This is a genomic window from Colwellia sp. MB3u-41 (assembly GCF_014076845.1).
Taxonomy (GTDB): domain Bacteria; phylum Pseudomonadota; class Gammaproteobacteria; order Enterobacterales; family Alteromonadaceae; genus Colwellia_A.
In genome coordinates, this window is record NZ_JACGUT010000079.1 from 1 (window position 1) to 57,671 (window position 57,671).

Annotated in this window: 51 protein-coding genes (1 of these 51 running past the window's edge); 9 read left to right on the top strand and 42 right to left on the bottom strand. The window is 37.3% G+C overall.

Annotated elements, in window-relative coordinates; all coding sequences use genetic code 11:
* Positions 1-605 precede the first annotated feature (605 nt).
* Positions 606-1,049, top strand: coding sequence for an RNA-binding protein (locus H4J73_RS11300; RefSeq protein ID WP_182180771.1), 444 nt, complete (start codon positions 606-608; stop codon positions 1,047-1,049).
* Between the two features lie 78 nt (positions 1,050-1,127).
* Here H4J73_RS11300 and H4J73_RS11305 read toward each other — a convergent pair whose 3' ends face one another.
* Positions 1,128-2,399, bottom strand: a complete 1,272-nt coding sequence (locus tag H4J73_RS11305) for a DUF5610 domain-containing protein (protein WP_182180773.1) — start codon at positions 2,397-2,399, stop codon at positions 1,128-1,130.
* A gap of 246 nt (positions 2,400-2,645) precedes the next feature.
* Here H4J73_RS11305 and trmA point away from each other — a divergent pair, with 246 nt between their 5' ends.
* A complete protein-coding gene (trmA, locus tag H4J73_RS11310; RefSeq protein ID WP_182180775.1) occupies positions 2,646-3,752 on the top strand; it encodes a tRNA (uridine(54)-C5)-methyltransferase TrmA in 1,107 nt (368 codons plus the stop codon).
* Here the strand turns inward: trmA and fabR are convergent.
* Complete coding sequence (gene fabR, locus H4J73_RS11315; RefSeq protein WP_182180777.1) at positions 3,749-4,372, bottom strand: HTH-type transcriptional repressor FabR; 624 nt, start codon at positions 4,370-4,372, stop codon at positions 3,749-3,751. The two genes, trmA and fabR, sit on opposite strands and share 4 nt — an antisense overlap.
* A 229-nt stretch (positions 4,373-4,601) precedes the next feature.
* Here fabR and H4J73_RS11320 point away from each other — a divergent pair, with 229 nt between their 5' ends.
* The 3 genes from H4J73_RS11320 (at position 4,602) to H4J73_RS11330 (ending at position 7,833) form a co-directional block, all read left to right on the top strand.
* Complete coding sequence (locus H4J73_RS11320; protein ID WP_182180779.1) at positions 4,602-5,720, top strand: fatty acid desaturase; 1,119 nt, start codon at positions 4,602-4,604, stop codon at positions 5,718-5,720.
* 106 nt (positions 5,721-5,826) lie between these two features.
* The gene (gene sthA, locus H4J73_RS11325; protein WP_220460071.1) at positions 5,827-7,263 is read left to right on the top strand and encodes a Si-specific NAD(P)(+) transhydrogenase; all 1,437 of its coding nucleotides are present in this window, start codon (positions 5,827-5,829) and stop codon (positions 7,261-7,263) included.
* Positions 7,264-7,305: 42 nt separating this feature from the next.
* Positions 7,306-7,833 carry a histidine phosphatase family protein gene (locus H4J73_RS11330; RefSeq protein WP_182180780.1) on the top strand — a complete coding sequence of 176 codons (528 nt, stop codon included), beginning with the start codon at positions 7,306-7,308 and terminating at the stop codon, positions 7,831-7,833.
* A 2-nt stretch (positions 7,834-7,835) separates the two neighbouring features.
* Here the strand turns inward: H4J73_RS11330 and H4J73_RS11335 are convergent, their stop codons facing one another.
* The 5 genes from H4J73_RS11335 to nagX form a co-directional block, all read right to left on the bottom strand.
* Positions 7,836-8,255, bottom strand: a complete 420-nt coding sequence (locus H4J73_RS11335) for a hypothetical protein (protein ID WP_182180781.1) — start codon at positions 8,253-8,255, stop codon at positions 7,836-7,838.
* Positions 8,256-8,350: 95 nt separating this feature from the next.
* Positions 8,351-8,653, bottom strand: a complete 303-nt coding sequence (locus tag H4J73_RS11340; RefSeq protein WP_182180782.1) for a hypothetical protein — start codon at positions 8,651-8,653, stop codon at positions 8,351-8,353.
* Between the two features lie 168 nt (positions 8,654-8,821).
* Positions 8,822-11,962, bottom strand: coding sequence for an efflux RND transporter permease subunit (locus H4J73_RS11345; RefSeq protein ID WP_182180827.1), 3,141 nt, complete (start codon positions 11,960-11,962; stop codon positions 8,822-8,824).
* Between the two features lie 3 nt (positions 11,963-11,965).
* Complete coding sequence (locus tag H4J73_RS11350) at positions 11,966-13,165, bottom strand: efflux RND transporter periplasmic adaptor subunit (RefSeq protein WP_182180783.1); 1,200 nt, start codon at positions 13,163-13,165, stop codon at positions 11,966-11,968.
* 266 nt (positions 13,166-13,431) lie between these two features.
* Complete coding sequence (gene nagX, locus H4J73_RS11355; RefSeq protein ID WP_182180784.1) at positions 13,432-14,583, bottom strand: transmembrane glucosamine N-acetyltransferase NagX; 1,152 nt, start codon at positions 14,581-14,583, stop codon at positions 13,432-13,434.
* Between the two features lie 192 nt (positions 14,584-14,775).
* Here nagX and H4J73_RS11360 point away from each other — a divergent pair, with 192 nt between their 5' ends.
* Positions 14,776-15,228, top strand: coding sequence for a TerB family tellurite resistance protein (locus H4J73_RS11360; protein WP_182180785.1), 453 nt, complete (start codon positions 14,776-14,778; stop codon positions 15,226-15,228).
* 69 nt (positions 15,229-15,297) lie between these two features.
* Positions 15,298-16,128, top strand: a complete 831-nt coding sequence (locus H4J73_RS11365) for a S1 RNA-binding domain-containing protein (RefSeq protein ID WP_182180787.1) — start codon at positions 15,298-15,300, stop codon at positions 16,126-16,128.
* A gap of 69 nt (positions 16,129-16,197) precedes the next feature.
* On the opposite strand, the gene H4J73_RS11370 is transcribed toward H4J73_RS11365, so the two are convergent.
* The 17 genes from H4J73_RS11370 to H4J73_RS20800 form a co-directional block, all read right to left on the bottom strand.
* Positions 16,198-18,654: a TonB-dependent receptor gene (locus H4J73_RS11370; protein ID WP_182180789.1), complete on the bottom strand. Its 2,457-nt coding sequence runs from the start codon at positions 18,652-18,654 to the stop codon at positions 16,198-16,200.
* Between the two features lie 86 nt (positions 18,655-18,740).
* Entirely contained in the window at positions 18,741-18,980 is a 240-nt protein-coding gene (locus tag H4J73_RS11375) for a hypothetical protein (protein ID WP_182223161.1), read from the bottom strand.
* A 267-nt stretch (positions 18,981-19,247) separates the two neighbouring features.
* Complete coding sequence (tldD, locus tag H4J73_RS11380; protein WP_182180792.1) at positions 19,248-20,687, bottom strand: metalloprotease TldD; 1,440 nt, start codon at positions 20,685-20,687, stop codon at positions 19,248-19,250.
* 9 nt (positions 20,688-20,696) lie between these two features.
* Positions 20,697-21,551 (bottom strand): carbon-nitrogen hydrolase family protein, encoded by an 855-nt coding sequence (locus tag H4J73_RS11385; RefSeq protein ID WP_182180794.1) that lies wholly within the window; start codon positions 21,549-21,551, stop codon positions 20,697-20,699.
* Entirely contained in the window at positions 21,544-25,491 is a 3,948-nt protein-coding gene (locus H4J73_RS11390) for a YhdP family protein (RefSeq protein ID WP_182180796.1), read from the bottom strand. The genes H4J73_RS11385 and H4J73_RS11390 overlap by 8 nt, the downstream gene beginning before the upstream one ends.
* 141 nt (positions 25,492-25,632) lie before the next feature.
* A complete protein-coding gene (gene rng, locus H4J73_RS11395) occupies positions 25,633-27,099 on the bottom strand; it encodes a ribonuclease G (RefSeq protein WP_182180799.1) in 1,467 nt (488 codons plus the stop codon).
* Positions 27,096-27,704, bottom strand: a complete 609-nt coding sequence (locus H4J73_RS11400) for a nucleoside triphosphate pyrophosphatase (RefSeq protein WP_182180828.1) — start codon at positions 27,702-27,704, stop codon at positions 27,096-27,098. Before H4J73_RS11400 ends, rng begins: the two co-directional genes overlap by 4 nt.
* A gap of 44 nt (positions 27,705-27,748) precedes the next feature.
* Positions 27,749-28,228 carry a rod shape-determining protein MreD gene (gene mreD, locus H4J73_RS11405; RefSeq protein WP_182180801.1) on the bottom strand — a complete coding sequence of 160 codons (480 nt, stop codon included), beginning with the start codon at positions 28,226-28,228 and terminating at the stop codon, positions 27,749-27,751.
* Entirely contained in the window at positions 28,215-29,135 is a 921-nt protein-coding gene (mreC, locus tag H4J73_RS11410; protein ID WP_182180803.1) for a rod shape-determining protein MreC, read from the bottom strand. The genes mreD and mreC overlap by 14 nt, the downstream gene beginning before the upstream one ends.
* A 152-nt stretch (positions 29,136-29,287) precedes the next feature.
* The gene (locus tag H4J73_RS11415; RefSeq protein ID WP_182180805.1) at positions 29,288-30,331 is read right to left on the bottom strand and encodes a rod shape-determining protein; all 1,044 of its coding nucleotides are present in this window, start codon (positions 30,329-30,331) and stop codon (positions 29,288-29,290) included.
* Positions 30,332-30,588: 257 nt separating this feature from the next.
* Positions 30,589-34,980, bottom strand: a complete 4,392-nt coding sequence (locus tag H4J73_RS11420) for a DUF6701 domain-containing protein (protein WP_182180807.1) — start codon at positions 34,978-34,980, stop codon at positions 30,589-30,591.
* 197 nt (positions 34,981-35,177) lie between these two features.
* Positions 35,178-35,723: a PEP-CTERM sorting domain-containing protein gene (locus tag H4J73_RS11425; protein WP_182180809.1), complete on the bottom strand. Its 546-nt coding sequence runs from the start codon at positions 35,721-35,723 to the stop codon at positions 35,178-35,180.
* Between the two features lie 207 nt (positions 35,724-35,930).
* Positions 35,931-36,401 carry a pilus assembly PilX N-terminal domain-containing protein gene (locus H4J73_RS11430; protein WP_182180811.1) on the bottom strand — a complete coding sequence of 157 codons (471 nt, stop codon included), beginning with the start codon at positions 36,399-36,401 and terminating at the stop codon, positions 35,931-35,933.
* Positions 36,391-37,236 carry a PilW family protein gene (locus tag H4J73_RS11435; protein WP_182180813.1) on the bottom strand — a complete coding sequence of 282 codons (846 nt, stop codon included), beginning with the start codon at positions 37,234-37,236 and terminating at the stop codon, positions 36,391-36,393. The genes H4J73_RS11430 and H4J73_RS11435 overlap by 11 nt, the downstream gene beginning before the upstream one ends.
* Positions 37,236-37,838, bottom strand: coding sequence for a prepilin-type N-terminal cleavage/methylation domain-containing protein (locus H4J73_RS11440; protein ID WP_182180815.1), 603 nt, complete (start codon positions 37,836-37,838; stop codon positions 37,236-37,238). The genes H4J73_RS11435 and H4J73_RS11440 overlap by 1 nt, the downstream gene beginning before the upstream one ends.
* Positions 37,828-38,304 carry a prepilin-type N-terminal cleavage/methylation domain-containing protein gene (locus H4J73_RS20795; RefSeq protein ID WP_182180817.1) on the bottom strand — a complete coding sequence of 159 codons (477 nt, stop codon included), beginning with the start codon at positions 38,302-38,304 and terminating at the stop codon, positions 37,828-37,830. The genes H4J73_RS11440 and H4J73_RS20795 overlap by 11 nt, the downstream gene beginning before the upstream one ends.
* Before the next feature lie 30 nt (positions 38,305-38,334).
* Positions 38,335-38,868 (bottom strand): prepilin-type N-terminal cleavage/methylation domain-containing protein, encoded by a 534-nt coding sequence (locus tag H4J73_RS20800; RefSeq protein WP_182180819.1) that lies wholly within the window; start codon positions 38,866-38,868, stop codon positions 38,335-38,337.
* A gap of 211 nt (positions 38,869-39,079) precedes the next feature.
* On the opposite strand from H4J73_RS20800, the gene H4J73_RS11455 reads away from it, so the two are divergent.
* Positions 39,080-40,711 (top strand): PglL family O-oligosaccharyltransferase, encoded by a 1,632-nt coding sequence (locus tag H4J73_RS11455; RefSeq protein WP_182180821.1) that lies wholly within the window; start codon positions 39,080-39,082, stop codon positions 40,709-40,711.
* A gap of 63 nt (positions 40,712-40,774) precedes the next feature.
* Here the strand turns inward: H4J73_RS11455 and H4J73_RS20805 are convergent, their stop codons facing one another.
* The 12 genes from H4J73_RS20805 to H4J73_RS11515 form a co-directional block, all read right to left on the bottom strand.
* Positions 40,775-41,236: a prepilin-type N-terminal cleavage/methylation domain-containing protein gene (locus tag H4J73_RS20805; RefSeq protein WP_182188793.1), complete on the bottom strand. Its 462-nt coding sequence runs from the start codon at positions 41,234-41,236 to the stop codon at positions 40,775-40,777.
* Between the two features lie 103 nt (positions 41,237-41,339).
* The gene (locus tag H4J73_RS20810) at positions 41,340-41,948 is read right to left on the bottom strand and encodes a type II secretion system protein (protein ID WP_182182138.1); all 609 of its coding nucleotides are present in this window, start codon (positions 41,946-41,948) and stop codon (positions 41,340-41,342) included.
* Positions 41,949-42,086: 138 nt separating this feature from the next.
* Entirely contained in the window at positions 42,087-42,623 is a 537-nt protein-coding gene (locus H4J73_RS11470; protein ID WP_182182139.1) for a hypothetical protein, read from the bottom strand.
* 117 nt (positions 42,624-42,740) lie between these two features.
* Complete coding sequence (locus tag H4J73_RS11475) at positions 42,741-43,982, bottom strand: type II secretion system F family protein (protein WP_182182140.1); 1,242 nt, start codon at positions 43,980-43,982, stop codon at positions 42,741-42,743.
* A 14-nt stretch (positions 43,983-43,996) separates the two neighbouring features.
* A complete protein-coding gene (locus tag H4J73_RS11480) occupies positions 43,997-45,712 on the bottom strand; it encodes a GspE/PulE family protein (RefSeq protein WP_182182141.1) in 1,716 nt (571 codons plus the stop codon).
* A 2-nt stretch (positions 45,713-45,714) separates the two neighbouring features.
* Positions 45,715-46,827, bottom strand: a complete 1,113-nt coding sequence (locus H4J73_RS11485) for a lipopolysaccharide assembly protein LapB (protein WP_182182142.1) — start codon at positions 46,825-46,827, stop codon at positions 45,715-45,717.
* The gene (locus H4J73_RS11490; protein ID WP_182182143.1) at positions 46,824-47,732 is read right to left on the bottom strand and encodes an ExeA family protein; all 909 of its coding nucleotides are present in this window, start codon (positions 47,730-47,732) and stop codon (positions 46,824-46,826) included. Before H4J73_RS11490 ends, H4J73_RS11485 begins: the two co-directional genes overlap by 4 nt.
* A 12-nt stretch (positions 47,733-47,744) precedes the next feature.
* Positions 47,745-49,460 (bottom strand): pilus (MSHA type) biogenesis protein MshL, encoded by a 1,716-nt coding sequence (gene mshL, locus H4J73_RS11495; RefSeq protein WP_259366671.1) that lies wholly within the window; start codon positions 49,458-49,460, stop codon positions 47,745-47,747.
* Positions 49,457-49,798 (bottom strand): hypothetical protein, encoded by a 342-nt coding sequence (locus tag H4J73_RS11500; RefSeq protein ID WP_182182144.1) that lies wholly within the window; start codon positions 49,796-49,798, stop codon positions 49,457-49,459. Before H4J73_RS11500 ends, mshL begins: the two co-directional genes overlap by 4 nt.
* Positions 49,791-50,483 carry a hypothetical protein gene (locus H4J73_RS11505; RefSeq protein WP_182182145.1) on the bottom strand — a complete coding sequence of 231 codons (693 nt, stop codon included), beginning with the start codon at positions 50,481-50,483 and terminating at the stop codon, positions 49,791-49,793. Before H4J73_RS11505 ends, H4J73_RS11500 begins: the two co-directional genes overlap by 8 nt.
* Positions 50,476-51,081 carry a PilN domain-containing protein gene (locus H4J73_RS11510; RefSeq protein WP_182182146.1) on the bottom strand — a complete coding sequence of 202 codons (606 nt, stop codon included), beginning with the start codon at positions 51,079-51,081 and terminating at the stop codon, positions 50,476-50,478. Before H4J73_RS11510 ends, H4J73_RS11505 begins: the two co-directional genes overlap by 8 nt.
* Positions 51,081-51,986 carry a hypothetical protein gene (locus tag H4J73_RS11515; protein WP_182182147.1) on the bottom strand — a complete coding sequence of 302 codons (906 nt, stop codon included), beginning with the start codon at positions 51,984-51,986 and terminating at the stop codon, positions 51,081-51,083. The genes H4J73_RS11510 and H4J73_RS11515 overlap by 1 nt, the downstream gene beginning before the upstream one ends.
* 114 nt (positions 51,987-52,100) lie before the next feature.
* Here H4J73_RS11515 and H4J73_RS11520 point away from each other — a divergent pair, with 114 nt between their 5' ends.
* Positions 52,101-53,033, top strand: a complete 933-nt coding sequence (locus H4J73_RS11520) for a 1-aminocyclopropane-1-carboxylate deaminase/D-cysteine desulfhydrase (RefSeq protein WP_182182148.1) — start codon at positions 52,101-52,103, stop codon at positions 53,031-53,033.
* Between the two features lie 124 nt (positions 53,034-53,157).
* On the opposite strand, the gene rplI is transcribed toward H4J73_RS11520, so the two are convergent.
* From rplI to rnr, 6 genes are all read right to left on the bottom strand, one after another.
* A complete protein-coding gene (gene rplI, locus H4J73_RS11525) occupies positions 53,158-53,610 on the bottom strand; it encodes a 50S ribosomal protein L9 (protein WP_182182149.1) in 453 nt (150 codons plus the stop codon).
* A gap of 20 nt (positions 53,611-53,630) precedes the next feature.
* A complete protein-coding gene (gene rpsR / locus H4J73_RS11530) occupies positions 53,631-53,858 on the bottom strand; it encodes a 30S ribosomal protein S18 (RefSeq protein WP_070375547.1) in 228 nt (75 codons plus the stop codon).
* A gap of 58 nt (positions 53,859-53,916) precedes the next feature.
* Positions 53,917-54,237, bottom strand: a complete 321-nt coding sequence (priB, locus tag H4J73_RS11535; RefSeq protein WP_070375546.1) for a primosomal replication protein N — start codon at positions 54,235-54,237, stop codon at positions 53,917-53,919.
* 7 nt (positions 54,238-54,244) lie between these two features.
* On the bottom strand, positions 54,245-54,664 hold the full coding sequence (gene rpsF, locus H4J73_RS11540; RefSeq protein ID WP_182182150.1) for a 30S ribosomal protein S6: 420 nt from the start codon (positions 54,662-54,664) through the stop codon (positions 54,245-54,247).
* A 1,418-nt stretch (positions 54,665-56,082) separates the two neighbouring features.
* Entirely contained in the window at positions 56,083-56,838 is a 756-nt protein-coding gene (rlmB, locus tag H4J73_RS11545) for a 23S rRNA (guanosine(2251)-2'-O)-methyltransferase RlmB (protein ID WP_182182151.1), read from the bottom strand.
* A gap of 92 nt (positions 56,839-56,930) precedes the next feature.
* A protein-coding gene (gene rnr / locus H4J73_RS11550) for a ribonuclease R (protein WP_404851868.1) crosses the window boundary here: on the bottom strand, positions 56,931-57,671 show its 3' portion. 1,647 nt of this gene lie beyond the right edge of the window; only the last 741 of its 2,388 coding nucleotides appear in the window; its start codon lies beyond the right edge, outside the window; it ends in the stop codon at positions 56,931-56,933.

Consider the following 57,671-nt stretch of genomic DNA (forward strand, 5'->3'; position numbering starts at 1 on the left):
AAGAGTTAACCGAAACAAAATCTCATTCGCTTTGCTTCGTTGCTACAGGCCTTGCCTGAAGCGAGATGCGTATTCTACGCAACTCTGTTTCGATGTCAACGTTTTATTTAATTTAATTTGAAGTTTCTTTCGAATATTCAAACTCTATTTTTAAAACGTTAAATTAACGAATAAACCCTAAAGCTATGTAGTTAACTTATCAAAACAGCTCTTTCGTGGTTCGTTTTAACTGACCCCCTTGGAACTGGAGCGCATTCTAGACATTTTCTAAAAAGGATCAAGCTCTATTTTCATCTTTTAGTTTGTTTGCTGTAAATAAAGACAATATGAGTAATATACTCTCTGATCGTTTAAATTTTTTGCGGTACTTAATTTAATAGTCTATTAATGAGAGTAAGTTGAACGTTAAAATAGTGCTTTTAATTAATATGTTTATTTAGTGTAGTAAACTTTTTAATTTTTGCTTAATATAAGTAAGGTGTTATTTACATATAAATGACACTTATCTTTTTTACAACTTTTGCACAATATTCAAAGCTAATAGCATCGCAACAGCAATTTAGTTTTTTAATTTAGAATTTAAAATAATAATTAGGTATTCATATATGAAGTCTCCTCAAAGGTTAACATTTATCGTCGCAGTAATATTTACTGTAATTGCTTACTTTTTATCAACGTTTATAGGCAACACACCAGTTATAACAGCTGTACTAGTTTTAGTTAGTGCTTTTATTGCTCCTCTTATTGGTACATCAAGTTCAGCAGAAAGTGCTGATGAAGAAGTAAAAACACTATATGTAGGGAATTTACCCTATAGAGCAAATGAGTCATCGATTAGAGAATTATTCTCTGAACACGGCCAAGTTCATTCTGTTCGTTTAATGAAAGACAAGCACACCGGTAAACGTCGTGGTTTTGGTTTTGTTGAAATGTCTGCCGATGCAGCTGATGCAGCTGTTTCATCACTCAATGATACTGAGTTTCAACAGCGCACGTTAAAAGTGCGTGAAGCGAAGGAACGTCCAGAAAAAAATGCCGAAGAAGAATAACATTACCGCTTTTTAATCTTTAATGATAAAACCCGCTTTAAAGTGGGTTTTTTTATCGATTAAAAACAATGATAACGCTTACTTACTTTTATTATCTGGCTTAATTGTATCAATCACTTTATTAAACTTGTCTTTGACTTCTTTATTTTCGCCAAATTCAGCCTTAAACACCGCATCTAGTAGTTGGCCAAAAGCATCCTCTTTTTTTGATAAAAGGGTGTTTGCTGCCTCTTGAAGTTGTTTAAATTGACCTAAAAAATCAATTAAGGGTCTCAGTTCTTTATTAACGCTTGGTAAATCTCTCTCGCCAAACTCAGCTATTTCTGTATAACTTTGACTAACATAACTTGTTTTAGTTTGTTGCATGTCCATACTAAAGTTAGCTATTTGGTCATTATCAAAACCGAGTTCAACCGATTTTTCGAAGGCTTGAACAACATTACCACTGAAAAAATCTTTCTGTAGTGAGTTTACATCTTTTATTAATGCTTCAATGGCCGCTTTCTCTTCATCATCGAGATCACCATCAACACTGTAGGAAAAATTCACCTCATTATACTCGCTACTTACCATAGTATAGTTCTCTGAAACGCCTCTGTTACTCTCTTGGTGCCGAGCACTTTTTTTATTGCCGTACTCTTGTAATTCGCTAAATGATATTGAAACAATATCACCGTCAGTGGTCGTAATACTAAGATCACTCTTTTTTGAGTTACTTACATAAAGTTCGCTGTTTAATGCTGCGTTTCTAATTTTTGGACTCTCTATATCTATATTACTCTTTGAATTTTTCTCTGCAGGAAATATCTTTTTATATAAGTCATCAATATTCTTATTAATAAGGTCGCGGCTTTTTTCAATACCTTGACCTAATTCATCATCAAATATTGATAGATCTTTTAAATCACCCATCGCTTGATCAATACCTAAGTTAGCTCCTGCTCGTCCTTGCTCAAACATTTCTTTTAATTCATCATCACTCGCACCATTAGCTTGCGCAGCAAGAATACTGCCACCGACAAAGTCCATAACCGTTCGAGCAACCGCTTCAAAATCAAAAATAGCAGATGAAGATTCACTGTTAATTAATGGTTCTTTAGCTATTATATTGCTCTGAACAACATTTTTATTGGGTTGTGTATAATTAAATTTTTCAAACTTTGCCGATATATGACTAGAAACTGACTGAAATATAATTTTCATAGTAATAGAAGCACGATTTCTTAGTGCTAAATTATCGAAAGACTCTGCTGGTATATGCTTTTTAACCGCTTCGTTTTTCATGTGTTCCGCTTGATATCTTTGCCCTTTGTAATTTGGCAAAGTTGTTTGATTATCAATTTTATTCATTACAATACTCCGGTATCTAATTAAAGGTTAACTAAACACAATTAAAGATCTACAGATCCTTAAATTTAATATGGTTATAATATCGGCATTTACAGATAAACCTTTAATCTTGAGCCCATCACACCAATAAAATTATAGACAAATGACTAGACAAAGTAATCACAGTCGCTAAACTCAGCGCTTCTATAATACTCGCTAATATTGAGTATAATGTCGTTTAATTATTTCTATGTTTAAGGCTTATATATGTTTAGTCACATCGCACCTCAATTTTATGATAAACAACTTGAAAATAAACAGGATGATATCGCTAAATTGTTTAGTGAATTTGACTTGCCTAGCTTTGATGTTTTTCGATCAGAGCCTATAAATTATAGATTAAGAGCAGAATTTAGGCTTTGGCACGATGGTGATGACTTGTTTTACATTATGTTTAATAGTGAAACAAAAGAAAAATATCGAGTAGATAATTTCCCTGTTGCTAGTGAGTTAATCAATCAGGCAATGAAAGCCTTGCTTGATGAAATTAAAGATAAACCTTCACTTCGTCATAGGCTGTTTCAAGTTGACTTTTTATCAACTCTAAGTGGAGAGTTATTAATTAGCTTATTATATCACCGACAATTAGATGAGCAGTGGCTGACTGATGCCGCTATGTTAAAAGCAACACTTTCGGCAATCGCCCCTGTTGACATTATTGGTAGAGCCAAGAAGCAAAAATTTATTCTTAATAAAGATTTTGTCACTGAGCGCCTAACTGTTGGTGATAAAACTTATATCTACGAGCAAGTAGAAAATAGTTTTACTCAACCCAATGGTCACGTTAATGAGCAGATGTTACTTTGGGCAAAGCAAGGCACTCAAAATATTGGTGGTGATTTAATCGAACTTTATTGTGGCAATGGTAACTTTAGCATCGCATTAGCTGAAAATTTTGATCGTGTGTTAGGCACAGAAATATCAAAAACATCAGTAAAATCAGCACAAAATAATATTGCTGCTAACCAGCTAAGCAATGTTGATATTATAAGAATGTCGAGTGAAGATTTTAGTCAAGCGATGAACGGTGAACGTGAATTTCGTCGTTTAGAAGACTTTGATCTAAAAAGTTATAATTACGATACCGTTTTAGTTGATCCTCCAAGAGCGGGGCTTGACCCTGACAGTGTTGAGTTAGTGAGTCGATTTGAACGTATTGTTTATATTTCATGTAACCCTGATACCTTAAAAGATAACCTCACTGAACTAGTAAAAACACATAACATTGAAAAATTTGCATTATTTGATCAATTTCCTTACACACACCATGTTGAAACCGGCGTTATTTTATCGCGTAAAAAATTAATTGATTAGGTTTTACTTTTTAAACCTCGGTTGCTAAATTCTGCAGCACCGCGAGCAATAAAGCGTAATTGTTGTATTGTTCGTAGTGCGATCTGCTGACGATCGTCTTTATCGACATCTAAAGCATCAGAGCCAGCACTGAATACAATAGTAACAGCAGCATCAGCTTGCAAAAAAGCCACATCTGCGTTTAATTTATTTGCTTGCTGTAAATAATCGCATAACTCTAAAGTGAAATAACGGACTTCTCGGTTTACTGCAGCTCGAAAAGCAGCTGACGTACCTGAGCGCTCTCGTAATAATAAGCGAAATATATTACCGTTACTTTCAATAAATTCCATAAAAGTAACGACAGAAATTTGAATAACAGAGCCTCCTTTTTCAATACGCTGTCTCGCTTGTCGCATTAACTGACGTAGAGTTAGGCCTGCTTCATCTACCAGTGTTAAACCTAATTCGTTCATGTCAGAGAAGTGTCGATAGAATGAGGTTGGAGCTAAACCTGCTTCTTTAGCGACTTCGCGTAAGCTCAAACTAGAAAAGCTCCGTTCGCTGCTAAGCTGCCCTAAAGCTGCATCAATTAATTGTCGACGTGTTTTTTCTTTTTGCTGTGCTCTAATGCCACTCATTGCTTAATTAACCTATTCTTTAGCTTAACCTTATCATACTGAATTCTCATCTATTTACTAGAAACTTGATCACTAATATTGTTTTATAAAGAAGGTAATATTACTTGGTAATTAAAATTATAATAAAAATTACCTTGACTGCAAAGTCATCAAAGTTAAAATAGTGTACACGTGTACACTGAAAATTTTAATTCAGTGTTCGTTTTTTTACAGATGGAATTTTTATTACATGAACAAACCTAAAATCGTTTGGCTAAATTTTAGTGTGTTTTTAATTACCTTTTTAGTAGCAGCAATAGCTGTTCCATATAGAGCAATAACACACGGCTTTGATAACACTGAGCTTACGGTTGCATTCTGCTGCTTTATTTATTGTGGTATGTCGATTACTGCCGGTTATCATCGTTTATGGTCACATAAAACGTATCAAGCGCATTGGTCTTTGCGTTTTATCTTTGCACTCGGTGGTGCATTCGCTTTACAAAATAGTATTTTACATTGGTCATCAGATCATAGAATTCATCATAAGCATGTTGATAATAATGAAAAGGATCCTTATTCCGCAAAAAGGGGCTTTTGGTATTCTCACATAGGCTGGATGCTACGAGAGTATCAAGCACATCGATATGCTAATTACGACAACACCCGTGATTTGCAAAAAGACCCTATAGTCATGTGGCAGCACAGAAACTACTTATTACTAACAATACTGATGAACTTTGGTATGCCCATAGTATTTGGCTTATGGCATGGAGACATTATAAGCAGCTTGCTTTTAGTGGGTTTCCTACGTTTGGTTTTGAACCACCATACAACTTTCTTTATTAATTCTTTAGCGCACATTTGGGGTAAACAAACTTACACCGAAAGAAATAGCGCTCGAGACAATGGTTTTCTTGCATTTTTGACCTTTGGTGAGGGCTACCACAATTACCATCATATTTTTGAAAATGATTATCGTAATGGTATTCGTTGGTGGCAATTTGATCCCACTAAATGGTTAATTAAAGGCTGTGAATTTTTAAAGTTAACTTCAAAACTTCGTACCTATCCAGATGATAAAATTGAGAAAGCTCGATTAGCAATGGTGCTTAAGCGTAGCCAAAAGAAGCTCCTAGCTCACCCAAATGCCGAACAGATGCGTGAAAAGCTTCAGCAAGAGTATGATTTATTAATTGCTAGAATTAATGACTATTATGATGTTCGTAAAAAATTACTTGCCAGTAAACGTGATAAATTAATTGCTGATGTTGAAAGTTCGGAGTTAGCTGCGCAGTATCAAGAGTTTAAACAGCACCTTGCTGACCAGCAACAACATTTTCAACGTTTATTAACACAGCTTGCATAAAACTTTCTTCTATTTAAGTATTACAGTGTAGATCACGCTTTTACATAGTCAGACGTCTAAATTCCTGCTAAAATTTTTAATCCTAGTAGGAATTTAAGGTAAGATTTTGGCAACCAAAAACAAAGCTAAAACAACGATAAAAATCATCAATGATTACGATTACGATGCAATCATTATTGGTACGGGTCCTGGTGGCGAAGGCACTGCCATGGAACTCTCTAAAAAAGAAAAACGTGTTGCCATTGTAGAACGCTATAAAGACGTTGGTGGTGGCTGTACGCATTGGGGAACTATTCCCTCAAAAGCTTTAAGACAAAGTGTTAGCCGACTCATTGAATATAATGCCAGCCCGCTTTTCAGAGGTCATGAAAAAGCAAAGCATTTAACATTTCCTGCTATCCTCAAACACGCATCATCCGTCATTCGCAAGCAAGTCCAATTACGCAGTGGTTTTTATGACCGTAACCGCGTTGAACTGGTTGCCGGAGAAGCTTCATTTATAGATGCGCATACGCTTAGAATAATTAAAAGTGATGGTTCTGTTGAGCAAATAACCGCAAAACAAATTGTTATTGCTACAGGTTCACATCCCTATAGACCAAGTGATATTGATTTCAATCATCCTCGGGTTTATGACTCGGATACTATTTTATCACTCAAGCATGATCCCCGTTCTATCATTATTTATGGTGCAGGAGTTATTGGCTCTGAGTACGCATCGATATTTAGGGGACTTGGAGTCAAGGTTGACTTAATTAATACACGCGATAGATTATTATCATTTTTAGATGCTGAGATGTCTGATTCTCTTAGTTATCACTTATGGAATAATGGTGTTGTTATTCGCCATGGAGAAGCTATTGAAAGTGTTGAAGCATCTGATGATTCTGTCGTTGTTCATTTAGCGTCGGGTAAAAAAATGCGTGCTGACTGTTTATTATTTGCTAACGGACGTACCGGTAATACTGCAGACTTAAAAGTTGAAAATGCAGGACTAACAGCCGATGGTCGTGGGCAGCTTAAAGTCAATAATCAATACCAAACCAGTGTAGATAATATCTATGCTGTCGGTGATGTTATTGGTTATCCTAGCTTAGCTAGTGCCGCTTATGACCAAGGCCGACTAGCCGCTTCAGCGATGATAGATCATCACAGTACCGCAAAACTTATTGCTGATATTCCTACCGGTATCTATACCATACCAGAAATAAGCTCAGTGGGTAAAACAGAACAAGAACTTACCGCTGCAAAAATTCCTTATGAAGTAGGTCGTGCTCAATTCAAACATTTAGCCAGAGCACAGATATCAAATAGTTTAGTGGGTTCATTGAAAGTGCTTTTTCATCGGGAAACCAAAGAAATATTAGGTATTCATTGTTTTGGTGAAAATGCTGCTGAAATAATTCATATTGGTCAAGCTATTATGCAACAAACCAATGGGGGTAATACGATTGAATACTTTGTTAACACTACGTTCAATTACCCAACAATGGCTGAAGCATTTCGTGTTGCAGCGCTAAATGGTTTGAACCGTTTATTTTAAATAATAAGTACTAAATTAACGAATAAGAAAGGTATGTTACGAATGAATAAATTAATTTTAGCGTTATTTATTTTTATCGGCATACCTTTTTTTATGGTTCAAGCTGCGGAAAAAAAGCATCAAAAAAGTGAAGAGAAGAGCTATAGTCTTTATTTGATTCGCCATGCTGAACAGAAAACAGATCAAGACGATCCAGGACTAACACAATGTGGGAAGTTTCGTGCTAGGCAACTGGCCAGTATTTTAGAGCATGCAAAAGTAAAAAAAATATACAGTACGCGCTACCAGCGCACTATGGCAACGGCTGCTCCGCTGGCACAACAACAAAAGCTTGCAATAAAGAACTATGCCCCAAACAAGTTAGAACAACTTGCCCGGCAACTAATGAAAGAGAAAGAAAACACGGTTGTCTTCGGCCATAGTAACACCACACCACAATTGGCTGAATTAATAAGCCAAATATCAGTATTACCGATGACAGAAAAACAATATCGAAGCATATATCAAATTAGTGTTTCAAACAAAAACCCTCAACTAACCTTGTTAATGCAACCTCTCGTTTGCAAATAAAACTATAATAAATTATCTGCAGTGCCTTTTCGACCCGCGCGAATTAACTCAATGTGCTTAATTGAAAAAGGTGTTCCCCATTGTTGAGTCGTCATCATACCCGTTAGCGCATTTCCTCTCACTTTAATAACAGCACCATCTTGCTGAAATTCTTTATTTAAGTTCATCGGCAACCAATGCTTACCTTCTTTGGATACTAAACCAAAGAAACCGCCTTCCAAATTCATATATTTTACTGTTGCTGTAAATGACAGCTGTTTCAGGTCAACTTTAGTTTGAGAGGGTTTGACTGACACTTTAGAAACCTCTGATTTGGCAACAACGTCTAATTGAGCCGACTTATCTATTGGATTAGTTGATTTTTGCTGGCATGACATCAAAATACCAACAGATAAAACAACACAAGTCATTTGTTTAAACATACTGCACATCCTTAAATTGATCATGTTAATTAGAGAATTGGCGATAAAGAAAAGCAATTCTTAGGGCTTACTTTTATGATTACGCTGATGAGTGGTTATTGCTTAGATTCTTCTTTTTCAGCATCTATTATTTCGTCAATTTTATGCTTATTGCCACAAATAGCCTTCTGCTTATCATTACGATAATAACGAACATCAATGCAATCCACTTGAAAACGACGTTCTAATTCAGTACGTATAACAGGATGACCTTTAGCGTTAGTGATTTGGCGTTGCAATGACTGGCAAATTTTAATTTCTTCACTGGCAATTGTTACATCTTCACAAGCCTTTTCAGTGGTCGAACACCCTGTTATTGTCATTAGCGCAAGCGTTGAAAAAAGATAAATATGTTTCATAGTGGTGGTTTTATTTCATTTTTTGTTAGCAGTTAACGCCATTATAGTCAGCTATTATTGTTAACGATACCTTTTCTTATCTGGCTTGCCTGAAGTTATTTTCATAGAAACTCAATTAAGCAAATAAAAAAGCCATTACAAGGTAATGGCTTTGAGAGAAGAAAACGCCTAAGTCGCTAATACTTTTTCAAGTTGTGGCTGCTTTTTCTTACGCTTAAATACCTTTTTCATATCTTCAATAATAAGGTATAAACTTGGGATCAGTACCAGTGTGACGATAGTTGCAAATAATACGCCAAATGCTAAAGATATGGCCATTGGAATAACAATTTGTGCTTGCGCGCTGACTTCAAAAAAGATAATAGGTACTAAACCAATAAAGGTTGTTAATGACGTTAGCATAATAGCTCTAAAGCGTTTAGTACCAGCATGTATTACTGCATCTTTTAGTTTAACGCCTGATTTCCTGGCATTGTTAACATAGTCAACCATGACTAAGGAGTCATTAACGACCACACCAGACGCCGCTAATATTCCCATAAGAGATAATGCACTTAAGTCCATATCTAAGATAAAATGACCAAACACAGAGCCAATAACTCCAAAAGGAATCACCACCATAATCATCGCCGCTTGCGAATAAGATTTCAACGGTATTGCCAATAGTGAGAATACAATCAGAAACGAGATAGCACCATCACGTATCTGACTATTTAGACCATCTATTTCTTCTTGAATACTGCCCGACAATTCGCTTTGAACTTTTGGAAATTTTCTTAACAGTTCGGGAATAAAGTTGTCTTTAATATCATTAGCAACTTTAAATGGCTCAACTTGCTCAGCATCGACACTTGCCCAAACGTTAATGGTCCGATTACCATTTTCACGACGAATACGTGTAACCCCCTCTTGTAGGGTAATATTTGCCAGTTCTGACAAAGGTAATTCAGCACCATTAGCTGTTTTTATCATAACATCATCGACATGGCCAACAGAGCTTCGTTGATCAAGTGGGTAACGGATCATCACCTTCACCTCTTCGCTGTCACGTAAAATACGCTGTGCTTCTAGACCATAAAAACTGTAGCTCACTTGTGAAGCAATATCGGCTAAAGTTAAGCCTAAACTATAAGCTAATGGCTTCAATTCAAATTGAACTTCTTTGGCACTGGTTTGACGACTATCATTAACGTCGCCAATACCTTTTAAAGAGTTAAGTTTAGTTTTTAACTCTCTCGATGCGGCGAGTAATTGTGCATCGTCTTTACTTTCTAATCTAAAGGCAATATCGCCATCATCTCGACCGGAGCCAAATAAGTTATCACCAATAGTAAACGATTTTACACCGGGATAATTAGGAATAGCCGCGCGCCATAAGTCAGCCAGTTCAAAAGTATTCATGGGCCGTAATTCAGGTATCACTAATTTAACCATCAATTGACCACTGGTTCGGCTGCGTAAATCAACCTGCATATCAGAGATCATTGACTGCCCGTATTTCGCTTCAATCTCTTTATCAATGGTATTAATAACACCTTGAATATTTAACAAGGTTTGCAAGGTCGCCTTTTCTGAGGCATCAACATTCATTTCAACATTAATACGAGGAAAATCATGTGGGATCTTAGCTTGACCAACGGAGCGAACAAAACCGCCATTAAACAATCCCGCACAAATTAGCATTAGACTAATAAAAAACATTAATACCGCGTAACGATAGCTAATAAAAGTGATTAACGCGGGTCGATAAATATTATCAATAAAGTTTTTTAGTTTGGTATCAATCCACCGACGTAATATATCGACTGGATTTTTAGGATTAAAAGCCTTAATTTTCATTTTTACCAAATGTGCGGGTAAAATAAGCTTTGACTCAATTAAAGAAAAAATTAAACAAAGGATCACGACTGAGCCAATCGCTTTAAAAAACGCAGCGGAAGGGCCTTCACCAAACAGAAAAGGCAGGAATACAGCAATAGTTGTCAATACACCAAAGGTCGCTGGCATAGCAACACGTTGGACACCACGAATAACATTTTCAGTACTATGGCCATTCTGTTCTATTTCTTCATGAGCACTCTCACCCATAACAATGGCGTCATCAACAACAATACCTAACACTAAAATAAAGGCAAACAAGCTAATAACATTAATAGTGATATTGATAAACTCTAATGGCATAAGAAATAAAGTACCGAGGAAACAAACGGGTAAACCCATCATTACCCAGAAAGCTAAACGAACACGTAAAAATAGCGCTAACATTATAAAAACTAATATTGCTCCACTTTTCATGTTGTCTATCATCATCGTTAAGCGACCTTCAAGATAGTAGGTCATATCAACCCAAGTTTCTAACTTAACGCCTTCAGGAAGTATCTTCGCTTTGTCATCAACATACTTTTTAATGACTTCTGCAACATCAGTAATACTTTGATTATTGGCCGCGCCAATAAAAATAGTGACTGAGTTTTCACCATTAAATTTTGAATACTGTAAGCCTTCTTTAAAACCATCAATAACTGTAGCAATTTGGCCTAATAAAACTTTAGTACCATCAGCTAAGGTAACAACAGGTATTTGCTCAAACTCATGTCCCCGATAAGCTTGGTTCTCAACACGTAAGTTAATATAGCCATTTTCTGCACGAATTTGTCCTGCAGACATATTACGTGAATAACCACGCACCGCTTGAGCAATATCGCTAAAACTTAAATCATATTCGCGTAACTTATCTTTACTCACCTCAATGGATATTTCGTAGTCTAGCCCACTGTATAATTCTGAAATGTTAATAAAAGGCAGCTGTTGAATTTCGTTATGAACTTTTTGTCCTAACTCTTTCAGCTCACCATTGGTTAAGTCGCCATACAGACTGATGTACATCACTTCTTGGCGAAACTTTTCACGCTCAACTTTAATACGCTCCATGCCATCAGGGAAACTAGAAATAGAATCGATAGCTGATTTAACTTCTTCTAAAACAATTTGCGGATCATAATCAAGGTCAACTTCAAACCAACCATTTGAAAAATTACGGTTTGAATAGGTAATTACGCGCTTTAAACCCTGAACTGTTTCCAAAGCTTCTTCAACTTTAATCGTTATACCTTCTTCAACTTCTTGAGGCGCAGCCCCGGGGTAAGGCGCAGTATAGGAGATCCAATTGATATTAATTTGTGGGAACATTTGTTTATTAATAGTGCTAATGGTAAAAAAACCACCCACTAAAATAAATATCATCAATAAGTTTGCCGCCACACTATTACGGGCGAACCAAGCAATTAAGCCTTTATTGGTATCATCCATCATCTAGTCCTTAGTGCTTGCGATTTGTGTTTCAGGAGCTTCTTCAGTAGTTACTTGATTTTTACTACCTTGTAAGGCTAATTCCATACCGTCAATCGGATAGTCTAATGCTGAAACAATGATTTGATCACCTTCATTCAAACCATCAGTGACGATCATATTCGAACCGTCCTCGCGAGCAATAGTAATATCGACATAGTGCAATGTTGAGTCAGCCCCTAAAATAGCAACGCGACCATTGGTAACAAGGTATCGGGGAAGTAAGGTTACACCTTTAAGGCTAACACCAAAGATTTCTGCTGTAACATAAGAGCCAAAGCGAATGGGAGTATGCTTGAGTGTTTCTTTTTTAGTTTTTAAGCCATAGGGGTCTTGAACTTCAGCAACTAAATAGCTCATACGGCTTTTGTTATCAACAACACCTTCACTGCGTACGATCCTTGCTTGCCAAATTATATTTTTACCTGCATAAGTGCCAATCAAATTAACCTGAGCGTCTTCACCTTGCGAGACTAAAAACTGCAGCTGATTATCTGCAACGGGTAAACGAACTTCAGCAACACCTGTCCCGAATAATTTACCGACTTTACTACCCGTACCAACAAAAGATCCTAAACCAATCGTACGGCTTGCAATCATTGCATCATACGGCGCTCTAATTTCGGTACGCTCTAAATTACGCTTTGCAAGAAGTACTGAAGCCTGCGCTGATTTAACATGAGCAAGTTCCTGTGCTAATTGTGGTTTACGCAAACTAAGTTCGGTAGGAGACGTATCTGTAATTCGCTTCCATTCACGTTCCGCCACTTGACCTTGGGCACGCTCTGTTTCAAGAGAAGCACGTGCCGAAGCCATGGTCGCTTCAGCATCAATAAGTGCAGCTTGATAATCATTTGGATCAATACGTGCAAGCAATTGATTTTTAGCAACAAAACCTCCACGTACAAAAACATCCGCCAATTCAATGACTTCACCGCTAACTTGTGCCACCAATTCAGTTTCATATTTAGGTTGAACAACACCATATGAATTAACGGTAAGGTCCATTGGCGCAATATGAATTTTTTCAACGGCTACGATGGGCCTATTGTCAACTTCAGCTTTTTCTTCTGGTGGCTTCTTCATACTTGAAAGGCCAAAAAGCAATAAGAAGCCAACGATTAGAATGGCAATAGGGATGATAATTTGTTTTTTACGTATCACTGTTATGTCCTCATAAATGTGATCAAATACAATAATTCTTTTAATTGTATATAGAGTAACTAATTAATGGTCTATACAAGCAATTAAGTTGTAAATCCTTGTTACAAGATACGAGCCGAAATAATGGATTAAGAATACAAACATTCATAAAAATTAAAATAATAATTTATAACAATAACTTACCTACTTTATTTTTATTCATAGAGAAAAAAAAAGGCTGCACTTAAAAATCAGCCTTTTGAACTATTAGTACTTTTAACCAATATTTATACTTTTATAAAAATATTTCTTCGATATAGCCAATAAAGGACTAACCACTGAAGAAACACCATTCCACTAAAAATCATAAAGTGGTGCCAACCAACAGGCAAAATATTGATAATGCCACCAAAAATACTTTGTAACGTATATTGCCAATCAATGATGCTTGAACCTAAATAAGCGATGATTGAGTTTGTACCGATAACCGCGAAAAATTTAGCCCATAAGGTAAAATCTAATACATCAATAAGCCAATAAAAGAAGGTGAGTAAAAGTATACTGTAGCCAATAGTCACTAACGTAAATGAACTTGTCCATAATATTTTGTTAATAGGGAAAAAGATTCCCCATAAGTAACCTAACGCTAAAACAGATAAACCCATAATAGGCAAGCCAATTAATAGTTCTTTAGGAGATGATATATTTTTTATCATATAACGACCAATGAATACACCGGCTAGTGCATTTACTATAGAGGTAACGTTAGAGAGTATGCCTTCGGGGTCAATAGCCATTTCTTGATAAGTTATACCGGGTAATAAATTTTGATCAAACCAAGCGTTCAATGCACCGTTGGCTGAAAAATCGCCCCCTCCATAACCACCCAAAGTAACAAAATTTAAGAGTAGCCAATACCCTATTAAAAGAACGCCTGCGACTAACCATTGTGTTTTTTCACTCGCATACCAAACCAACATAGCAGCCACAAACCAAGCAATACCTATACGCCCCAAAACGCTAACATAACGAATGCCATCAAGTGATGCAGGGATACCGTTGCCCCAGCCATGGTTGTATAAGATACCAAAAATTATTAACAGCAATAAACGCTTAATACCATGATGTAAAATTGATTTTGCTTGCTCTGGTTCATAACTTGATAAGGGCTTTGCTGCAATACCTAAGCTAACACCCGATAAAAAAATGAAGAGTGGAAATATTAAATCATAAGCACGAAATCCGTGCCAAAGACTGTGTTCCATTTGCTCGGCAAATATCGCTAGAATAGGCCAACCGGTTAGTATGAACAATCCGGCAAATAAGCTTTCTGCACCCAAAATCCAAAACATATCAAAGCCACGTAAAGCATCAATAGAGAGTAGCCTTTTATTCTTTACTTTTGTTTTTTGAATTTTTAAGTATTGTTCACTCACCATTTTTAGACCTTTAATTAACACTATTTTTAACGCCCCACAAAAGACAGCGCTGTCATATTTATTTGCATCATAATATTACCAAGATGAAATAGCAATTAGACACAATTTGTTATCAAATATAATCATTATCTACTTGTTTTCTTTATTGCCGAGCGTAACAATAAAATGATGGTCTTAACTTAAGGAATGTAGATGCTTACTAAAATCAGTTCATTTTTTCAAAATCTAGCTAATGATTTAGCAGACAACGCCACAAAAGACAATGCTAACGAGGTTACTATAGAGCTAGCCTGTGCTGTACTTTTATGTGAGGTTATGCGTGCTGACGGACACTTTGATCAACATGAGCAAGCTAAGCTGGCTATCTTATTGGTCGAACAGTTTAATTTAAATGAAGAAGAAGTTAAGCAAGTTATTGACGAAGCATTAATGCAAAGTGAACAAGCAACTGATTTTTATCGATACACCTCAAAAATCAATCAACACTTTTCCATTGAGCAACGCATAACAATGGTCGAGCATTTGTGGAAAATGGCTTATGCTGATGGTGAACTGGTAAGTATTGAAGAGCATGTTATCCGTAAAATCGGCGATTTACTTCAGCTACGCCACGCTGAATATATTCAAACCAAACCAAGAAAATAACATCTTTCATTTTTGATATGCGTTATTATAGCGTTTAAGATTTCATATTAATTTTCTTGGTAAATTCAAATGGCCGATATTGGTAAATATAATACCCTTTCTGTAGTTGCAGTCACCGATAAAGGTGCTTATTTAGGTGGTGGGGAACTCGGTGAAGTATTGTTACCAAACCGTTTTGTTCCTGAAAATTGTAAAGTAGAAGATAAGATTACTGTCTTCATTTATCTCGACTCTGCTGAGCGCATCGTTGCCACAACCGATAAACCATTGGGTCAAGTTGATGAGTTTGTTTCATTAAAAGTTAAGCAGTTAAATAAAATGGGTGCTTTTCTTGACTGGGGTTTACCTAAAGACTTACTTGTTCCTTTCAACCAACAACACACCGCGATGGAAGAAGGGAAATATTATTTAGTACGCATTTTCCTTGATACCACAACAGACCGCATTGCCGCTTCAAGTAAACTCGACAAATATATTGATATTTGGCCTGCTGATTACCAAAAGTGGGATAAAGTTAAATTGATGATTGGTGGAAAAACTGACCTGGGTTTTAAAGCAATAATCAACGATAAACATTGGGGCTTGCTTTACGACAATGAGATTTTTCAGCCACTACGCGTTGGTAAAATTATTGACGGTTATATTAAAAATATACGTGAAGACGGCCGTATTGATTTGTCACTCTCTCGTTCAGGTGAAGGGAAAGTAAACGATTTCGCCGATAAATTATTGGCACATATTGCAGAAAACGACGGTTTTAGTCCATTGCATGACAAAAGTTCGCCTGAACTCATTCAGCGTATTTTAGGTGTTAGCAAAAAAACTTTTAAAGCTACTGTTGGAAACTTACTGAAGAAAGATAAAATTACTATTGAAAAAAGTGGTCTTCGACTTAAATAAATATTTTAATATGATTAATAATTTGTAGATGAGGTTTCAACCTCACCTACAAAGTTACTGTTTTACTTCTTAGAAACTCCCTCGAATACCTACCGTAAACCCTCTTGCAGGTAATGGTGAAACATTTTTAAGAAATGACGTATGCACTCGTGCTTCTTCGTCTGTTATATTATTCACTTTCAAAAATGCCACCATATCGTCGCCCAGTCCATCAATGAAAAAATTAATGTTAGCATCAATCATAGTGTAACCGCTTGTTTTACTTTCTAATTCAGCCGTATCTGATTGTTCAAAGTAATGAGTAGCACTTAGCTCAGCAGAATATTTGTCAGTAACATAGTTAAATTGACCACCAACACGCATCGGAGGAATTCTTGGTAAGTTATTGTTGTCATTATCTGTAAGCTTTGCGCGGATATAATCCGTAAATACCGTTGCTTTAAGCGTTGGCGTTAACTGATAAAACAACTCAGCTTCTACGCCATACATCACAACATTATTTTGTTGAAATACATAAACAGGTAAACCTTCACTTTCGTCTGCGTGGTCATCCTCAACAGCTTCATCGTGACTATCATGTCCGTCTTCTGCGAATAATCCGGTATTCGCTTGGTAATAATAATCGTCAATATGATTATAAAAAGCACTGGCAACGAAACCAAAGTCCCCTTCAAACTTTCTCCACGTGAGATCTAGATTATAAGCCGTCTCTAACTCAACATTTTGGTCAGACAAGTCTACATGTAGCTCATGGTGTTCTTCATGACTTTCCTCATGCACAGTAAATAATGCCCCGACTTCATAAGTACTTGTACCTATATGAGCACCGTTCGAAAACAATTCACTCGCTGAAGGTGCTCGCTGAGAAAACGCAGCAGAGAATCCTAAATTATAACCCGTTGAGTATTCCCATACAGCGCCTAAAGACGCACTTATAGGCGTAAAGCTTTGCTTATCAAAATAAACCGCTGCTTCGTTATGGTTGTCGAGTTCATCATCATGTTCATCATGCAAATCTACAGCGCCACTCGCACTCAGTTCTACATGCTCAACCCGTACCCCAACTTGCCACAAGACATTGTCTACATGTTTTTCTTCAAGCCAAGCAACGGCAATAGATTCTGTATTCGAAGGAGGGGTGAATGCTTCTTCTCCAATCGCTTTAAAATCATTCTCTTTATAATGTAATGTCCATGCACCTTTCCAACCGTCAACAGCTTGATGGTAAAGATCAAAGCGTGTTTCTAACATCTCATTATTAAATTGAGTACCTACTTCACCTCCTTCAATTTCTTGATGTTGGTAATCTGTGTAAGCAGCTTTACTAATCAAGCGATTAATAAAACTGTCTTCAAAACTAATTTCACTCAATAGTTGATATCTGTCTTGTACTAAATCACCAAAAACAGCGCCTTCTTCACTGATTTCAGTTCCTGTTTCTTCATGTTCTTCATCACCGTGTTCTGAATGCCCAGGAATACCGTAAGTTCTTTCCATTCGTCCATACGAAACACCAATATATCCTGCGTCAAACAAATAACTTGAACCAACGGTAAAACCTGATGACTTCGAGGCACTGTTCTCTAGAATACCTTTAGTTTCTTCGCCTTCATGTTCATCATGATCTTCTTCATGCTCATCATGGTCTTCTGCTGCAGTCGCATAGCCTGGGATCTTGTAATCATTTGATTCACGCCAAAAAGCATCAAGGTGTAAGGCTAAACTTTTGTAACCGGTATTAATACTTAACGTCGCTTCACTTTCATCAGCAACATCATTGTGTTTAAGTAAATAGTCAACCTGATTATCAATGGTTTTTGGTATTCTATTATCAACAACATTCACCACACCACCAATCGCGCCACTGCCATAAAAGAGTGTTGAAGGCCCACGTAAAACTTCTACCTGCTGTGCTGTACCAGCTTCGGCTGCAACCGCGTGGTCAGGTCCAACACGCGAAGCATCTCCTACGTCTAAACCATTTTGCGTGATCAACACTCTTGGTCCGTCCATACCGCGTATTATCGGACTACTTGCAACTGGGCCAAAATAACTTGAATGAACTCCGACTTCATTTTTCAGTGTTTCACCTAAAGTAGATGCTTGCTTTAAGCGCAAGTCGTCACCTGAAATAACATTCACCGGCAATGCTGACTCAATACTCGATGAATGCAAAGGTGTAGCATAAACATCGACCACTTCCATAACAGTAGCCCGCAGTGAAATTTTCACCTCGGTCATGTCTTTATCGGTAATGGTGAAATACTCGTTGATATGACTAAAGTTTTTAGCGCTAACATGAACTTCTACTTTACCAACACCAACGTCACTAAAAGTAAATTGGCCTTTTTCGTCAGTAACTACTTTATATTTAGTATTAACCAAAGAAACTTTAGCTTTCGCAATCCTGTTGCCATCGGCATCAAGTACTACGCCTGAAAACTGTTGCGCATGGCTGGCAGCGCCGACCATTAATAATGATAAGGCACACAAAGGTGCAATTTTATTGATATAAATTGATTTCATTTTTTTTCCAATAGATAGATCTAAAGGAGATTAGCGATTAAGCTAATTTCCTAAATTGTTTATTTTTGAACTGTGTTTATTTTTATCTATTGAATAGGGGGGGCACGTAACTGTGGTATCAAATAAAATGGCGTGTAACGATTAACTATAATTAACGTTTGCGTGAATTGTTGATAATTACTGACGTTAACCCGTTTTAAGGTGATATTATTCTTTGGCGTATCAATGTTATGCTGACACAGTTTACATTGCTGTAATTCAACATTATCAGGTATTAATTCACCATGCGAACTATGACTAAGCGTGGCGCACAGAAATGCAGACATGATCAATAAACTTATTATTGATTGCCGACGCTGTGAAAAAAACTGTGTAAATAAAAAGTAATTACTACGCATAGGTTGTTACATTATAACAATTGATAGGTTATTTCAATCCCTGCAATAAGAAATAGTACTTCTTGTTATTAATATCCCGATTTATAGCAAAAAAATCGTGTTTTTATCCTACAGCGCAGCATAAAAAAGTCATCGACAATATACATTACCTATTGCCGGTGACTTTATATCACTAATCACTTTATTGAGTGTAAGTTACTGCGTACCACCAACCGTCATTCCGTCAATTTTTAACGTAGGTTGTCCAACACCAACAGGAACACTTTGCCCGTCTTTACCACAGACACCAACACCTGCATCAAGTTTTAGGTCATTACCGACCATACTGACATTCTTCATCGCTTCAGGACCACTACCAATTAACGTAGCACCTTTAATTGGCGAGGTAATTTCACCATTTTCAATAAGGTAAGCTTCAGAGCTGGTGAAAACAAATTTTCCAGAGGTAATATCAACCTGACCACCCGCAAAGTGCGGCGCATAGATGCCTCTTTTTACAGACTTAATGATATCTTTCGGGTCGTGTTCACCTGCCAACATATAAGTATTAGTCATTCTTGGCATAGGTAAATGCGCATAAGACTCACGGCGACCATTACCTGTAGGCGCGACGCCCATCAACTTCGCATTATGCTTGTCTTGCATATAGCCTTTAAGAATACCTTTTTCGATCAACACATTGTATTGTCCGGGTGTTCCTTCATCATCAATTGAAATTGAACCACGACGGTTAGCAATAGTACCGTCATCAACAATAGTGCATAAATCAGAGGTTACTTTTTGACCGATTCTTCCTGAAAATGCCGATGAGCCTTTACGATTAAAATCGCCTTCTAAACCGTGCCCAACCGCTTCATGCAATAAAACACCCGGCCAACCCGAGCCAAGTACCACAGGTAACATACCGGCCGGCGATTCTATTGCCACAACATTGACTAAGGCTTGACGAACCGCTTCTTCTGCATAAGCTAAATAACGCGCTTTACCATTTTCAAGCTCAAAGAAATAGCTATAATCTGTACGAGCACCACCACCTGCACTGCCCCGTTCACGTTTACCATTATCTTCAACGAGTACTGAACAATTTAAGCGAACCAGTGGGCGTATATCTGTCGCAAAGGTTCCATCACTAGCCGCAACAAGTATTTTTTCATAAACGCCCGATAAGCTTACAATAACTTGCTGAACACGTTTATCAATCGAACGTGCATGGGCTTCAACTTCATGCATCAAGGTGATTTTTTGTTCTTGCGCTAAACTGCCTAAAGGATCAATATCTTGATAAACTGATTTAACCGCTTGGCTTTTAAAAGCAAGTACTCGACCATTCTGTTCTGCATTAGCAATACCTTTAGCTGCGTCGGCTGCTTTTTGTAAAGCCATTGGAGATATGTCATCAGAATATGCAAAACCTGTTTTTTCACCTGATATTGCCCGTACCCCAACGCCACGTTCAATATTGTAAGAGCCTTCTTTGACTATGCCGTCTTCTAACATCCATGATTCATGGCTACTTGACTGAAAATATAAGTCCGCTAAATCAATTTTACGTTGATATATATTGTTTAACGTTTGATCTAAAAGATCTCGGTCAATTTGACTATCTGCTAAAAGTTCACGCTCAACACTATTCATATTTTTCACTTATCGTATTAATTTATTTAATTTTGGAGTTTTTAATGTGTTTTCAAATTGATTATGTTCGATAACAGGCATTGCTTTTCTTACTTTCTCTAGTGCTTCTCGAGAAAATTCAATACTAATGCTACCAATACCTTGCTCTAAACAAGTGAGTATTTCCCCCCAAGGACTGATAATCATACTGTGGCCCCATGTTTCTCGACCATTACAGTGAATACCCTGTTGACCTGCAGCGACAATATATACTTGATTTTCAATAGCACGTGCTTGTAATAATATTTGCCAATGTGCTTTACCCGTAACCGCAGTGAACGCACTGGGAACTGTAATAATATCAGCACCCAATTGCTGAAGCTGACGATAAAGCTCAGGAAATCTTAAGTCATAGCATATTGTTAAGCCAATATTGACCGTTTTACTTTTCAAGCAACAAATTTTATGACCTGCTTGAGTATAGCGAGATTCTCGATAACTTTTTTCGCTATCTTCAACATTCACATCGAATAAATGTATTTTATCGTACTGTATTAATTCTTCACCTTGTGGTGAAAAAATACAACTACTGTTCGTAAACTTGTCTTCAATTTTGGGTGAAGTGACCAGAGGAATACTGCCGGCGACTAAAAACACTTTATATTTTTTAGCCAATTGCGCAAGTTTGTCTTTTAATAAGAGTTTCGACACACTTAACTGCTCCGCGTCTTTTCCTCCAAAAAACAAGCAACACTCGGGTAACACAACAATATGTTCATCATTGGCTGAATGCGGTGCTAAGCGTGCTAGTTCAGCATCAATAATCACAAGGTTTTCTTCAACATTAGGCACTGAGCATAGTTGTATTGCCGTCAATCTAACCATCTAAGTTGATTTCCTTGTGATCTTTAATACCCTTATCTTTATTCCCAAAATCAACAGAGGGATTATTATTTTTTTGAGGTATGGTCTCAATAATTTCAGGGGGAGTTGAACGACCCACTTTAATATTTTGAGTTTTCTTATCAACAACTTTGATTACAGGTAACTCTATCGGCCCTGTAACTTCAATTTTATATTCAGAAACAACTTGAGAAGTAATAACACCATCGAGGGCCAGTGCGCCAATAAAGGTCAGCGGGTTTAATGTTGCGATCCAAGCAATTGCAGGTAAGCTTGACGTTAAATTAGGTTTATAAGACATTTTATAATCTAATACCTGATCATTTAAGTCGGTATTACCTTTAATAGACAAATCGCCTGCTGCACCTTTCATAAAGGTATTATCAGTATAAATCACACCGTTTTTAACTTCAAAATTACCTTTAATGGAATCATAAAACATACCATCACTAAAAATATCTCGAAAATCGAACTTCAATTTACGTACCAGTGACTGTAAGCTCAGTAATGAGAAGGCTCTAGCTGAATCAGGCACTTCTGCTAAATACCCATCAGAGAGTTCAACGTTGCTAATACCATTAAAATTTTCTAATTTGAAATCGAAAGGGCTACCCGTCCAATTAACTGCATAATCTAAGTCTAACTCACTATCTTTGATGGTTGAAGGGTAACCTAATTTTTCCATTTCACGATCAAAGTTTTTAGCTTGCAGCTGACCTGTAATGTTTGTTTGCGAAATATCTTTACTGTGTTGCCAGCTTGCATCAAAGTTTAATTGTGTTTTACCCCGTTTAGCCGTAAATTTCTTTATGGCTAAGGTATCGGCAGTGGATCGTTCAATCGAAAAATCAACGTCACCGAAATCAAAACGTCCATAGGTACAACTGGTACATTTTGCACGAATAGGTGGAATGTTAGCAAAAATAATATCGTTGCTGAGACTCTCTTCTAATGATTGTTGAATAGCGGTTTGCGTTGCAAGTTCATCTTCGACGGCTAAATGAATGAAGTCAGCATCAATATCTATGCCTTGCTGATGCCAGTCAGGATAAAATTTAGCTTTAACTCGCGCTTCTCTGGCTTGTAACTCAAGTAACCACCATTGTTCATTATCAAGTAAATTAAAAGACACGTCGGTCAATTCCTGCCCTAACACATCAAGTTTCGCAACCTGACCACGGATACGTTTAGGTGCACTTAACAGCGCAACACTGTTTTCTTGTGTATTCGCCGGCACTTGCGCTATTGCATCAAGAATATCTAAAATTAACGGCTGCCATTCAGTCACCGATGCCGTAAACAAATTAGTGGTTATATGGAAACCTTCGGTAGGCAACAGCATATTTTCATTACCGAGTACTAAATGTGCCTTATTAAATTGCACTTTACGATGATTTAATTCTCCATAAAAATTCAGCTCTTTACCTATTTGAGCATTAATGACTGATAAATTTTTCTGACCAGATACATTTACGAGCAGATTAACGGCTTCTCCAGCTATTTTTTTATAGGGGGACGGCAATGAAAAAGTTAATTTATCAAAAGTTGAATCAAGCAGTAACTCATAGGTAATACCACCTTGGCGATACATTCTAAGGCTTAAGTCACCTTGCCAATCTAACTGTCCGCTTCCATACTTTTTCAGTATTTCAGGTAGCTCTTTTTTCCAAGAAGATTCAGGCCATTTCGCTTGTAAGTTAATCAATGTTTGATAGTATTCACTGTGGTTGTTATTTGCTTCTATCGATAAGGCTAAAGGCATTTCGCGCCAATTTAACGTTAAGCCTGCGGTATTTATAACATCATTTTTGTAAGTTAACTCGCCATTAACTTCGGTAAAGTTCATGGCGGGCGCTTGTAGGGCTAATTGATTATTTTTAAATTCAACTTTACCACTAGCCACAACACTGTCGAGATCATTCAAAGGTAGATTTAGCGCAAAGCTACCCGAAATTTTTTGTGATACTTGTAACTGGTTTAGGGTTTCTCCCACCGTTTTAACCAGCGGACTATTATTCATTAAGTCACTTACTGCACTGGGTTGGGTATCTTTAAATTTCGCTGCAACCGTCAATATTTGCTGACCTTCTAAATCATCAATAGCAACCTTAACACCCGTAACATCAATACCCGTGAGTTCACCACCTCGAGCTGTTATTAGCATACTGTTGTTGGTGAAATTTAAGTTAGCAGAAAAGTCATTAATCACAGGCCAGTTTGAGTCAAACTGAAATTTACTCTTCTTTAATTCAGCATCAACAACAAAAATGCCACTATTATCATTAAAAGGAAATTTATTTAAGGGGCCATTAAAAAGAACCTGAGCTTGTTCAAACTCTCCTTCAATAATGGCTGCATTTAGATAGTCAACAAGATTGTTTCCCATCAATAAATGAGGGTAATAATAGTCAGCAAGCTTAGCATCACCACGGTGCACATTCGCGAGTAATGCCATCGTAATGGCTTCATTGTCTTGTGCTTTAATTGCTATATCTGCGGTGGCGTGCAATTGCTTTGATATCATTTCAATTTGCTGAACTTTCACTGATAAGTTAACAGCGGCGAAGTCCACATTTACTTGAGCAGCAATTGATTGATAGGGAATAGGATAGATAAAGTGTTTATCAAAATCGAGCTGGCCATTTTCTGCTAACAGCTTAATCTGCAAATTTTGTTGAGCAAAGCTAAGTGCTCCACTGACATTTTCTATACCCGGAATGCCTTGGCTAAATGAAGAAGTAACGTCTGAAAATCGTGCCAGAGCTTTAATATCATCATTATTATCACTTTTCAGTAAATAAACGTCACTAATTTGACCTACTGGCGACAAATTATTTAATAATACTTGGCTTTCGGGATGCCCAGAAAAAAGTGGATAAAGATCAGCTAAACCAAAGAGCTCTAACGAAGAAATGTAAGTCAGCAAACCATTAGTTGTTCTTTGGGTACTTATGGTCAAAGGCAGCCAGGCCCTGTCATTCGTATAAAATTGTAGGGGTGTTGTGGTGGTCGTTATGTTGTTGGTATCATCAAAATTCTCAACAAGTATATTGCCTTCGTTTATACGAATAGAGTGCAGCTCATCATTGAAAAGCCAACTCACTTCATTGTCACCTAACGCTATTTGTAATTTATTAGCCTTACCTTTGTTTAGAGTGTACCAAGCACTAAAATTAACGGATGAATATGTTTTTTCATTTTCGATTGCAAATATTTTATCGAGCCAAGGAGTAACATTTAGTTTGTTTGCTTGAAAGTACAACTGACCACTTAACTCTCGAAGATTTTGCCCTGAAGCGTCAAGGTTAAATTTAATGTTATTTGACGTTAACCCATCAATTAGCATACTGCCCGTAGCACGATGACGGTTGCCACTGTTCACCCAAACAAGTTGGTCAACGAGAAAAGTTCGGGTTATCGCCTCATCTTTTAAGGTGATTTTGCTATTTGTCAGGGTAAAACGGTTAATCTGCTGAAATAAAGCATCGGTAATCGTCTCGATAAGTGAGCTATCTTCTGCGGTGTTATCTTTTTCTTCTAATAATATTTTATCAAAAAAGATTTGCGCCCCAACTAATGTTATATCTTGCGTGATTAACTTTTGATGTCGTAAGCTTCCCCAAAAATCAATCGTTAACTCCATGCTTGCAACAAATACATCAGCCGTTTCAGTATCAAGCACATTAACTTGTTCAACAACGATTGTCGGCCCATTAACGCCCCACTCCATGGCTAATGAGCCAATGGTTATGTGCGTATCATAAGTTTCATTAAGGTAGTGTTGAAAGTTTTGATGGAAATTATGTGCATACGGTAGAGATATACGAAACGCACTGATCAATACGGCAAAAAGTACTAACAATATTGCCAATACTTTATACAGTCTATTTAACCAACGATTCGAAACAGCTGAAATACTCATAAAATGAATTTACTACATACTCTATTAGATTAATGTTTACTTTAATTGGTTAATTTATTTACTGTGTAACTAAACCCTGGAACTATCACCTACATGTTAGTATCAAGATCATACAAAAAGGCTACCATTAGTCGTTTAAAATCACATCATAATCACATCAAATTGCTCTTGATTATACATGGATTCTGTCTGAACTTTAATTTGCTTACCTATAAACACTTCTAACTCAGCAAGGTGATGATATTCGTCATTAATTAATGACTCACTTACCGCAGAAGAAGCATAAACAATAAACTTGTCTGAATCATATGCTCGGTTTACTCGGACGATTTCACGTAAAATTTCAAAACAAACAGTTTCCACAGTTTTCAAATGTCCACGGCCTGAGCACACTGAACATTCACCACAAAGCACATGCTCTAAACTTTCACGGGTACGTTTACGTGTCATTTCAACTAAGCCCAGCTTAGAGAATTTACTGATGCTATATTTAACCTTGTCTTTCGCCATCGCAACATCTAAGCTGTGTAAAACACGTTTTTGATGCTCTACACTGTTCATATCGATAAAGTCGACAATAATAATGCCACCTAGATTTCTAAGTCTGAGCTGTCGGGCAATAACTTGTGTTGCCTCTAGATTAGTATTGAAAATGGTTTCTTCTAGATTACGATGACCAACAAACCCACCTGTATTTATATCAATAGTGGTCATGGCTTCAGTTTGGTCGATAATTAAGTAGCCACCTGACTTTAAGTCAATTCTTCGATGTAGTGCTCTTTGTATTTCATTTTCAACATCAAACAAATCGAAGATAGGTCGTTCACCTGGATAACATTCTAAAACTGGCGTTAAATTAGGCACAAACTCTTCTGTAAACTCTCGTAGCTGTTCATAGGTAAGTTTTGAATCGATACGAATTCGTTCGAAATCGATACCAACGAAATCACGTAACACACGAAATGCCAATGACAAGTCTTGATATATAGGCGTTTTGAATTGCTTTCTTTTTTTACGGTCTTGTACTTTTTTCCAAACACGACGTAAAAATTCAGCATCATGTTTTAATTCTTTTTCGTCAGCACCTTCAGCAGCAGTTCGCACAATAAAACCATGCTCTTCGCTGCAGTATGGCGTAATAATATCTTTAAGACGATTACGTTCTTTAGCGTGTTCAATTCGTTGTGAAATACCTGCATGGTTTGCATTGGGCATTAACACTAAGTATCGAGCTGCCACGGTAATGTCTGTGGTTAAGCGCGCACCTTTTGTGCCAAGCGGGTCTTTAATGACCTGAACGACAATTTGCTGGCCCTCATGTACTAACGCTCTTATGTCTGGCACATGATCTGCGGGTAAGTCATCATTATTGATAATCAGTTTGGTATTGATATCTGACGCATGTAAAAAAGCCGCTTTATCTAAATTAATATCAATAAAGGCGGCTTGCATACCCGGCAGTACTCGAATAACTTTACCTAAATAAATATTACCCACTAATCCTCGACGAGATTCACGCTCTACATGTACTTCTTGCAACACACCGTTTTCTATTAGCGCAACACGTGTCTCACTTGGGGTTACATTAATCAGTAATTCACCACTCATAGAGTTTCTCCGTCCCTTAGATACGTTGCTGGGTCTTGAATAGGTGTAGGTAAACCAAGCTCAGCTAATAGTTTTGCTGTTTCATACAAAGGTAAACCGACCACGGCAGAATAACTACCTTTAATTTGTGTCACAAATTGTCCGCCAATACCTTGGATACCATAAGCGCCAGCTTTATCACGCGGTTCACCGGTATGCCAATAACGTTGGATTTCTTCAATGGTCAGCGCTTTAAAGGTAACATCAGTAGAAATGATGGCAGAAGAGATTTGATTATTCTTTACCGCTGCAATTGCGGTAAAGACTTGATGAGTATTGTTTGACAGCATGAGTAATTGCTGGCAACACGCTTCAATATTTTCAGGTTTACCCAAAATATGTTGTTTAAAAATAACGCTAGTGTCTGAGCCAAGCACCACGCAGTCTGCCGCAAGATCCTTTGAAACCACTTTTGCTTTTTCAATCGCTAAACGTAAAACATAGTCTCGAGGTAATTCATTACCGAGAATACTTTCATCAATATCAGCTGAAACAGTTTTAAATTGATAGCCCAGTTGACTGAGTAATTCTTTTCTTCGGGGTGACTGTGAGGCTAAAACTAACATAGGCTTCATACAAATTTACTCAATTAACGGGTGGAGAATAGGCACTAAGTTATACGAAAGTGACGACGTACTTTTCTTAATAATAAAAACGCCCATGGCCAAAGTACTATCGTGGTGATCACCGGATATAAATAGCTGGGGAGAAACACCGCATCGGTTAAAAACCGCTGCATCCAAAAAACAATTAAATGGTATAAAGCGGATAAAACACCCACAATAAGAGATTGTTGCCAAACAGAGAAATTTCGAATTTTTTGGAAGTTCCCAGCAATAATATAAACGACCATAGCCATTGCCATCATGTGCACACCCAGGATAGAACCGAGTAAAACATCAAGTAAGAAACCAACAAAACCAGCGGTAATAACATTCACTCGCCCAGGTAACGCCAAACACCAATAAACAAGTACCACCAATACCCAATCTGGACGAAAGGCATCAATACTTAGTGGTAATGGCATAATACTGGCAATTAAAGCAATAACTGTAGTAAACATAATAATCAAAATATTACGAATCGGCATTGTTTATTCCTGTGTCATTGTCACTTTTTTTATTCACTAATTTATCTGGTGCTGCTTTTTTTTGTGAAGGCGCAAAAATTCCAGGGGCTTTTTCAGGCCAAAGTAACAGTAAGTAACGCAATCTGTCTATTTTAGCCACCGGCTCACTTTGAACCAGTGCAAAGGCATTAGCGTCATTTTGTATAACGGTGGTAACCCGAGCAACAGGATATCCTTCAGGGTATTTATCGCCAAGACCCGACGTTACGAGTAAATCACCACTGCGAACATCCGTACTATGTTGTACAAAATTATGTGTTAGCCTGTCTATTTGCCCAGTACCTGATGCAACTAAACGAACACCATTACGACTGACTCTTACCGGTACCGCGTGCGTAACATCAGTAATTAAAATGACTCGACTGCTGTTTATGCCCACATGCAAAACTTGTCCAACAATACCTTCATCATCAATGACTGGCTGCCCTTCAAAAAGGCCGTCGTCACTCCCGCGGTTAATAACCACTTGATGACTGTAAGGATCAGAATCTACTGACAATATTTCAGCAACCATTTTCTTGACTTCACCTCTTAGTGGCGAAGCAAGCAATAAGCGTAAACGTTCATTTTCTTTTTTTATAATTTCCAATGCCAGTAATTGCTGATGGAAACGTAATTCTGAAATTTTATATTGTTGGTTTTCGCTAATCAGTTGTCGTCGGGTAATAATATTTTCTGACGCCCAGGTCATTATCTGTTTAGGCGTGGTCGCTAAATACTGTAAAGGACTTACCATAGACTGCAAATAGCCACGAATGTTCTCGAAACTATTCACTTTATGGTCGAAAAAAATTAAAGATATAGAACAAAACAACACCAACAAAAGTCGGTGCTGAGGAGAAGGGCCATGTTTAAATATTGGATTCATAAGTTAAACTTGTATAAATGCTAATTTATCGGCGGCCATGTAGACTAAAGACAAGAAGAATGAACTGAGTTGACGCGCGTCAATGAACATCTTCACAATGTCGTTAATTAACATGGCAATAAATAATTAGTATGACTTATTCGTAAGAACATTTACTCATAAGAAAATAGGTCGCCACCATGCATGTCTATCATTTCAAGCGCTTTACCACCACCAAGAGCCACACAAGTTAGTGGGTCATCAGCAACTACAACAGGAATACCTGTTTCTTCCATTAATAAGCGATCTAAATCTTTTAATAATGCACCGCCGCCAGTAAGCACCATACCGCGTTCTGAAATGTCAGAGGCCAATTCTGGTGGCGCTTGCTCTAAAGCAACCATAATAGCACTAACAATACCGGTTAATGGCTCTTGTAATGCTTCCAATATTTCATTGCTGTTTAAGGTAAAACTACGAGGAACACCTTCGGCTAAATTACGGCCACGCACTTCAATTTCTAAGACTTCTTCACCTGGATAAGCTGAGCCTATTTCATGCTTGATGCGCTCCGCCGTTGCTTCACCGATTAAACTGCCAAAGTTACGACGTACATAATTGATAATGGCATCGTCAAATTTATCACCTCCGATGCGAACCGATGAAGAATATACTACACCATTCAATGAGATAATACCCACTTCTGTCGTACCGCCGCCAATATCGACCACCATAGAACCGGTGGCTTCTGAGACAGGCATACCAGCACCAATAGCGGCAGCCATAGGTTCGTCAATTAAATAAACTTCACGTGCGCCAGCACCAAGGGCTGACTCACGAATGGCACGACGCTCAACTTGAGTTGAACCACAAGGCACACAAACGAGTACACGAGGACTTGGGCGTAAAAAGTTATTACTGTGCACTTGCTTAATAAAATACTGAAGCATTTTTTCAGTAACAAAAAAGTTAGCAATAACACCATCTTTCATTGGGCGAATAGCTTCAATATTACCCGGCGTTCTGCCGAGCATTTGTTTTGCAGCAGAACCGACTGCAGCTACACTTTTTGAACCACCAGAGCGGTCTTGACGAATAGCAACTACCGAAGGCTCATTTAAAACAATACCTTGGTCTTTTACATAAATAAGAGTGTTCGCCGTTCCTAAATCTATTGATAAATCGTTAGAAAACATGCCGCGTAATTTTTTAAACATAAGGTCAAAATATCCTACAAATGGTGCTAAGGCACTAAATTGCCAAAACGACTAAAATTCTACCACATATTAATTTAATCAATAAATTAGTATTAAAAATAACAAGTAAGAATGTTCAGTATTTAATTAAAAGTTATAACACTTAATCATACCCCAGACTTTAGGAAATGTGTTGTCTGTTTGTAAAAAAACACCTTTAAATAGATGTTTTTTCGGTTTTATTTATTAAAAGAGATAAAAGCAACGAAATTGCTAAGCTAATTACCTATTTCTCGCCATGATATAATACGATCGTTGCCCCGGTATACGCCAAAGGTCGCTGTTGCTGATGGGTTTTGATTATATGGACCATCAAAATTATTATTTGCATTTAGCCAGTCAAACTGTAACCAAACGGGTGCAGTATATTCAACATTAATGTCCCCTTGTGCATTTGTTGCTGTTAGCTCAATAATTTGACTATAGCCATTTTTTAATTGACTTGTTTCCAAAGTGATCCCCGATAAATTTTTGTCTAAAGTTCCATCAGTTAAAATAATCTCATTATTCTCGCTCGAAATAGACAAACAGGAATCGTCAGTATTCGTAACATACTGTCCATTTTCAGCTAAATATTGTGCATACATAGGCTGTGAAATATTTGAAATTTCAGGACCAAAACTATTTTCAACTATTAAACGACCAAAGCGAACATTGACACCGATATTCTCCTGAGAAGTAAAACTCGGATTTAAAAAGTATGAACCATTGCTATCATCTGGTTTAATCGTGATGCCATCATTATCAATAATACTATTTATTGGTATTTCAAATGCGGCATAGAAAGGGGCTATGACACTGTTAGCATTTCTCAAGTAAGTAAAGTGATGTTGATCAGATAATCTGTATTTTAATATACCATCTTCAATACTTATAAAACTCCCTACGGCACTAACATCAGCCAGTAACGGTAAACCATTAGCATGAATGCTTAATGGTGAACTGAAGCTCACATCATTATTATCAAGTTTAACAAAATCACCCATATAATTTTTTGTAAGACCATAATTAGCATTGTAAGCAGTAAGAGTTAATATTGGCTCTACACCATATTTAATTGAGCCTACCTCAACATTATTATCTATCGTTTTTTGTCCGCTATAAACCCAAGAGTTAATTATGCAAGTATCATTGTGATTAGCCGTAATACTTCCTGCTTCACTCGTCTCATTATTATCTACAATCGTTTGAATGAAATACGCAGGTGTAAAGCGTCCAACATTCTCGCTTCCTTGCGCATAACTAGCGACATTACTCACGGTTTGCTGTTCACGTAAGGCTACCTTTAGTAAACCAACTTCACTAAATTTCACTTCACTGTCTTGAAATTCACCCGCCATAAAACTTAATATTTTTCCACCACTGTAATCATTCGCGGTAACTGTTGAGGTAATACTGCCATCATTGTAAGTTAAAAACCCATCAAAACCATTACTGATAGGAGCAATACGTTGTAAACTTAGCTCCACTGATTTATTTGTAAAATTAGCTGTTTTATCACCTTGTCGATTAATCGCTTCAACTAATAAATTAAATTCAAGACCTGCTTGCTGAGTTACTGTGCCTGCTTCGGCAGTTTGTTCAGTTAAAGCTTGTTGATAAGCGTTGGTTGGATATATACCAAAAGCATACGGACGCACGTAAAAAGCAGAATTGCCGAATAAAGTTACAGCCGGATTTTCAGATGTGGCAGCGATAGTATGCTTAGCATGCAATACAATATTACCCGCATCAAAGTAAGTATTGTTACCGAGTAAAGCTGTTGAATTAGCACCAAAAGTAAGATTAATTGTTTGGTAACTATCGATGTTACCAGCACGGTTTTGGTTAATTTCATTAGAGGCTATCGTATATTTTTTATCGCTTATGCGATCTGGCGATATCATTTCAATCGCAAAATCTACCTTTTTAGGTTCATTGAATACACCCACACAAACTCCATTATTATTGCTTACCGCTTGAATGGTTAAACCAGTATTGGCAACACCTGCCACTTCAATATCATCAATACCTGAAAAAATAAAACCCGCATCGGCAAACGTCATTATACAGATATTGTTTGTACACACCTCTTCACTACTCGTCGACGAGATAGTTTCATTTGCAATTGATAAGGTAATATTTTCACTTACCGTGTAATTAAAATCGACATCAGTACTGCCAATAAATGTTGTTGTTGTATTTACAGTATTACTTCCCCCTGTCGCCACTAAATCAAGCGTAATTTCTTCATTACTCTCAATACAATCGCTACCGTCATATACATTAGTACAGGCGCTTACAACAACCGTTTCTATATCGCAGGTTAGCCCTTGTCCATCATGTTGAATGCGATAATGGTTTATATTATTTACACAATCAAAATTTTCGTCCATATCAGTTTGAATTTCGTTTTGAGTTAATACTTTTGAATAAATTCTAACTTCATCAAACTTACCGTTAGCAGAGTCATCAGGTGTGTAATAACTTGTTGTGTTATCGCCAAAAATTAACGTTCCTAATTCACCTAATTGGCCATTGGTACTCTCTGTTTGTTCAACGACACTAGAAGCGTCAACATACAGTTGAAAAGTGTCATTATCAAAATCCCAAGTAACGGTGAGATAATACCAAGTATTGGGTAAACGTGCGGTAACGTTAGGCTCAGTAACTGAAAAATCACTGTCATTTGAATCTTCAAATCTAAAGTCTAAGCGGCCATCAGATTTCAATCTTAAAACAAAGTACTTATTTTTTGATGTCGATGTGTGTTCTGCCAATGTGGCATCAAATAAAACCCGATTAAAATTATCGTCTGCCCACCCGTTATTGCTGTTGAACCAAAAGCTTATTGTGCCTTTATTACCAATATCATCGTCTGCATCTAAACTACTTGAGAAGGCATTTTCTGTTGATGTGTCACTATTTTTACCATTACTGTCAAACCCTCGACAATACTGACCATTCGTAATTGACTCTCCTCCATCATTTAAACCGTGGTTACCCACGTCACTATTGTCGTTAATTTGAGATGAAAAATCCAATTGCTCAAATCGATAAAAAGCTAATAAACTACAACTAACCTCTGCTCTGAGACTACCGTCATAGTTTTTCCCATTATATTCGTTATCATACAGGCTATTTATTTCTGTAGTGGAAAGTACTAGGGCATATATCTTAAATTCATCAATCAATCCTTCAAAACTTTGCGATGAGTTAAAATCACCACTATAATCGTCTTGTTCTTGCCCGATAACAATGCTGTCAGAATAAGGAACAGAGAGTTTCCCGCTGCCAACTCCAGTATCACACTCTTGATAATCACCATCAACAAACAAGCAGACTTTGTCATTTTCACGCGTTACAAGTAAGTGATGCCACTGACCATCAGTCAACTCAATCTCACTACTCAATGTTTTGCTGTCATCTTTTATTTTTACCTTAACGTCTTTATTATCCTTAAGGTAAATTTCTAATTCATCATCCTTTTTATTTTTCCCCAATGCTTGAAAAATTTCTTGTTGACTTTTATCTTTATTGGTATTTATCCATAGTGAGAGTGTAAAATTGTTAAGCCCATCGACAACACCTCTAGGAACGCTTAGCCAATCACTAGTATCTGTTTTAGAAAGATCCAATGCATTATTTATTTGAGCGTCGTCCGCTGATTCATCAATGCCATAGATGCCCGCATTATAGTTCTCTGTTTTATCTATAACTTCAAACCCTAAACCAGTGTAGGTACATTCATCAAAACGATAATCAACAATGGGGTGAGCTGCTACCTCAACTTCACAAATTTCACCAAAATCAGCGTTAAAAACGTTGCCGTCATAAGTTAATGTCGAGTTGGAATTAAGGATCACTGTTTGTCCAGATGCAACACCGAACAAATAACTTGCAGAATTAAAGGTTATATTTTTAGCATAAAGTGCACCCGAGAATGTAGAACTACTGCCAAAGGTTACATTACCATCCACATACATAACCAATTTACTCGTATCACCTGTTTGATTTACAGCATTAGAATTAATAGTAACGGGTGAGGTAAAATTGATATTTGAATCTATAATTACTTTAGCTGTGCCTGCACCCACCACATTTATTTGAGTCTGAGAACCAACCGAAAAGCTGCTAATATAATAGGTTTTCCCACCAGATAAGTTCAGGGTATTATTATAGCCAACAGCGAGTTGTTCAAAAAAATATACGTCATGATTATCACTAAAATTTAACGTTGCATTAGCACTAGAGGATACTTGATTATAGTTGTTAACAGTTGTTGTTCCAAAAGTCGTTATTTGGGAACCAGGAGGATTATAATTAACAGAACCACCACCAGACAAAAAGTTAATACTGACTGTTTCTGCTGAAATATTTGACGCTGTACAATCGGCACTACTACAGCTGTTGATATTCGAACCAGCATTGTGACTTACTTGTCCAGTAGCTAATTCAGTGTCTGGATTATTAATAAGTCGGGCATTATAGCCAAAGGTTATCTGACTATTACCACTGCTATTGCCATGAGTAGCAATAACATCAGGAAATACCACCTGACATTGTGCTGCAATTGCCGAGTATTGAACAAAAACACATAAAAAAATAACAGAGATACTACGAAACAGCATTGTGAATTCCCTAACGAGAAAAAGAAGTATAATCAATATACTAAAGTTACCTTTAAGTATTACTGATAACAAGTAGTGGCTAGTGTTTATTATAGTATCGAGTAGCTAAAAACAATTATTTAAGGGTCTATAATTGTTTTTAGGACAATAAAAAGCCCCGCAATGGCGAGGCTGTTTTGAATTTTCTTTACTTAACCTCAGCGTGATTTAATAGCGCGCTTTCTCAGAGATAAAGCAATTAGTGCGATAGCAAAAATCATAAGGGTAGATGGTTCAGGTACTTGAGCTGTCGGTCTGTCAGCAATATTACGTACGTAGAAAGTGTCATTTATTTCGTTAGTATAGCCATCAGCACCTTTAACACCTACTTTGATGTTAAAATCAGCGATATCAACATGAACAAAATTTGAATTCCAATATGCTACTGATTGAATTATTTGTCCATTACGTTGAAAATCGCTCAACGTTAGTTCTGCAAACAGTTGCTTTATATTAGTGTCAATAATCGCCATCCAGCCAATATGTACTGTAGGGTTTTCAAATATATTATCTACCCATTCACCCGTAGTGGGGTCTATATCAGAAAAATTTGTTGTGCTGATAGGTGCAGCCCAGGTCCAATCGTAACCTTTATATGTGATATATGTATCACTGGTCAGTTCAGTGGTAATGTAACCCGCAAAAGATGCACTAGAGAAAAGCAGGGAAAACGTTAAAATTAATTTAAGCGTATATTTTATCATTATAAAACCTCAATTAATGAAAAACTACAATGGTACGAATCACCAGATATCACATCATATGCATATACCGTACCAGTATTAAATTAGCTACTATAAACAATACAATGGAGTGTATTGTTTTTTATTTTAAAGTACAACTGTAAAAAAAACCAACACTATATTTATTAACATATAGTGTATAAAATTAAAGGGGATTTAAGTAAAATTTTACAAACTCCGTGCTTCTACCTCAATTATCCTCGACGTAGCTTCCCCGTCAATATCGCACGAGCCAATACTTGTAACCGTATAATAACGAACACCATCATGAAGAAAGTCATTACATCCGATAGGACCTATTATATTGCATCCTTTTAAACCTGATGTATTATTAATTACAGGAGGGACATGGCTGACATCACTACATTTTTTTGTCGAGCTAGTGCCTAAACCAACAGGAAATAATTGTGCTAATTGCCACTGAACTCCTGTTTGTGCTGCTGTATACGCACGGGTTCCTAACACTTCAAACGCAACATTTTGCTGGCTTGATGCCATCATTTTAACCAAAGCTGCTCCCAGAAGGGACAAAACAACAATAATAAATATAGCGATGACTAATGAACTACCTTGATGTTTATTAGGCGTACGTAAATGGTAAAATGACGTTAATATTATTACCTGCTTATTATGGAACATTAGGCACCTGTATTTCATGACTAAAAATAATGTTTTCTCGATTTATAAAGAAATGTAACTGAATTAACACTAGTGCATTACGTCTTAATGTTACATCAACAACATTAAAGGGTGATACTGTATTCCCAAGGTTTTCAGCCATTAGGCTCCAATTATTCTCAACGCCATTATTACTGCGTATCGGCGTATTATCTACAATGGAGTTTGTATAGTTTTTGTATCGATAAAGTTCATCATTCTCAAGACAGAATGCAACCGCTGGCTCTATAAAATAAATGCGGCTCGTTGGAGAATCGGCCCTAAAATGTATAGGATTAGCAGGGTTACCTAACGTTAATACTACTGCTGGCGAACTGTCATTAAGTTCATTTCTATTTAGCAAAGGGGAAAGTGAATCAAAGTCATGAATAACACCATTGTTATTATCATAAATATCATCGGTATTAAGTGCATACACCGCAATTTTTGAACTATTATCGACAAGTGCACTCTTAAACGGCACTAATGTTATCGTATTTGACGTTGGCTCAGGCAATACAGGGATATCTAGATAAATTGCACTCTGTGCAATCGGTATAAATTCTAAACATTTTTTTCCACTACCATTCACAACACGGACACTATTAGGTAAGGCGTTTCTTACTTCTCGATTTAACCGTTCAATAACAAAACGTGCTGTTGACGTTATCTCTTCACGATCCACTGCATCAGTATAACTTTTTGTACCAAACTGAATAAAACTCGTTGTGCTAACAGCCAACACGCCTAAAATTACGATTACCGTAACTAACTCCACTAAAGTAAAACCCTTTTCCTTAGCCGATAATATGCGCATTAGAAATTAGCCTTATAAGCAGAAAAGACAAAATCAAAACCTTGAGGTGTAGTTACCGTGACCGTTATTAGTTTAGCTGTGAAATTGGTCGTAATTGAATTTCCGTCTGGATTACCGTCGTAGTCACCGTCATTAACAACGGTGACATTAAGTTGATAACCTATGTAAATATCATTTCCTGTTGATTCCCCAAGTGAATTCTCGATAACAACGAGTCCTTGGTAGTCATCTACGTCGTCATAGAATTCACGATCATCAGACTCTTCATTTTGTAAGATTGTTGAACAGGTATTTTCACCATCAATAAGTTTAATTTCGCCATCGTTATTGATGTCGTCACCGCAACGATAGAACCCTCCCGACATATCAGAATTTTCATCAAACGCTTTACCTAAGATTTCGTTAATCATCGACTGGCCTAATTCAGCTGCCCTTATTTGGTGAACTTGCTCGGCACTTTGATTAGATAATGGATAAATTAATGTCGTTAAAATAGAAAAGGCGATAGATAATACGACAATACCAATAATGCTTTCTATTAAGGTAAAACCCTTTTGCAAAGGTGAAACAGAATTTAAGGGTAAGCGTTGATCAAAGGGCATGAATATAACCCTCTGCTTCAATGGAAACCTTCAGTTCCTGATCACCAGAGATGCTAATCTCACAAGGCTGGTTACAACCTTGTGGGCGCCCCAAACTATCAAAAGAAAAGGTAAGTCCTATAGGGCTAAAGGTAACATTATCGTTATTATCGATGACAACTAAAGTAGCTTTTTTCTCCATATATGCAGGGGGAGTGTCACAAGTTACCTTACCAAGTTTATCTGCGCTGATCATTATCTGGTGGCAAGAGTCATTAACTTGTTGCATAGCACGGGTTTGTATTAAGCGTAGTTTAGCAATAACATCGGTTCGATATGCATATTCAGTAAAACCATTTGAAGTGAAAAATTTAGGGACTACCGTTGCCGAAAGAATACCTAATATGATGATAACAATGACTAACTCAATCAGAGTAAAACCACGATGATATTTTCTAAGTACATATGTTCTCGATTTGTCGTTCATCAATGTATTTCCTTACTCTGCCTTTAAACGCTAAATACACTTATTAATAACATATTGTGGCGGGCTATTAGCGTCTACGGCTCTTACATAATAAACGATACACGGATCTGTTGTTCTGATTGGAGCTGTCGTGTCATCGCGATAGATGGCAACCACTCGTCCGGTGGTTCCACCGAGTCCTCGATATTTAAAATTTTCACCTAAATTAAGCAGCCGTTGCCACTCACCGACGTTTGCTAACGGGTAGCCAAAGTTAAGGGATAGTTCTCCGTCATTAGCTAAACCGCCACCATCATCAATGTTAACGGTGCCTATCGCCAAGCTATGATTACCCTTAACCAACGACTTACTATGAATAAGTGCAGCAGCACTTTGCATTGCTGCTTTAACACCTTGCAATGTTGCTGTTTGTGCATCTGCTTTTAAGTTAATAAATTTCGGAAGTGCTGTCGCGGCTAAAATACCAAGAATCACAATAACGACGACGAGTTCAATCAGCGTAAAACCTTTAGTCGCTTTATTTGATTGCTTAAATGTAGCCGAAGACTTCGTTAATACCTTCATTTTATTTAAAATTCCATCTTACTTAATCTCTACAGCATATCGTATTTTTTCATAAAAACATATCTTGTAATCTACAAATAATTCTATGATAAGATATTGTAAATACAAGTGAAGCACTCTATTCTTTGATATCTATTTTTTAAATATTTTGACTCTATTGACTCTTTTCCCCTATTTTCGATTTTTACTTATCTCATATTTCTGCTTTGCCATGCATGTTGTACTGGAAACCCCCGGTGGCACAGGCTTGTATTTATCATTCAATGTCTTTGGTTGGCTAATTGCTACCATTCTTATTTCTTTAGGACTTTGGCAAATAACCCTTAATAAGAAAGTCGTGACCAGTAGCTTACAACTTTATAGTCTATTAGGCTTTTTATGTTTATGCGTTCCGATGTTTTATGGCAGTGAATTTAGCGACCATGCTATTCCTCGCTTACTCGGCTTAGCCGGTGGCTTGCTACTGTTATTTTGTTTGTATCAATTTGATGAATTAAGAAAAAACCCACAACAGGTTTTGTGGTGGATATTAATAGCTATTGCAATACAAGCTTGCTTTGGTTTAGTGCAATATTTTATTTTAGAAACCAGTGATTGGGCGGGCTATAAGCCTGGCATTAGCCGTCCGCACGGCAGTTTTCTACAACCTAATGTTATGGCCAGCTTTATGGCTACAGGTATAGCAATTGCCTTATATTTGTCCGTTACTTCAAAAAAATTCTCTGTTAATAAATATCAACAAGCACTTTGTTACTTTTGCTTATTCTCAGCTACTTTCTTAGTAGTGGTTTTGCAGTCAAGAACTGGACATTTAACGACTCTTTTAGTCCTGGCTTTTATTAGCCCTTATTTATACTTTAAGCATAAAAAACAGCTAGGAATTAATTTAGCAATAATTTTCGTAGCTTTTGCCATGTCTATAATCAGCTTTAACAACAGTGAGATATTTAACCGCGGAGAAGAAAACTATCAAAAGGCAGGTGCTCGGCCACATACTTACTTAATTACCACACAGATGATTAAAGACCACCCCTTAAAAGGTGCAGGTTATGGTCTTTATGAGCGCGTTTTTCTTGATACCTATAATCGTTATGTTATTGAACATCCTGAAATTGGTGCTGCACAACAACGAATGGCACACCCGCACAACGAAGTTTTATATTGGGTAAGTGAAGGTGGCGTTATTGCGTTATTAGGAATGATTTTTTTCGTTGTCGCCTATATGAAAAGTTGGCTAAAAATAAATAATAAGCTCGCCAAGCGATTGACCATTTTAGGATTGATCACCCCATTACTGCTGCACAGCCAATTAGAGTTCCCCTTTTATAGCTCAGTAAGCCACTGGTTTGTTTTTATTATCTTACTCTGGTTTACTGATATGCACAGTAACAGTGATAAGTCTGAGTCTAGATTAGATAATTTTTTTTTATTACGTTTTTTATCTATATTATTTCCTATCATTTTTCTACCTTTCTTAATAACTACCTTACACACTGGCAACATTGTTGTTGAACATGAAAAACATGGTTATCAAAATATTGAGCGGTTGTTAGATATTGAAAACCCTATCGCTTGGCAAAGTAGGCTAGATAAAAACATTTATGGGCATACATTAGTCGCTGGGTTGCGAGAGAAAAGCCCTCAAGCTTTACAACGATATATTAATTGGGGACTTGGCCGTGTTAGACATGCTCCAAGAAAGAGCATTTATTCAAATATATTGTTGTGCTTAGGTATTTTGAAACAGGAAGTTGCATATCAGAGAGTTTTAAAAGAAGCTAAATTAACATATCCGCTTGTTGAAGATTGGGGAATAAATATTGTAAAGTCTAAAGATGATTAGTGTATTAATAAACATCTAATAATAAAAAACCGAGCAATGCTCGGTTTTTTATTTTCTTACCAGTTAACACTTATCAGTATCAATACCAATCGTTGGTCTAGTTTCACTGTTTGTTACTGTATTAGTATAAGTTACTAAGCATTCTGTTCCGTCAGTCGCATTCGCATGCGTAAACGTAATAGAAGTCGTTGATGTACTTGTCACTATATCTGAGTCAATGGCAATTAAACTAGCAATTGATTCTTTAGTCGGCCAACCATAATTTAAAAGAATGTTTGAAGAACCAACACTGATCGCTTGACCTGCTGCTGCCGCACTAATTTTACCCGCAACTAATGCTTTAGCATGTGCTAGATCAACGGCAGAATTTAATGCACCTTTAACTCCTTTAATTACTGACGCTTTAGCATCGCCTGTCAAATCAATAAACTTAGGTGCAGCAGTCGCGGCTAAAATACCCAAAATAACAATCACGATGACTAATTCTATTAGTGTAAAACCTGCTTGTTTTTGTAATTTTTTCATAATTTACCTTTTTATAATTTATAATTTATAGTTTATAGTTTATAGTTTTAAAGTTTTAAAGTTTTAAAGTTTTAAAGTTTTTTATTTATGTGTCTATTTAAGTTTAACTAGGGTTTACATTGATATTTATCGCTACCGTGCTATTTGCTGGCGAGTAGGTAAAGTTATTCCCTTTCGTTATTAATGTGCCTGGGTCTGCATAGCCACCAGCAACATTTTTATCTAATGTTTCTTTTAGATAATAAATACAGTAAGGGTTATTAGCATTGGTTGTATTGGTTGCGGCGATATAATTAACCGATACAGCAATAGTTCCTGAGTATTGAGCAATAGTAGGAGGTTGCTGAAAAAGGCTATTCCAAACAGAAATACAATTAACCGCTGCAATAGATGCTGTTGCAGTAGTGCCTAGTACATAACCTGGTCTGATGTTATTAACCGTGTCTTCGACTGTCAGATATAATGTAACACCATCGTAATTCACAAAGTTTTTTGGTGGCACTGCGCCATCATTATTTCTGCCTTCAGCTTCCCATTGTGCTCGTGCTAAAGAAATACCTGTGGCAAAGCCGCCCGCCATACCTTCAATATTGGCTTGCTTAGCTTGATCAGTTAAGTCAAGAAACTTAGGTATAGCAGTAACAGCTAAGAACCCTAAAATAACAACAACGATAACCAGTTCTATTAATGTAAAACCTGACTGCTTCTTCATAACAACCTCTATTTTTTTTTACCAGTACATTCACCGGCACTATTAATTGATTCTAACAACGATTTACTAATAAAGTCACTTACTTAGTGAGCTTTAATTACATTTTTTAACCTATACGTAAAAATAATTTTTTTTTCGCTACTCACGTACTTTGATTCTACTTACCTTGCCGTTACTCGGCTGGTATTCAAAATACTCACCACTTGGCAAACTATACTGACACGAACGATTTTTTTGTTGTGTCGCTGTATTTGTCTTTATATTTACCGATACAGCTGAAATAGGCTGCTTCATATAAACCATAGGCGTTGTTAGCACCTGTTGCCATATTTTACGACACTCATTTTGATTGCTTGTGCCATTTGCTAAAGCGACATCAATCCAACCCGCCTTATTAACTTCAATACGATTGGTGTCACTAGCACCATTTACGGTTGTCGTTTCTTTAATAATAACCCAACGCGGTTTATTATCCATAAACCATTGCGCATGAATACCCGTAACCCGTGCAGAAAAGGTATTGGCAACCGAATCAAAACCGACTCGAGATAAATGCGCTTCTTGTTTAAAGAAATAATAAATAAATGTCGCCATCAGTAAACCAATCATAGCCATTATGATCAGGTTCTCTGCCACAGACTTCCCTTTTTTAGCACTAACCTGTTGTAATGTCATATTCTTACTAATTAAGTACTTAAAAACATTATTATGTTTTTACTATGTAAACCCTGAAACGTGCTCAAAGTAACGATTGATATCTACAGTCATCAAGTGTGACTTTAACGGTTGATATTATTTACCTTTAAAAGCCGACATCATGTCCCACATTGGGGTAAAGATACCTAACGCGAGTACTAATACCATAGCAGCAACAATGGCGATCATAATAGGTTCAATACGAGCTGTTAATGTGCTGAGTTCGTAATCAACTTCACGCTCGTAGTAATCACCCACTTCTTCTAATAGCTCGTCTACACGGCCAGTTTCTTCACCTACCGCAACCATTTGTAGGACGAGAGGCGTAAATAGTTTGCTGGCATTAGCTGAGCGCAATAAACTGTCACCACTTTCAATTCCACCACGCATCGCTAAAATTTTATCTCGCATGTAAGTGTTATCTACCGCATCAGACACTAAGGTTAACCCCGTGGTTAAAGGCACACCCGCTTTTAATACAATAGAAAAACTATGAGAAAAGCGTGACAAAATAGAACGTTCAATAATACCTCCTACTATAGGAAGTTTTGTTTTTAGTCGGTCCCATAAATACATACCTCGAACCGTTTTTAAATAATGTCTCAGGCCCAAAAAACCAAACACACAGGCCACCAGGAGATGAGGCCAATAATTTAAAAAGAAATTTGAACTCGCGATCAACATTTTTGTTGTGATAGGTAAATCAGCACCTAATTTTGCAAACATATTAGCAAACGTTGGAATAACAAATATATTTAAGATAATCATCGCAATGACTATCGCAACAAGCACAAAACTGGGATAACGTATCGCCGTTTTTATGCGTTTACGGGTGTCTTGTTCGCGTTCAAAATAACTGGCGAGTTTTAAGAAGGAACCATCAAGTTGACCCGTATTTTCGCCAACATGTACGAGTGAAATAAATAAAGGTGAAAAAATTTTGGGGTGTTTATTTAAGGCCGTCGAAAGCTCATACCCCCCCTCTAATTGACTAGAAACGTCAGTTAACGCAATTTTCAATTTATTTGATGTACTTGATTCCGCCATGCCATTAATAGCACGAAGTATTGGAACACCAGAGCGCACCAGTGCATACATTTGCCGACAAAAAACAATCAATTCATCGAGAGAGATAACAGAAAACCCCAGTAATTCACCAATATCAATATTAGCTAAATCTGATGAGCCGCTCGCTTTCGTTGTAGATTGATTAATGGCAACGGGAATAATGCCTTGCCGCGACAACTGCTCAGCAACAGCATTAGCGTTTGCTGCTTCTATTGTACCTTTAACTTGCGAACCACTAAAACTTCGGCCCACGTAACTAAATGTCGCCATAATTAACTCTACTCTTAGCCTTGAACATCAATAGTATCAACTAAACGAAGTACTTCTTCCACGCTAATAACCCCTTGTTTAGCATAACTAAATGCAGCTTGTGCTAAGGGTGTAAATGTTGGATTTGCTTTCGCTAATTCGGTAAACGCTTCTGGGTCATCACGTTTAAGCGCCGCCATCATAGGTTCATTCATTTCTAATAATTCAAAAACACCAATACGCCCTTTGTACCCGCTGTACTGGCATGATTGACAGCCACGCCCTTTTTTATATGTCACGGTTGCTGCTTCATCACCAGCGAGATGGGTAAGCCACATCATTTCTTGGCTGTCTGGCGTGTGATCTTCACCGCAATGTTCACAAATTTTTCGTACTAAACGTTGAGCAATAACCGCCCGCAGTGAACTACCCACTAAAAAGCCTGCTGCGCCCATATCTATTAACCTTAACGCACTGGTGATAGCATCATTTGTATGCAGTGTTGACAACACTAAGTGACCGGTTAATGCACCTCGTAAGCCAATTTCTACTGTTTCATGATCACGCATTTCGCCCACCATGATAATATCAGGATCTTGTCGTAATGCTGTACGCAGTACTGTTGAAAAATTCAAATTTATTTTTGGCGCAACTTGTACCTGATTGATGCGGGGCAAACGATATTCAACAGGATCTTCTACGGTTATTATTTTTTTAGTTGATTGATTTAGTTCACTTAGTGCACCATACAACGTAGTTGTTTTACCGCTACCTGTAGGTCCTGTGACCAACACCATGCCGTGTGGCCGTGTAATTTGGTGGCGTACCCGCGCGACTAAATCGGCTGGCATACCGGTTTGGTCAAGTGATAAAAGTCCGGCAGATTGATCAAGTAAACGCATAACGACTGACTCACCATGTTGTACTGGCATGGTAGACATACGAACGTCAATATTATGCCCTTTAATTTGAAGATTAAAACGGCCATCTTGTGGTAAGCGCTTCTCTGAAATATCCAGGCCTGCCATGAGCTTTAATCGGAGCACCATAGCTGAGGCAATTTTATTTTCTTTTAAAATGTTTTCTTGTAATACACCATCGATACGTTGACGGATACGGAGTAATTTCTCATCAGGTTCGATATGAATATCAGAGGCACGCATTTGCACGGCATCTTCAAAAACCGATTGTAATAATTTACCTACGGTTGCATCACCACTGTCATCTAAAAAGGTTGACGATAAATCGAAATCAGTTGTTTGTTCGTATTCTTCTTCTAACTGACTCGCAAACGACTCTATGTCTGCCGTGCGTCGATATAACGCATCGAAGGCTTGATAAAGCTGAGATTCCATGACGACAGCAAGGTTTAACTTTTTTGGGGCAAGCATTTGCTCTAGCTGATCAATACCACTTAAATCAGCAGGGTCACTCATACCGAGTAACACACTGCCACCTTGATCTTCAATGATCAAAGCACGTAAACGACGCGCATGAACTTCAGGCAACAATAACGCAACTTCGCTTTGAATGAAGCGCTGACTAATATCTAAAAAAGGTACGTTAAGTTGCTGTGCAAGGAACTCTTGTAATTGACGCTCGCCTATATAACCAAGCTCAATTAAAGTATCCCCTAATTTTCGCCCAGTAGATTTTTGGCTATTGAGTGCCTGCATTAGCTGCTCATTAGTAATAATATGTTCATGTACTAATAAATCGCCAAGGCGCATCTTTAATTTAGGTGCTGCCATAATTATTCTCCCAACTCGGTAATACGCTGACGGGCAAAATTTTCAGCGCTTCCAGATAACCCGTTCTTATTTAATGCGGTTTTGTACGCAAAACTCGCTTGCTCAAATTCACTATTACTATCTAAAGCGACACCCAAGCCTAACCACCAACGGCTAGAGGAAGGCTCAATGCTGACTAAAATTTGATACGCCTCTGCGGAAAACGAGAATTCATTAAGCTGCTGAGCCATTGTTGCTCGTAAACTCTGGTACTCAACATTAATAACGTCATTAACATTAGGTATATTGTTTAAAGTGGTAAATGCCTGTCGTATTCTGTTCTTTTTTAAATAAATTCGGGCTTTCATCAGACGAAATTCACTATCGTTAGGTGATAAATTAATACCTTGTGAAAGTAAATTTAATGCATCTGAATAAGCTTGACGTCCAAACCATAATGCCGCTAATTGCTTTCTTGCGCTTTTATGCTCAGGTATAACCAATAACACATCTTCAAATAAACTTTCTGCCTTAGCAATATCCTTGTTAGCCAGGGCCTGTTCAGCGCGTATTAATTTTTGTTTGGCTAATGCATCGGGTGAGAGTTCTTTCCGCGATATTTTTAACGTTGACTTAGTTACTGGCAAAGACGTTAATGTAACAGGTGCTTGCAGATTATTTGAAGAAGAAGTTGCCGTGCTCATTGTTGCCAAAGGCACCTCAATTTTACTGATATTGTCTTGGGTAAGCTTATTTATTGGTGGAATAATTTGAGCTATATCAGCTTTATTCTGCTGAGTTTTTAGCAAGCCTGTAGTTATGTTGCTATTGTTAGCCTGATTTGTACTTTCATTTTTAACCACATGAGCACTATTATCTAATTTGCTATTTTTTAATACTGGTTTTTCACTGTGATTAATTTTTAACGCTTTTGACACCTTTAATGCTTGGTTTTCAACATACATTTGCCAAATAAAAATTCCACCCGTATTTAATAAAACAATGACAATTAAGCTGATAAAAATAATTTTTTTATTCGAAGAAGGAGAATCAACGGGTACGGTAAAATGACTCGTTCCTCCTTGGTCAGCTTGACGCTGGTCTAAATCTTTTAGCATTTGATTAATTACGCTCAAGCGATCACTCCATAATTCTTCAAAACATAAGCAATTAATACTGTAGAAAGAAGCACACCCGCAATACTTAAGTACACTTTAAGGTAACTTACTTGCCTTGTAGCTTCAGTATCTTCTATTGCAGCGGTTAAATGCTTATTAGTTATCTGATACTGCCCTTGTCCATAACTTAACATCAACATTTTATGACAGAGTACATTAACTAAGCGTGGGATCCCCATACTCACTTTCGCCACTCTCTTCGATAAAGCGCTATTAAATAAAGTAGCGCCTTTATAGCCTGCTACTTGCATACGGTGCTGAATGTAGCGTTGTACTTCAAGTGCGGTCATTGCACGTAATTTATAAGAAAAAGTAATGCGCTGCTTCAGTTGTCTAAACCTAGTTGTGGCTAAGCGTTCATCTAATTCTGGCTGAGCAAATAACACGACTTGCAAAAGTTTACGCGTTTCTGTTTCTAAATTCGTAAATAACCGTAAAGCCTCAAGACTTTCTTCCGGTAAAGCTTGTGCTTCGTCAAGTATGAGTACAACCGAATGCCCTGCTGAATGCAGTTCTAATAATCGCTGTTGAATACGTTGAGTCAGTAATTGAGCAGACATACGCTGTGCTTGTTTCACCCCCAATTCAACCGCTACTGCACGGCGTAGTTCGTCAGGCTTCAAGTAAGGATTGGGAATATAAGCAGTAACGAAGTGCTCGGGTATTTCATTAAGCAATTTTCGGCAAAGGAGGGTTTTGCCCGTACCTACTTCACCAATCACTTTAATAAAGCCTTCACCCGCTTTCAGAGCAGTTAGTAATACTGCTAAGGCTTCATTGTGCGGCTCTAACCCTACATAAAATGCAGTATTAGGCGTTAACGTAAACGGAAGTTCCGTTAAGCCAAAATGGTAAAGATACATAAATACTGACTATTATTGATCATTGCTTGAATCATTAGACTTACCTTTTTCACTTTGAGAAAAATCATTCTCTTCAGGGAACCAGTGCTTTAACAGCGAACGTGCATCTTGTAGTTGGTTTTTCCAAGTATCTTGGCCAACAACAATAGGTTTGAGCATAATAACCAGTTCTTTTTTCTGAGTGGTTTCGCTTTTACTTTTAAATAACTCACCCATAAATGGAATATCACCTAAGAAAGGTGTTTTAGATTCTAACTCAACTTTTCGTGTTTCGATTAAACCACCAATAACAACTATTTCACCTGATTTAGCGCGAATAATAGTATCTGACTCTCGTACGCTACTTTTTGCAAGTGGTAAAATGATTTCTTCATTACCCAATTTAATTACTTTGGTTTGTTCGTCCGTTGAAGTAACAGAAGGATGAACATGAAGAATAACCTCACCATTACCATCAATTTGTGGCGTAACATCTAAAGCTATCCCTGAGAAAAAGGGCGTTAAGTTAATCTCTGGTGTCGTTGTTGTAGAAGTACCGGTTGTCGTTGTACTTGAAACCTCGGTAACATAATACTCATCGCCACCAACCTTAATGACTGCTTTTTGGTTGTTAGTTGCGGTAATTCTTGGACTTGACAGTACTTGCACATTGCCTTGTGTTGACAATAAATCAATAACACCTGAAAAATCTTTATTACTAATAGACAGACTACTTGTACCGCCAATAGCATTGGAAATAAAGTTACCCGCAATAGCACCCGTCGTTGAAAAAGCTAAATCAGTACTGCCAATACTTCCTAAGACTTGGTCCCACTTAATACCTTGCTGGTAATCATCATTAAGCGTAACTTCCATTATTTTAGCTTCAATAATAACTTGACGACGTAAATGGGTTTGCGTTTCATTAATGAAATCTTTAATGACTTTTATTTCTTCAGGTAAAGCGCGTACAGTGACTAAACCTGCTTGTGGAGAAACAAATACGGAACGCCCTTCCTCAGTACCAACAAGTACGGTTAAGTTTTCCTGTAGTTCAGTCCAAAAATCAGATTTAGTCTCGGTATAAATATTGATACCGCTACTTCCTTGCTGAGTGTTTTGACTATTACCATTTGAACTACCTGAGTTATTAGAATTGCTGGTTGAATTATTATTGCTATTGTTTTGATCGTTTTCTGACACACCACCAGAGTTAATACTGGTGCTCGACATACCTGAGCGCTTGACGAACAAGTAGTTGAGGGGGATCGTTTCTGTGCGAATACCCGCTGGATAAACTTGTATAACTTTGCCATTGCGACGAATTTCATAGCCGTAAACTTCTTCGACCACATCAAGTACTTCGTTAAGCGTATTATTTTTCAAATTTAGGGTAATAGTTCCTGTTACATCAGGATGAACAGCAACGCTGTAAGATGACTCATCAACTAAGGCCGCAAAAAACTCTTGAGCGCTAACATCGCTTGCTGCAATTTCTAAACGTTTCTCTGCTAATAAACCCTCTCGCGCTTGGCTTATATTACGCTGCATTAATTCTTGCTGAATAGCATTAGGGACTTGTGTTAACGCCTTCGGTGCAGGTTTGCTAGATTCTTCAATGGCTTTGTCTAGCGCATCAATCATTTCTGTCGGTTTATTAGGTGCCGTTTGACAACCCAGTAACGCTAAAATTAATGTGAAAGAATAAATCTTTCTTTGGGTATTTTTCATTTGATCATATCTTTTCATTTTGATTTAACCACGACACTAGAAAAAACACTAAGCTTTAAGCGTTTTTCTGCTGAACGTAAGACTACGCTGGTGTTATTCACCGCTACTAATTCATATTGGTGAATAAAGTCACCGACTTTTAACACTTGGCCGTTAATAACCACCGTATGTACTTCGAAACCATGAATAATACTTTCTAATATTAATTCGGCTTTTTTTGCTGCTTCTGCTGAGGTCTTCGATGAAAACCCCGAACCCGAGAGCGGTTTTGTGGGGTCAATGTCTTGAGCATCGCCCTCAAAGGGGATAAGCAAAAGGACAAAAAACAGCGGACCAAAAGTTAAGTTTTTAAACACCGATAAACTCCTGTTTAGTACTTAAGCTATACATTTCTATTTCTAATTCACTGATTGGATATTCTTTAAGTTGGTAATTAAACTCTTGCCAGAAAAACTTCCACGATAATGCCTCAAGCTGGGTTAGATAATCACGTAATTGGAAGTAGCTACCACTTAATTTAATTTTTATTGCATGACGATAGAGTACCAACTCTTGCTGATTAGTCTCATATTGAGTAACGTTATTACCACCAGCTTTAACAACTTTAGTTGAACTATTTATAGGTTGCGCCGCAATCACTTGAAATGATTGCAAAGAAACACCTTTTTGTGTGTGCAGTAACTTAATTAACGCATAACGCATTTGAACCGGATCAATTAAGTCTGAAGTCAATTTTAATAGATTTACATCAACATTTCTTACTCTTTCTTTGTATTGCAAAATTTGTCTGTTGAGTGCTAAATTAGGGTCTTGCAACAGGCCTTCTTCCATTAAGTCGATAGACGTTTTAGCCGTACGATTACTGCTACTAAGTTGCACAATTTGCTGTTCAAACGTCGCCATTTTCACGCCATTATCATCAATAAAAAAACTATAAATAATAAAAATTATTGCAATGAGTCCGGTCAGTAACACCATATATTGTTCACGAGGTGTAATGGAGACATATTTTTCACAATACCCTTGCCATTGTTTACTCATTAGCGCCCCCGGCATTTGGTTTAGAGCTAACGACAAACTCAGTAAGTTTTTGTTCGTTTTCGTTTAAAGAAAAATTGATAAATGATTTACCTGATAAAAATTTTGACCTTTCAAATTTAGCTAACCAGGCGGGTACCGCTTCAGGTGTTCGCGCTAAACCAGAGAAAGTTAAGTCTTTATAGGTAATATTAACATGCTGTAAACTAATATCTTTGTGATGCATTAAAGACAATTCAGTCATTGATGATGCAAAGCCTGCAACTGATGTATGGGTTGGATCCGTTAGCTCACCCAGTAATACATTTTTGTTTTTCAATAAATGTTTCAGTATCGCAAGCTCTTCAATCACTTTAGCGTCAGCCCGATTAGCGGTTAACTGATTTTCAAGTTGAACAAGTAAATTATCTTGATTCGCTTTTATCTCAGTGAGTGTTAGGCGCTCAGCGCTTAATTTTTTCACCTGATAATGATTAAAGAAAGCCCAAAACAACATGAAGATAAAGACCAAAGACCAAAGCATAACGACACGGGGTAATGTCACTAACGCTTTTTTAGGCAGTAAGCCTGTTTGCAGTAAATTAATTGAATTTTTTGCCATTAGCTGATTGGCTCCATATGATTCAATTGCGTAGCTCCTAGGGTTGCAGCAAATTCTCGGGCATGATGAAACCCCTCAGGCATCGTGAGTAAATTTACAGCTACATTGGTGTTTTCAGAAAGTTTACGCGCTAATACAGCCTCATTAGCTATAGGTACAATAACTTCAATAGAACGTATTGGTGCTTGCTTTAGTTGGCGTTCAAAATAATCGGTTGAGCGTTGAATTTCTAGGTTTAAATTATCAACAATACCCAATGATAACTCTTCTTCTGTTTTGTTGGCAATTTGAGCAAAACCACGTAAACGACGTGAGAAAAACACTTTCCCTTGTTTAATAATCAACAGAATTATTTCTTCATTGGGTTGCTGGCAAACCATTAAGCACGCATCGTCTTGTACGGCGAGTAAACTGGCAAAAGCAAATTCCTCAGTGGTAATCGACTTTAAGATTAAACCATCATGATTAAGCGGTTCAATCAAGGTTAAGATTTCTTTTTTAGAAGCACAAACTACATTTATTTTTTCATTTCCACCGGAAAGCGTTGGACCATTAAAATAATCAAGTATCATATCTTCTGGAGAATAATTAACAAGGTCTTTTATTTGCCATTTTAGTGCGTCATTTAATTCACTTTCAGGAATATTAGGTTTATCAACTTGCACGATTTGTGTTTGCGATGAAGCGAGCACTAGATGACATTGTCCATGCAACTGATACTTTTCTTGTTGAATTTTTATCTGTTGAGGGTGTTCTGCCAATGGAGAATTAATTTGCTGAAACTGAGGTTCACCTTGCTCGGGACGAGAGAAAAAGGCAAAAGATTGCTGGCGTAAGCTTACACCTAACAAGTTTGTAGACTCAATTTTTGAGAAAATATTATTTATTTTTGTAATAAGTGACATTTATCAATATTATTATTTATAGTCAAATCTCTAAAATCATTATCCCCTATTCCATTCAAGGCGCAAGTTTTTTATCGAATAGTTACATTTAAGTAAAGAATAACATTACCTTTTATGAAAATAGAATCAAAATTACAGGCAATTTCACACCCCTTATTTGAAAGGCATAAGATCGCTGTTTCAATAAAACGCGACGACGCTATACACCCTGTTATCTCTGGTAATAAATGGCGAAAGTTAAAATTTAATTTACATTATGCTAAGTCACATCACTATGCTGGTGTGCTTAGTTTTGGTGGTAGTTTTTCTAATCATATCCATGCTCTGGCATTCTCCTGCCAACAACAAGGGCTAAAGTGTATTGGTATTATTCGCGGTGAAAAGGAATACGCGAGTAACTTCACCTTATCAATGGCACAGCAATGGGGGATGGAACTACACTTTGTTGATAGAAAAACTTATCGATTACGTGAAAATAAAGATTACTTAGCTGAATTACAACAAGCATACCCTGACTACCTCATAGTACCTGAGGGTGGGAGTAATGAATTAGCGTTAACTGGCGTTGGTGAAATAATAACTGAATTAAACCAACAAGGTGAATTTGATACTTTACTGACACCGGTAGGCAGTGGCGGCACATTAGCGGGGCTCATACAAGCAGACAATAATCAGCATAACCTTTTAGGTATTTCGGTACTAAAACAAGACGGTTATTTAAACGAACAAGTAAATGAATTACTCGTAGATTCATCAAATTATAGTAACTGGAAAATAATGTCTCAATTTCACTGTGGCGGCTATGCTAAATTTAGTGAAGAAGATATCAAAAAAATACAAAATTTTAACCAACAAACTGGCTTTACTTTTGAACCGGTATATTCAGGTAAAATGATTTTGGCGCTAATGAACTTAATTGAACAGCATTACTTTCCTCAAGGACATCGTATCGTTTTGCTACATACAGGAGGATTACAAGGCATTGGTGGGTTGATAGAACGAGGCTTACTTGATGCTGAGCATTGGTTAATTCCAACTTTTAAATAATATTTGGCTCACACCATTGGCTTTTATAATGATGCATTTCAGATTATTCTTTTTTAGATAAAAAAATACCGCTATTCTTAAAAAGAAATAGCGGTATTTTATCAGTTTAACTTAGCGAACTAAATTAAGCTTCAGCGATAACGATAACTTTGATGCTAGTGTCAACATCATTGTGTAAGTGAATAGCGATATCGAATTCACCCGTTTCACGGATTGTGCCTAAAGGCATGCGTACTTGAGCTTTCGCTACTTCAACGCCTGCTTCAGTAATTGCATCAGCAATATCTTTAGTACCAATAGAACCGAATAATTTACCTTCGTCACCCGCAGATGATGCGATAGTGATTTCAGCCAATTCAACGATTTTAGCAGCTTTAGCTTCAGCAGCTTTTAAAGTTGCCGCTAATGAAGATTCAATTTCAGCACGACGTGCTTCAAAATGTTCAACGTTAGCTTCAGATGCAAATACTGCTTTACCTTGAGGTAATAAGAAGTTACGTGCATAACCAGATTTAACTGATACCTTGTCACCAAGGCCGCCTAATTTGGCGATTTTATCAAGAAGTATTACTTCCATTTTCAAAACCCCTTTTTAGGTTACTTATGTAAATCAGTATATGGTAATAACGCTAAGTAACGAGCACGCTTGATCGCACGACCAAGTTGACGTTGATATTTAGCAGCTGTACCAGTAATACGGCTAGGAACGATTTTACCACTTTCAGTGATATAGTTTTTCAGTGTAGCAATATCTTTATAATCGATAGAGGTAGCACCTTCCGCGGTGAAGCGGCAGAACTTACGACGTCTAAAAAAACGAGACATGGATTTCTCCTAATATGGTGTATTTATTTGGCTGACTTAACAAACCAATAAAAACACCTTAATTAATCATTTCAATATGTTGAGCATGTAAGACAAGAAGAGGGTTACCATTTCTTGATTCATGACGGTTAATAAAACCAGTCACTTTAAGCTTACTGCCCGCAATTAAATCACGAGTTAAGTTTTGTGACAGTTCACCTGTTGCTACAACCTGTATCCGGACAAATGCTTGTCGATTCATGCCAGCTTCATTTTGTATGGACTTGTGGTCCATTGAAAACTGACAATGCTGAATACCTGCTGGGCTTGTTGATTTTTTCGGTGGTTTTACCACTTCACCAACCAACACAAGGCAATTCTCATAAAGAGAGTTTGTCACGAGTTACTTATTCGCTCGCAGCTTCTTCTGTAGTTTCAGTAGCAACTGGTGCTTCTGTAACAGCTGGAGCTTCTTGCTTAACTTCGCGGCGATCGTCGCGACGTTCTTCTTTAGCAGCTGCCATTGCTGACGCTTCAGTTACTGCAGTTTTAGTGCGCATGATCATGTTACGGATAACAACATCATTGTAACGGAAAGCTGTTTCAAGCTCATCAATAACTGTTTGTGGCGCTTCAATGTTTAATAAAACATAGTGTGCTTTGTGCAATTTATTGATTGGGTATGCTAATTGGCGACGGCCCCAGTCTTCAAGACGGTGGACTTTGCCTTCAGCAGCATTGATCAAGTCAGTATAACGCTGGATCATGCCAGGTACTTGTTCACTCTGATCAGGGTGAACCATAAATACGATTTCGTAATGACGCATTACGAGCTCCTTACGGTTGTAGCCTCATTAGCTGGCTCAGCCAAACACCAGAAAGAGGCAAGGAACAAAAGTTCGGGCTGAATTAAGGTCGCGAAGTGTAGTAAAAACAAGCAACGAAAGCAAGATAAATATAAGTATATAGAGTAATAAAGAAATAGTGCCCGTGAGGTTGAGTCAAACTGATGTTAATCGATATAATTAAGACTTAGTTTTTATACTATCGAGGAAACAAGTTTGATGTAGAAATTCTGCACATTACATCGCCACTTCGGTGAATAGATAACCATTCACATAACCCTCAAGTTAAACCTGGTCGATAGCCACTACGCCTATTTTTTTCATGTCACTCATAAATTCATTACATATACTTAAAATACAACTCGAGGTTCAGGCATAACTTCAGTGAAAAGCACCCGACTTTGCTGCATATTCTGAGGGAGAGGTCATGACTTGAAAGAAAAGATGCGGCAGTAAAAGAAAGCGTAAATTCTTGTTCGGCAGCTATATTAACTAACTCGGCAAACCGTTCATACTTACCAACAAAAGCGGTTGCTTCTACATTTTTATCTTTTAGTACGCTAACATAAGCACAATATCTTTAATATTACGTCGATAACAGGTAATAACAACCGGTTCAGTACCATATTTTTTTCATAATATTGATATAGCCTTTTTCAACCGTAACACCTAAGGCATCAGCCTGTATCAACAAACCTATTTTAGTAATCTTTTCTTCTTTAACTAGATACTGAATTTGCGCATCAACTTATTAATAATAACTGGCTCTTAAATGAGATATATTTTCTGTAACGAGTTCACGTAAAAATTAGCGCCTGTAAATGGCATGAGAAAAGGCAAGCGTTTATTTTCAATAAAAGGCGAAACTACGGCAGTTGTTGGTGTTTACTACATAGTTTAAAAGCGCAAAAATACTATCGTCATTTAAAAAAACGGAATATTCTTGAGAGTTTTGAAAGGTTCGTAACCATCATCAAGACTTTTCAAATAGACTGGACGACCCTCAGTCCACCTGCATTGTTAGTTTTATCAAAATAAACGTAGGCACCTTGGGTAAACGTGTGCCTAGTTCACCCGCAAAGCCAGACAATGCACTTGAGCTGGCAAAAATGAGCGGGGGGTACCACCTTATTCCCTGCAATACGGTAAAAAGGTTAAGCAACTAATGGTGAGGCTAAAAAATCATAAATAAATAAGCCACAAGTAACATAACTCCGCTAAACATTTTTTTAGTGAGCTTTTTTACAGGTAAACAACTCACTGTCTTGTTTTCTGTTTCATTACCTGATGCAGTCATACTGAAATGTACCTTGATTATATTACACTTTTCATCATAGTATATTTTGTACGACCGCAGCATTTTTTGTACATTAATACAGTTTAAAAAACGCCCTACAACATTATGAACGGCGTTGACGTACTATCTCAAACAAACAGATACCTGATGCTACCGATACATTTAAGCTTGAAATACTACCAGCCATAGGTAACTTGACCAACTGATCGCAAGTTTCACGCGTTAAACGGCGCATGCCTTTGCCTTCAGCGCCCATGACCAAGGCCATAGGACCACTTAATTTTTCATCATATAAACAATGTTCTGTTTCACCAGCAGTACCAATTATCCAAACACCATTATCTTGAAGCTGCTTCATTGTTCGCACTAAATTAGTGACTTGTACCAGAGGCACGGTTTCAGCTGCGCCAACAGCGACTTTACGTACGGTTGCTGTTAAGCGTGCGGCATTATCTTTTGGAACAATAATAGCCTGAACACCTGCAGCGTCAGCATTTCTTAAACATGCACCAAGGTTATGAGGATCGGTTACCCCATCTAAAATAAGCAGGAATGGCGCTTCATTTTTTTCTTTAGCTTGTGCAAGAATTCCCTCTATATCGTTTTCAGTATATGTTCTTCCTTGAGTAATTCGCGCTAATACTCCTTGATGTTGTTCGCCTTCACTTTTTTCATCAAGCACTTTACGACTAACCAACTGCATTGAAATGCCATACTTTTTTGACAAGTTGATGATGGTCATTAATCGCTCATCTTCACGCCCTTTCAGTAAAAAAAGCTCTATAAAGCGTTCTGGAGCACGTTTAATTAATTCATTAACTGCATGAATGCCAAATACTAATTCGTCTTGCTTCGCCATGGTTTTCTCTTTTCGATGTCTTCTTTAACTTGCTTACATTAAGCTTTACGTCTTTCAGGTCGACCTACATCATCACTGACAATATCGACCTGTTATTCGGTTGTTTTACGGGCATTTTTACCCGGACGTTTTTTTCGTGCAGTACGCTTTTTAGCTTTTGACTTTTCTGCTTTCTTGTCTTTTGGCTTTTTAGGCGCCCCTTTGTCGCCAGTTCCTTTCGGCTTATTAAAACCCTGATCAGCATTTTTTCTTAGCCCGGTGCTTTTGGCTTTCGATTTACCTTCAGGTTTACCACCATTCTTGGGCGCTTGTTCGCCCGACAAAACGAGATCTATTTTTTTCTCATCCAAGTTTACTGCGGCAACACTCACTTCTAAAACATCACCAATACGATATTTAGTGCCCGAACGTTCACCGCTCAAACACATGCGCACATCATCAAAGTGATAATAGTCATGCCCTAATGAAGTTATATGAATTAACCCTTCGATATGTAAATCGGTTAAACGCACAAATAAACCAAAATTGGTGACGGTAGAAATAACACCCGTAAAGGTATCACCAACGTGATCTTGCATAAATTCGCATTTCAGCCAATCAGCAACATCGCGGGTCGCGTCATCAGCACGACGTTCGGTCATTGAACAATGTTCGCCTAGTTCAATAACTTCTTCGGGCGAATATTGATAAAATCCGGCGTTTGCTTCATTATTTTCGTTAGCGCTTTGTGCTTGCTTTGCCAGAATCGCTTTAATCACGCGATGAATAACCAGATCTGGATAACGACGAATTGGCGAAGTAAAATGACTATAAGACTCGAGTGCTAAACCAAA

Excerpts from the sequence above, each read along its gene's own strand:
- H4J73_RS11300 (WP_182180771.1), top strand. The coding sequence starts at position 606 with ATGAAGTCTCCTCAAAGGTTAACATTTATCGTCGCAGTAATATTTACT.
- H4J73_RS11305 (WP_182180773.1), bottom strand. The coding sequence starts at position 2,399 with ATGAATAAAATTGATAATCAAACAACTTTGCCAAATTACAAAGGGCAA.
- trmA (WP_182180775.1), top strand. The coding sequence starts at position 2,646 with ATGTTTAGTCACATCGCACCTCAATTTTATGATAAACAACTTGAAAAT.
- fabR (WP_182180777.1), bottom strand. The coding sequence starts at position 4,372 with ATGAGTGGCATTAGAGCACAGCAAAAAGAAAAAACACGTCGACAATTA.
- H4J73_RS11320 (WP_182180779.1), top strand. The coding sequence starts at position 4,602 with ATGAACAAACCTAAAATCGTTTGGCTAAATTTTAGTGTGTTTTTAATT.
- H4J73_RS11330 (WP_182180780.1), top strand. The coding sequence starts at position 7,306 with ATGAATAAATTAATTTTAGCGTTATTTATTTTTATCGGCATACCTTTT.
- H4J73_RS11335 (WP_182180781.1), bottom strand. The coding sequence starts at position 8,255 with ATGTTTAAACAAATGACTTGTGTTGTTTTATCTGTTGGTATTTTGATG.
- H4J73_RS11340 (WP_182180782.1), bottom strand. The coding sequence starts at position 8,653 with ATGAAACATATTTATCTTTTTTCAACGCTTGCGCTAATGACAATAACA.
- H4J73_RS11345 (WP_182180827.1), bottom strand. The coding sequence starts at position 11,962 with ATGGATGATACCAATAAAGGCTTAATTGCTTGGTTCGCCCGTAATAGT.
- nagX (WP_182180784.1), bottom strand. The coding sequence starts at position 14,583 with ATGGTGAGTGAACAATACTTAAAAATTCAAAAAACAAAAGTAAAGAAT.
- H4J73_RS11360 (WP_182180785.1), top strand. The coding sequence starts at position 14,776 with ATGCTTACTAAAATCAGTTCATTTTTTCAAAATCTAGCTAATGATTTA.
- H4J73_RS11365 (WP_182180787.1), top strand. The coding sequence starts at position 15,298 with ATGGCCGATATTGGTAAATATAATACCCTTTCTGTAGTTGCAGTCACC.
- H4J73_RS11370 (WP_182180789.1), bottom strand. The coding sequence starts at position 18,654 with ATGAAATCAATTTATATCAATAAAATTGCACCTTTGTGTGCCTTATCA.
- H4J73_RS11375 (WP_182223161.1), bottom strand. The coding sequence starts at position 18,980 with ATGTCTGCATTTCTGTGCGCCACGCTTAGTCATAGTTCGCATGGTGAA.
- tldD (WP_182180792.1), bottom strand. The coding sequence starts at position 20,687 with ATGAATAGTGTTGAGCGTGAACTTTTAGCAGATAGTCAAATTGACCGA.
- H4J73_RS11385 (WP_182180794.1), bottom strand. The coding sequence starts at position 21,551 with ATGGTTAGATTGACGGCAATACAACTATGCTCAGTGCCTAATGTTGAA.
- H4J73_RS11390 (WP_182180796.1), bottom strand. The coding sequence starts at position 25,491 with ATGAGTATTTCAGCTGTTTCGAATCGTTGGTTAAATAGACTGTATAAA.
- rng (WP_182180799.1), bottom strand. The coding sequence starts at position 27,099 with ATGAGTGGTGAATTACTGATTAATGTAACCCCAAGTGAGACACGTGTT.
- H4J73_RS11400 (WP_182180828.1), bottom strand. The coding sequence starts at position 27,704 with ATGTTAGTTTTAGCCTCACAGTCACCCCGAAGAAAAGAATTACTCAGT.
- mreD (WP_182180801.1), bottom strand. The coding sequence starts at position 28,228 with ATGCCGATTCGTAATATTTTGATTATTATGTTTACTACAGTTATTGCT.
- mreC (WP_182180803.1), bottom strand. The coding sequence starts at position 29,135 with ATGAATCCAATATTTAAACATGGCCCTTCTCCTCAGCACCGACTTTTG.
- H4J73_RS11415 (WP_182180805.1), bottom strand. The coding sequence starts at position 30,331 with ATGTTTAAAAAATTACGCGGCATGTTTTCTAACGATTTATCAATAGAT.
- H4J73_RS11420 (WP_182180807.1), bottom strand. The coding sequence starts at position 34,980 with ATGCTGTTTCGTAGTATCTCTGTTATTTTTTTATGTGTTTTTGTTCAA.
- H4J73_RS11425 (WP_182180809.1), bottom strand. The coding sequence starts at position 35,723 with ATGATAAAATATACGCTTAAATTAATTTTAACGTTTTCCCTGCTTTTC.
- H4J73_RS11430 (WP_182180811.1), bottom strand. The coding sequence starts at position 36,401 with ATGTTCCATAATAAGCAGGTAATAATATTAACGTCATTTTACCATTTA.
- H4J73_RS11435 (WP_182180813.1), bottom strand. The coding sequence starts at position 37,236 with ATGCGCATATTATCGGCTAAGGAAAAGGGTTTTACTTTAGTGGAGTTA.
- H4J73_RS11440 (WP_182180815.1), bottom strand. The coding sequence starts at position 37,838 with ATGCCCTTTGATCAACGCTTACCCTTAAATTCTGTTTCACCTTTGCAA.
- H4J73_RS20795 (WP_182180817.1), bottom strand. The coding sequence starts at position 38,304 with ATGAACGACAAATCGAGAACATATGTACTTAGAAAATATCATCGTGGT.
- H4J73_RS20800 (WP_182180819.1), bottom strand. The coding sequence starts at position 38,868 with ATGAAGGTATTAACGAAGTCTTCGGCTACATTTAAGCAATCAAATAAA.
- H4J73_RS11455 (WP_182180821.1), top strand. The coding sequence starts at position 39,080 with ATGCATGTTGTACTGGAAACCCCCGGTGGCACAGGCTTGTATTTATCA.
- H4J73_RS20805 (WP_182188793.1), bottom strand. The coding sequence starts at position 41,236 with ATGAAAAAATTACAAAAACAAGCAGGTTTTACACTAATAGAATTAGTC.
- H4J73_RS20810 (WP_182182138.1), bottom strand. The coding sequence starts at position 41,948 with ATGAAGAAGCAGTCAGGTTTTACATTAATAGAACTGGTTATCGTTGTT.
- H4J73_RS11470 (WP_182182139.1), bottom strand. The coding sequence starts at position 42,623 with ATGACATTACAACAGGTTAGTGCTAAAAAAGGGAAGTCTGTGGCAGAG.
- H4J73_RS11475 (WP_182182140.1), bottom strand. The coding sequence starts at position 43,982 with ATGGCGACATTTAGTTACGTGGGCCGAAGTTTTAGTGGTTCGCAAGTT.
- H4J73_RS11480 (WP_182182141.1), bottom strand. The coding sequence starts at position 45,712 with ATGGCAGCACCTAAATTAAAGATGCGCCTTGGCGATTTATTAGTACAT.
- H4J73_RS11490 (WP_182182143.1), bottom strand. The coding sequence starts at position 47,732 with ATGTATCTTTACCATTTTGGCTTAACGGAACTTCCGTTTACGTTAACG.
- mshL (WP_259366671.1), bottom strand. The coding sequence starts at position 49,460 with ATGAAAAGATATGATCAAATGAAAAATACCCAAAGAAAGATTTATTCT.
- H4J73_RS11505 (WP_182182145.1), bottom strand. The coding sequence starts at position 50,483 with ATGAGTAAACAATGGCAAGGGTATTGTGAAAAATATGTCTCCATTACA.
- H4J73_RS11510 (WP_182182146.1), bottom strand. The coding sequence starts at position 51,081 with ATGGCAAAAAATTCAATTAATTTACTGCAAACAGGCTTACTGCCTAAA.
- H4J73_RS11515 (WP_182182147.1), bottom strand. The coding sequence starts at position 51,986 with ATGTCACTTATTACAAAAATAAATAATATTTTCTCAAAAATTGAGTCT.
- H4J73_RS11520 (WP_182182148.1), top strand. The coding sequence starts at position 52,101 with ATGAAAATAGAATCAAAATTACAGGCAATTTCACACCCCTTATTTGAA.
- rplI (WP_182182149.1), bottom strand. The coding sequence starts at position 53,610 with ATGGAAGTAATACTTCTTGATAAAATCGCCAAATTAGGCGGCCTTGGT.
- rpsR (WP_070375547.1), bottom strand. The coding sequence starts at position 53,858 with ATGTCTCGTTTTTTTAGACGTCGTAAGTTCTGCCGCTTCACCGCGGAA.
- rpsF (WP_182182150.1), bottom strand. The coding sequence starts at position 54,664 with ATGCGTCATTACGAAATCGTATTTATGGTTCACCCTGATCAGAGTGAA.
- rlmB (WP_182182151.1), bottom strand. The coding sequence starts at position 56,838 with ATGGCGAAGCAAGACGAATTAGTATTTGGCATTCATGCAGTTAATGAA.